At 64.8% G+C, this 56,092-nt stretch carries 56 protein-coding genes and 1 tRNA gene (2 of these 57 only partly in view); 18 read left to right on the forward strand and 39 right to left on the reverse strand.

Features of this window, described 5'->3' with window-relative positions; translation table 11 throughout:
* The 4 genes from qcrB to ctaE form a co-directional block, all read right to left on the reverse strand.
* Window positions 1-219, reverse strand: the start of a protein-coding gene (gene qcrB, locus ACFO0G_RS09390; protein ID WP_142133796.1) for a cytochrome bc1 complex cytochrome b subunit. 1,452 nt of this gene lie to the left of the window's left edge; the window shows 219 of its 1,671 coding nt (coding positions 1-219); its start codon is at window positions 217-219; its stop codon lies off the left edge, out of view.
* Window positions 197-1,267, reverse strand: coding sequence for a cytochrome bc1 complex Rieske iron-sulfur subunit (gene qcrA / locus ACFO0G_RS09395; protein ID WP_142133797.1), 1,071 nt, complete (start codon window positions 1,265-1,267; stop codon window positions 197-199). The genes qcrB and qcrA overlap by 23 nt, the downstream gene beginning before the upstream one ends.
* A 98-nt stretch (window positions 1,268-1,365) precedes the next feature.
* Window positions 1,366-2,154, reverse strand: a complete 789-nt coding sequence (qcrC, locus tag ACFO0G_RS09400; protein ID WP_376977198.1) for a cytochrome bc1 complex diheme cytochrome c subunit — start codon at window positions 2,152-2,154, stop codon at window positions 1,366-1,368.
* Window positions 2,155-2,240: 86 nt separating this feature from the next.
* A complete protein-coding gene (gene ctaE, locus ACFO0G_RS09405) occupies window positions 2,241-2,879 on the reverse strand; it encodes an aa3-type cytochrome oxidase subunit III (protein WP_196803315.1) in 639 nt (212 codons plus the stop codon).
* 148 nt (window positions 2,880-3,027) lie between these two features.
* On the opposite strand from ctaE, the gene trpD reads away from it, so the two are divergent.
* The gene (gene trpD / locus ACFO0G_RS09410; RefSeq protein ID WP_376977200.1) at window positions 3,028-4,083 is read left to right on the forward strand and encodes an anthranilate phosphoribosyltransferase; all 1,056 of its coding nucleotides are present in this window, start codon (window positions 3,028-3,030) and stop codon (window positions 4,081-4,083) included.
* A 24-nt stretch (window positions 4,084-4,107) separates the two neighbouring features.
* Here trpD and ACFO0G_RS09415 read toward each other — a convergent pair whose 3' ends face one another.
* From ACFO0G_RS09415 to ACFO0G_RS09435, 5 genes are all read right to left on the reverse strand, one after another.
* Window positions 4,108-4,389: an Lrp/AsnC family transcriptional regulator gene (locus tag ACFO0G_RS09415; RefSeq protein ID WP_043456257.1), complete on the reverse strand. Its 282-nt coding sequence runs from the start codon at window positions 4,387-4,389 to the stop codon at window positions 4,108-4,110.
* Between the two features lie 100 nt (window positions 4,390-4,489).
* A complete protein-coding gene (locus tag ACFO0G_RS09420) occupies window positions 4,490-4,891 on the reverse strand; it encodes a DUF3054 domain-containing protein (protein ID WP_376977203.1) in 402 nt (133 codons plus the stop codon).
* A 53-nt stretch (window positions 4,892-4,944) separates the two neighbouring features.
* Complete coding sequence (locus ACFO0G_RS09425) at window positions 4,945-5,538, reverse strand: hypothetical protein (protein ID WP_286397099.1); 594 nt, start codon at window positions 5,536-5,538, stop codon at window positions 4,945-4,947.
* A gap of 65 nt (window positions 5,539-5,603) precedes the next feature.
* Window positions 5,604-6,377: a glycoside hydrolase family 18 protein gene (locus ACFO0G_RS09430; RefSeq protein WP_376977205.1), complete on the reverse strand. Its 774-nt coding sequence runs from the start codon at window positions 6,375-6,377 to the stop codon at window positions 5,604-5,606.
* A 299-nt stretch (window positions 6,378-6,676) separates the two neighbouring features.
* Entirely contained in the window at window positions 6,677-9,016 is a 2,340-nt protein-coding gene (locus ACFO0G_RS09435; protein WP_376977207.1) for a bifunctional polysaccharide deacetylase/glycosyltransferase family 2 protein, read from the reverse strand.
* A gap of 1,178 nt (window positions 9,017-10,194) precedes the next feature.
* On the opposite strand from ACFO0G_RS09435, the gene ACFO0G_RS09440 reads away from it, so the two are divergent.
* The 3 genes from ACFO0G_RS09440 to ACFO0G_RS09450 are packed head-to-tail and all read left to right on the forward strand — an operon-like array spanning window position 10,195 to window position 13,278.
* Window positions 10,195-11,418: a type III polyketide synthase gene (locus ACFO0G_RS09440; protein WP_376977209.1), complete on the forward strand. Its 1,224-nt coding sequence runs from the start codon at window positions 10,195-10,197 to the stop codon at window positions 11,416-11,418.
* Between the two features lie 16 nt (window positions 11,419-11,434).
* Window positions 11,435-12,130: a class I SAM-dependent methyltransferase gene (locus ACFO0G_RS09445; protein WP_376977211.1), complete on the forward strand. Its 696-nt coding sequence runs from the start codon at window positions 11,435-11,437 to the stop codon at window positions 12,128-12,130.
* Window positions 12,131-12,132: 2 nt separating this feature from the next.
* Window positions 12,133-13,278 (forward strand): FAD-dependent oxidoreductase, encoded by a 1,146-nt coding sequence (locus ACFO0G_RS09450; RefSeq protein WP_376977213.1) that lies wholly within the window; start codon window positions 12,133-12,135, stop codon window positions 13,276-13,278.
* A 16-nt stretch (window positions 13,279-13,294) separates the two neighbouring features.
* Here ACFO0G_RS09450 and ACFO0G_RS09455 read toward each other — a convergent pair whose 3' ends face one another.
* Window positions 13,295-13,708 (reverse strand): nuclear transport factor 2 family protein, encoded by a 414-nt coding sequence (locus ACFO0G_RS09455; protein WP_376977215.1) that lies wholly within the window; start codon window positions 13,706-13,708, stop codon window positions 13,295-13,297.
* Between the two features lie 52 nt (window positions 13,709-13,760).
* Here ACFO0G_RS09455 and ACFO0G_RS09460 point away from each other — a divergent pair, with 52 nt between their 5' ends.
* The 5 genes from ACFO0G_RS09460 to ACFO0G_RS09480 all read left to right on the forward strand — a co-directional run bounded on the left by ACFO0G_RS09460 (window position 13,761) and on the right by ACFO0G_RS09480 (window position 17,547).
* On the forward strand, window positions 13,761-14,441 hold the full coding sequence (locus ACFO0G_RS09460) for a peptide deformylase (protein WP_376977217.1): 681 nt from the start codon (window positions 13,761-13,763) through the stop codon (window positions 14,439-14,441).
* A 67-nt stretch (window positions 14,442-14,508) separates the two neighbouring features.
* A complete protein-coding gene (locus tag ACFO0G_RS09465; protein WP_376977219.1) occupies window positions 14,509-15,423 on the forward strand; it encodes a putative RNA methyltransferase in 915 nt (304 codons plus the stop codon).
* Between the two features lie 95 nt (window positions 15,424-15,518).
* Window positions 15,519-15,992, forward strand: a complete 474-nt coding sequence (locus ACFO0G_RS09470; protein ID WP_286404233.1) for an NfeD family protein — start codon at window positions 15,519-15,521, stop codon at window positions 15,990-15,992.
* Between the two features lie 22 nt (window positions 15,993-16,014).
* Entirely contained in the window at window positions 16,015-16,959 is a 945-nt protein-coding gene (locus ACFO0G_RS09475; protein WP_286404232.1) for an SPFH domain-containing protein, read from the forward strand.
* A 240-nt stretch (window positions 16,960-17,199) separates the two neighbouring features.
* Window positions 17,200-17,547: an RNA polymerase-binding protein RbpA gene (locus tag ACFO0G_RS09480; RefSeq protein WP_026266052.1), complete on the forward strand. Its 348-nt coding sequence runs from the start codon at window positions 17,200-17,202 to the stop codon at window positions 17,545-17,547.
* A gap of 99 nt (window positions 17,548-17,646) precedes the next feature.
* On the opposite strand, the gene ACFO0G_RS09485 is transcribed toward ACFO0G_RS09480, so the two are convergent.
* The 18 genes from ACFO0G_RS09485 to ACFO0G_RS09570 form a co-directional block, all read right to left on the reverse strand.
* Window positions 17,647-18,390, reverse strand: a complete 744-nt coding sequence (locus tag ACFO0G_RS09485) for a polyprenol monophosphomannose synthase (RefSeq protein ID WP_236798392.1) — start codon at window positions 18,388-18,390, stop codon at window positions 17,647-17,649.
* 95 nt (window positions 18,391-18,485) lie between these two features.
* On the reverse strand, window positions 18,486-20,135 hold the full coding sequence (locus ACFO0G_RS09490; RefSeq protein WP_376977222.1) for an amidohydrolase: 1,650 nt from the start codon (window positions 20,133-20,135) through the stop codon (window positions 18,486-18,488).
* A gap of 62 nt (window positions 20,136-20,197) precedes the next feature.
* A complete protein-coding gene (locus ACFO0G_RS09495; protein ID WP_286404225.1) occupies window positions 20,198-23,125 on the reverse strand; it encodes a DEAD/DEAH box helicase in 2,928 nt (975 codons plus the stop codon).
* A gap of 20 nt (window positions 23,126-23,145) precedes the next feature.
* Entirely contained in the window at window positions 23,146-23,940 is a 795-nt protein-coding gene (tatC, locus tag ACFO0G_RS09500) for a twin-arginine translocase subunit TatC (RefSeq protein WP_142133818.1), read from the reverse strand.
* A gap of 48 nt (window positions 23,941-23,988) precedes the next feature.
* The gene (gene tatA, locus ACFO0G_RS09505; RefSeq protein ID WP_286404222.1) at window positions 23,989-24,264 is read right to left on the reverse strand and encodes a Sec-independent protein translocase subunit TatA; all 276 of its coding nucleotides are present in this window, start codon (window positions 24,262-24,264) and stop codon (window positions 23,989-23,991) included.
* 32 nt (window positions 24,265-24,296) lie between these two features.
* The gene (locus tag ACFO0G_RS09510) at window positions 24,297-24,644 is read right to left on the reverse strand and encodes a hypothetical protein (protein ID WP_286404220.1); all 348 of its coding nucleotides are present in this window, start codon (window positions 24,642-24,644) and stop codon (window positions 24,297-24,299) included.
* 10 nt (window positions 24,645-24,654) lie between these two features.
* Complete coding sequence (locus ACFO0G_RS09515) at window positions 24,655-26,640, reverse strand: helix-turn-helix transcriptional regulator (RefSeq protein ID WP_376977226.1); 1,986 nt, start codon at window positions 26,638-26,640, stop codon at window positions 24,655-24,657.
* A 101-nt stretch (window positions 26,641-26,741) separates the two neighbouring features.
* The gene (locus tag ACFO0G_RS09520; RefSeq protein WP_066275847.1) at window positions 26,742-27,137 is read right to left on the reverse strand and encodes an FKBP-type peptidyl-prolyl cis-trans isomerase; all 396 of its coding nucleotides are present in this window, start codon (window positions 27,135-27,137) and stop codon (window positions 26,742-26,744) included.
* Window positions 27,138-27,200: 63 nt separating this feature from the next.
* Window positions 27,201-28,175, reverse strand: coding sequence for an FKBP-type peptidyl-prolyl cis-trans isomerase (locus ACFO0G_RS09525; protein ID WP_286404216.1), 975 nt, complete (start codon window positions 28,173-28,175; stop codon window positions 27,201-27,203).
* A 130-nt stretch (window positions 28,176-28,305) separates the two neighbouring features.
* A complete protein-coding gene (gene pafA, locus ACFO0G_RS09530) occupies window positions 28,306-29,670 on the reverse strand; it encodes a Pup--protein ligase (RefSeq protein ID WP_286404215.1) in 1,365 nt (454 codons plus the stop codon).
* 9 nt (window positions 29,671-29,679) lie between these two features.
* A complete protein-coding gene (gene prcA, locus ACFO0G_RS09535; RefSeq protein ID WP_286404213.1) occupies window positions 29,680-30,390 on the reverse strand; it encodes a proteasome subunit alpha in 711 nt (236 codons plus the stop codon).
* A gap of 1 nt (window position 30,391) precedes the next feature.
* The gene (gene prcB / locus ACFO0G_RS09540) at window positions 30,392-31,213 is read right to left on the reverse strand and encodes a proteasome subunit beta (RefSeq protein WP_376977229.1); all 822 of its coding nucleotides are present in this window, start codon (window positions 31,211-31,213) and stop codon (window positions 30,392-30,394) included.
* A gap of 80 nt (window positions 31,214-31,293) precedes the next feature.
* Entirely contained in the window at window positions 31,294-31,497 is a 204-nt protein-coding gene (locus tag ACFO0G_RS09545; RefSeq protein WP_015937113.1) for a ubiquitin-like protein Pup, read from the reverse strand.
* A gap of 84 nt (window positions 31,498-31,581) precedes the next feature.
* On the reverse strand, window positions 31,582-33,255 hold the full coding sequence (gene dop, locus ACFO0G_RS09550; RefSeq protein ID WP_286404209.1) for a depupylase/deamidase Dop: 1,674 nt from the start codon (window positions 33,253-33,255) through the stop codon (window positions 31,582-31,584).
* Window positions 33,252-35,003 carry a proteasome ATPase gene (gene arc, locus ACFO0G_RS09555; protein WP_376977232.1) on the reverse strand — a complete coding sequence of 584 codons (1,752 nt, stop codon included), beginning with the start codon at window positions 35,001-35,003 and terminating at the stop codon, window positions 33,252-33,254. Before arc ends, dop begins: the two co-directional genes overlap by 4 nt.
* 82 nt (window positions 35,004-35,085) lie before the next feature.
* Window positions 35,086-36,150, reverse strand: coding sequence for a tRNA (adenine-N1)-methyltransferase (locus ACFO0G_RS09560; RefSeq protein WP_376977234.1), 1,065 nt, complete (start codon window positions 36,148-36,150; stop codon window positions 35,086-35,088).
* A 97-nt stretch (window positions 36,151-36,247) separates the two neighbouring features.
* A complete protein-coding gene (locus ACFO0G_RS09565; RefSeq protein WP_376977474.1) occupies window positions 36,248-37,435 on the reverse strand; it encodes a site-2 protease family protein in 1,188 nt (395 codons plus the stop codon).
* The gene (locus ACFO0G_RS09570) at window positions 37,422-38,105 is read right to left on the reverse strand and encodes an HAD family hydrolase (RefSeq protein ID WP_376977476.1); all 684 of its coding nucleotides are present in this window, start codon (window positions 38,103-38,105) and stop codon (window positions 37,422-37,424) included. Before ACFO0G_RS09570 ends, ACFO0G_RS09565 begins: the two co-directional genes overlap by 14 nt.
* A gap of 199 nt (window positions 38,106-38,304) precedes the next feature.
* Between ACFO0G_RS09570 and ACFO0G_RS09575 the strand changes: the two genes are divergently transcribed.
* Complete coding sequence (locus ACFO0G_RS09575; RefSeq protein ID WP_236798377.1) at window positions 38,305-39,210, forward strand: PAC2 family protein; 906 nt, start codon at window positions 38,305-38,307, stop codon at window positions 39,208-39,210.
* 79 nt (window positions 39,211-39,289) lie between these two features.
* Here ACFO0G_RS09575 and mshC read toward each other — a convergent pair whose 3' ends face one another.
* Both mshC and ACFO0G_RS09585 read right to left on the reverse strand, forming a co-directional pair.
* Window positions 39,290-40,567 (reverse strand): cysteine--1-D-myo-inosityl 2-amino-2-deoxy-alpha-D-glucopyranoside ligase, encoded by a 1,278-nt coding sequence (mshC, locus tag ACFO0G_RS09580; protein WP_376977237.1) that lies wholly within the window; start codon window positions 40,565-40,567, stop codon window positions 39,290-39,292.
* A gap of 16 nt (window positions 40,568-40,583) precedes the next feature.
* Window positions 40,584-41,417, reverse strand: a complete 834-nt coding sequence (locus tag ACFO0G_RS09585; RefSeq protein ID WP_376977239.1) for an undecaprenyl-diphosphate phosphatase — start codon at window positions 41,415-41,417, stop codon at window positions 40,584-40,586.
* Between the two features lie 51 nt (window positions 41,418-41,468).
* Here ACFO0G_RS09585 and ACFO0G_RS09590 point away from each other — a divergent pair, with 51 nt between their 5' ends.
* Window positions 41,469-42,404, forward strand: a complete 936-nt coding sequence (locus ACFO0G_RS09590) for an aldo/keto reductase (protein ID WP_376977241.1) — start codon at window positions 41,469-41,471, stop codon at window positions 42,402-42,404.
* 25 nt (window positions 42,405-42,429) lie between these two features.
* Here ACFO0G_RS09590 and ACFO0G_RS09595 read toward each other — a convergent pair whose 3' ends face one another.
* Window positions 42,430-42,696, reverse strand: coding sequence for a hypothetical protein (locus ACFO0G_RS09595; protein ID WP_141941360.1), 267 nt, complete (start codon window positions 42,694-42,696; stop codon window positions 42,430-42,432).
* Between the two features lie 40 nt (window positions 42,697-42,736).
* On the opposite strand from ACFO0G_RS09595, the gene ACFO0G_RS09600 reads away from it, so the two are divergent.
* Window positions 42,737-42,970 (forward strand): DUF5703 family protein, encoded by a 234-nt coding sequence (locus ACFO0G_RS09600; protein WP_376977243.1) that lies wholly within the window; start codon window positions 42,737-42,739, stop codon window positions 42,968-42,970.
* A 22-nt stretch (window positions 42,971-42,992) separates the two neighbouring features.
* On the opposite strand, the gene ACFO0G_RS09605 is transcribed toward ACFO0G_RS09600, so the two are convergent.
* Together ACFO0G_RS09605 and ACFO0G_RS09610 are read right to left on the reverse strand one after the other, a co-directional pair.
* Complete coding sequence (locus ACFO0G_RS09605; RefSeq protein ID WP_376977246.1) at window positions 42,993-44,153, reverse strand: acyl-CoA dehydrogenase family protein; 1,161 nt, start codon at window positions 44,151-44,153, stop codon at window positions 42,993-42,995.
* A gap of 12 nt (window positions 44,154-44,165) precedes the next feature.
* A complete protein-coding gene (locus ACFO0G_RS09610) occupies window positions 44,166-45,470 on the reverse strand; it encodes a M20/M25/M40 family metallo-hydrolase (protein ID WP_376977248.1) in 1,305 nt (434 codons plus the stop codon).
* 172 nt (window positions 45,471-45,642) lie between these two features.
* Here ACFO0G_RS09610 and ACFO0G_RS09615 point away from each other — a divergent pair.
* A tRNA-Leu gene (locus ACFO0G_RS09615) sits at window positions 45,643-45,725 on the forward strand.
* A gap of 69 nt (window positions 45,726-45,794) precedes the next feature.
* Here the strand turns inward: ACFO0G_RS09615 and ACFO0G_RS09620 are convergent.
* The 3 genes from ACFO0G_RS09620 to ACFO0G_RS09630 form a co-directional block, all read right to left on the reverse strand.
* Complete coding sequence (locus ACFO0G_RS09620) at window positions 45,795-46,862, reverse strand: FUSC family protein (protein ID WP_376977251.1); 1,068 nt, start codon at window positions 46,860-46,862, stop codon at window positions 45,795-45,797.
* Window positions 46,863-46,990: 128 nt separating this feature from the next.
* Window positions 46,991-49,228, reverse strand: coding sequence for a S8 family serine peptidase (locus ACFO0G_RS09625; protein ID WP_376977253.1), 2,238 nt, complete (start codon window positions 49,226-49,228; stop codon window positions 46,991-46,993).
* Between the two features lie 120 nt (window positions 49,229-49,348).
* On the reverse strand, window positions 49,349-49,810 hold the full coding sequence (locus ACFO0G_RS09630) for a GatB/YqeY domain-containing protein (RefSeq protein WP_286404172.1): 462 nt from the start codon (window positions 49,808-49,810) through the stop codon (window positions 49,349-49,351).
* Between the two features lie 183 nt (window positions 49,811-49,993).
* Between ACFO0G_RS09630 and ACFO0G_RS09635 the strand changes: the two genes are divergently transcribed.
* The 5 genes from ACFO0G_RS09635 (at window position 49,994) to ACFO0G_RS09655 (ending at window position 54,428) form a co-directional block, all read left to right on the forward strand.
* Entirely contained in the window at window positions 49,994-51,598 is a 1,605-nt protein-coding gene (locus tag ACFO0G_RS09635) for a phospholipase D family protein (RefSeq protein ID WP_376977255.1), read from the forward strand.
* Between the two features lie 96 nt (window positions 51,599-51,694).
* A complete protein-coding gene (locus ACFO0G_RS09640; RefSeq protein WP_142133841.1) occupies window positions 51,695-51,868 on the forward strand; it encodes a CsbD family protein in 174 nt (57 codons plus the stop codon).
* A gap of 240 nt (window positions 51,869-52,108) precedes the next feature.
* Window positions 52,109-52,327 (forward strand): hypothetical protein, encoded by a 219-nt coding sequence (locus ACFO0G_RS09645; RefSeq protein ID WP_376977257.1) that lies wholly within the window; start codon window positions 52,109-52,111, stop codon window positions 52,325-52,327.
* 182 nt (window positions 52,328-52,509) lie between these two features.
* Window positions 52,510-53,346, forward strand: coding sequence for a formate/nitrite transporter family protein (locus ACFO0G_RS09650; protein WP_286404165.1), 837 nt, complete (start codon window positions 52,510-52,512; stop codon window positions 53,344-53,346).
* A gap of 56 nt (window positions 53,347-53,402) precedes the next feature.
* On the forward strand, window positions 53,403-54,428 hold the full coding sequence (locus tag ACFO0G_RS09655) for an NADPH:quinone reductase (RefSeq protein WP_376977260.1): 1,026 nt from the start codon (window positions 53,403-53,405) through the stop codon (window positions 54,426-54,428).
* A 15-nt stretch (window positions 54,429-54,443) separates the two neighbouring features.
* Here ACFO0G_RS09655 and ACFO0G_RS09660 read toward each other — a convergent pair whose 3' ends face one another.
* The 3 genes from ACFO0G_RS09660 to ACFO0G_RS09670 form a co-directional block, all read right to left on the reverse strand.
* Window positions 54,444-54,635, reverse strand: a complete 192-nt coding sequence (locus ACFO0G_RS09660; RefSeq protein ID WP_236802735.1) for a three-helix bundle dimerization domain-containing protein — start codon at window positions 54,633-54,635, stop codon at window positions 54,444-54,446.
* Window positions 54,636-54,834: 199 nt separating this feature from the next.
* A complete protein-coding gene (locus ACFO0G_RS09665; protein ID WP_286404159.1) occupies window positions 54,835-55,065 on the reverse strand; it encodes a hypothetical protein in 231 nt (76 codons plus the stop codon).
* Window positions 55,066-55,140: 75 nt separating this feature from the next.
* Window positions 55,141-56,092: the 3' portion of a glycosyltransferase family 9 protein gene (locus ACFO0G_RS09670; RefSeq protein ID WP_286404157.1), read on the reverse strand. Its footprint extends 20 nt past the window's final position; 952 of the gene's 972 nt are visible here — the last part of the coding sequence; the start codon falls outside the window, past its right edge; the stop codon is at window positions 55,141-55,143.

The following is a 56,092-nucleotide window of genomic DNA, read 5'->3' on the forward strand; positions in this document are numbered from 1 at the left end:
ATCGAAAAAGAACGTCAGGAAGGTGCCCGACAGCAACAGGATGACGAAGGAGTACAGGGCCACTTCGCCGAACATGAATGACCAGTGGTCGGGGAAGACCTTACGGCCGAATTCGCGGAGGATTCCGGAGCCGCCGACACGCGAATCAACAAAGTCGGTAAACCGGCCTGTCTTGGTTTTGGCGACGAAGGCGGGTTCAGCTGTTGATGTTGCGCTCATGCTCATCACGCTCCCAGTAACTTGGTCCTACGGGTTCATGGAAGTCGCTGGTAGCGACGAGGTACCCCTCGTCATCAACTGCGATGGGCAGCTGGGGGAGAGGACGGCTGGCGGGGCCGAAGATCACCTTGCACTCCTGCGTGAGGTCAAAGGTGGACTGGTGGCACGGGCACAGCAGGTGGTGCGTCTGCTGCTCGTACAGAGCAACGGGGCAACCAACGTGGGTGCAGATCTTTGAGTAGGCAACGATGCCGTTGTAACCCCAGTTTTCGCGGCCCTTGGAAGGGTTCAGGGAAGCAGGATCGAGGCGCATGAGGAGCACAACGGCTTTTGCCTTCTCGTTGAGCTTGCCCTCCTGCAACTCGTTCAGACCCTCGGGGATCACGTGGAAAGCGGAACCGATGGTAACGTCCGCGGCTTTGATGGGAGTTCCATCGGGGTCGCGGGTGAGGCGCTTCAGCTTTCCGTCCTGGGGTGCCCACATGGTGTGGGCGAGCTTGTCGTCAGGCCGGGGTCCCAGGTCACCGAAGATGGCGACAGCGGGAAGCGGAGCCAGCGCAACGGCACCCAGGAGGGTGTTGCGGATCAGCGGACGGCGCTTGATGCCGGTCTCTTCCACGATGTCGTCAACGATGCGGACCGCAGCCTGGCGGTCTTCCTCGTAACGGATCGCATGGCGTTCCTCGGAGACCTCGTGATCGGGCATAAGGGCCTTGGCCCAGTGCACGATGCCGGTACCGATACCCAGCATGGCGAAGGCAGTGCCTACGCCGAGCAGGGCATTCTGGAGCCGGATAGTGGCAATGCTGGAATCGTTGCCCAGATCGATGGCGAAGTACGCCACCAGGAAGATCAGGGTTCCAACAACAGAAATGCCAAACAGTAAGGCGACCTGCCGTTCTGCCCGCTTTGCGGCCTTCGGGTCCGTGTCAGCCAGGCGCAAACGATGCGGGGGAATTCCAGGATCCTGGAACCTCTCCACCTCATTCTGACCAGCCGTAGCTACGGTGCCCGAGTGGTTCGGACTGCCGTCACTATGGTTGCCCATAATTCGCCTCATCCTTCTCTCGTCCCGGCTGTTGCCGGGTTAGTTTCTAATATCAAGCTGCTGACTGGGCAGCAGAAGTTTGTTCTTCCTGCCGAACGTCAGGACGTCCTGGAGGTCAGCCAAATGGTGAAGGCGATGATGACGCCGAGGCCGGCAACCCAGACGAACAGGCCTTCGGCGACCGGGCCGAGGGAGCCCAGGTTCGCACCGCCCGGCGAGCCGGTGGTCTCGATCTGCTTCAGGAAGGTGATGATGTCCTTCTTGCCTTCGGGCGTGATGTTGGCGTCGTTGAACACCGGCATGTTCTGCGGGCCCGTGGCCATGGCCTCGTAGATGTGCTTGCCGCTGACATCCGCCAGGGCGGGAGCAAACTTACCCTGGGTCAGGGCACCGCCCGCGGCGGCAGCGTTGTGGCACATGGCACAGTTGGTACGGAAGAGCTCGCCACCGGCGGCTGCATCGCCGCCACCGTTTGTCAGGTCCTCCGAAGGAATTGCCGGGCCGGCTCCCAGGGAAGCAACATAGGCTGAAAGCTGGTGGATCTGCTGGTCGTTGAACTGGACCGGCTTCTTCATGGCCTGGGGGCCGTTCATCTGCATGGGCATGCGGCCGGTACCGACCTGGAAGTCAACAGCTGCGGCACCGACACCCACCAGCGAGGGGCCGTCCTTGGATCCACTGGCACCCATGCCGTGGCAGGTGGCGCAGTTGGCGGCGAAGAGCTTGCCGCCTTCCTCCGTGTCGCTTGCGCTTGCGGTGGTGGTGCTCGCCTTGGCCTCATTCATCGAGGTCGCTACGGCGTACAGCCCACCCGTAATCAGGAGCCCCATCAGGAGCAGCGCGATTGCTGCAAGTGGGTGACGCCGCTTTTGGGAGAGTGCCTTCACGTGGTGGTTCCTTTATTCGATCCTGCGCCGGCTCCGGGAGCCGCTACCTGAAATTCTGCCTCTTGTAGAAAAAGAATCAAAGCTGGCTACTTGAGTACGTAGATGACCAGGAAGAGGCCGATCCACACGACGTCCACGAAGTGCCAGTAGTAAGAGGTGACGATTGCGGACGTTGCTTCGAAATGTCCGAACTTCTTCGCAGCGAAGGACCGGCCCATGATGAGCAGGAAGGCAATCAGGCCGCCGATGACGTGGAGGCCGTGGAAGCCGGTGGTCATGTAGAACGCTGAGCCGTAGGCGTTGGAGGAGAGCGAGACGTGCTCGGAGACCAGCATGGCGTATTCGGTGGTCTGGCCGGCGACGAAGAACGCGCCCATGAGGAACGTCAGGGTGAACCATTCGTTCATTCCCCAGCGGGCGAACTGCAGTGCACCTCCGGCACGCCGGGGCTGCAGCCGCTCTGCGGCGAAGACGCCCATCTGGCAAGTAAAGGAACTGGCAACGAGGACGATCGTGTTGACGAGCGCAAAGGGGAAGTTGAGCTTGGCTGTCTCTTCCGCCCACATCTGACCACTCGTGGAGCGCAGTGTGAAGTACATGGCGAAGAGACCGGCGAAGAACATCAACTCGCTGGACAGCCACACAACGGTTCCGACAGAAACCATATTGGGGCGGTTCAGCGTGGGGTGCGCCGGGGTACTGGGGGCATGGGTCGCAGATGTCACATAGACATTATGTCTGTAAAAGTCCGTGCTGCCCAACGCAAACCGCCTTTTCGGAGCACTTTTTCTACAAACGCGCGAAATTGCCGGGAAAAGTTCCCGGCACCGTTCACATTGGTCAGCGCCTGCCATCGCTCGATAGCATCAGCAGGTGACTTCACTGGCATCCGCAGCGTCCGGCAACACCTGGCCCCGCCTGATCTCCGCACTGATCAAGGGGTCCGACCTCTCGGCGGAGAACACCTCCTGGGCCATGGACACCATCATGTCCGGCGAGGCCACGCCTGCCCAGATTGCCGGATTCCTGGTGGCCCTGAGCGCCAAGGGTGAGACGGTGGACGAGCTTTCCGGCCTGGTCGAAGCGATGCTTTCCCACGCCAACCCGGTGGAAATTTCCGGCGAAAAGCTCGACATCGTCGGGACCGGTGGTGACCAACTTAACACCGTCAACATCTCCACCATGGCCGCCCTCGTCGCTGCCGGCGCCGGTGCGAAGGTGGTGAAGCATGGCAACCGGGCCGCGTCGTCGTCGTCCGGGTCTGCTGACGTGCTTGAAGCGCTCGGCGTCCGTCTTGACCTGTCCATTGCCCGGGTGGCCCGGAACGCGGAAGAGGCTGGAATCACGTTCTGTTTTGCTCAGGTGTTCCACCCCTCCTTCCGCCATACCGCCGTACCCCGCCGCGAGCTGGCGATACCAACGGCATTCAACTTCCTGGGGCCGCTGACAAACCCGGCCAACGTGCAGGCTTCGGCTGTCGGCGTCGCCAACGAGCGGATGGCACCCCTCGTGGCGGGCGTCCTGGCCCGGAGGGGGAGCAGGGGCTTGGTTTTCCGTGGGAATGACGGGCTGGATGAACTGACCACCACCGGCCCTTCCACGGTCTGGGAGATCCGGAATGGCGCCGTGACCGAACTCCGTTTCTCGCCGGACGACCTCGGCATCAGCCTGGCTACCGTGGAACAGCTCCGGGGCGGCGACGCAGCTGCCAACGCGGGAGTCGTGCGTGACGTGCTTGCGGGCAAGGAGGGTCCTGCCAGGGACGCGGTCCTGGTCAATGCCGCGGCCGGCCTGGTTGCGTTCGACCTGGCCGCGGAGGGCCCATTCCTGGGCCGGATGCAGAAGGCATTTGCCCGTGCAGCACAGTCAATTGATTCCGGTGCCGCCGCCGCCGTGCTGGACCGCTGGGTGTCCCTGTCCCGCGCTTAGTTCGGCAAGAGCCGCGGTCAGGGCCTACTGCTCGAAGCCCAAGGAAAAGGCGGCGTCCAGGTCGTGCTGGGAGTAGGCACGGAACGCGATATGGGTGGTGGTGTGGACCACGGCGGGAACCTTTGAGAGCCGGTCGGCGATGACGTCCGCCAGATCCTCGTGCCGGTGTACGCGCGCGACGGCGATCAGGTCCCATTCCCCGGTAACCGAGTAGACCTCGCTGATGCCTTCGATGGCGGAGATCTCCTCCGCCGTCTCGGGAATGCGGGCGGCGTCAGTCTTGATCAGAACAAATGCGGTAACCACGTTTGCACCCCTTCAATCAGTTCCGCCGCAGCAGGGCCCGGCAGGTTTCTTCTCTGCTGCCAGCCTATTACACGGCCGGCGTTTCCCCGGCTGCCGCCGCTTATCTGCCGCGCAGCTTTGCAGCCGCGGTGATCAGCAGGCGGTATCCCACCAGGAAGACGGCAAGGGCCAGCGTGGCCACGATGACGAAGGGAATCACCACCGTCTGCGCTGTCAGGGCCCTCAGGATCATTCCTCCCACCAGGCTGCCCAACCAAACTGGAACGCCCGCCCGCAGGACGGATAAGGGGCTCCGCCATACCCTGGCGATTACCCATCCCGCGGCTGCGCCGGCGAGGAAGGGCCACGCGGTGAGGAGGACCCCCAGGACGGGCTGCTCGCGGTGGTGCGCGTCCCGGCCTATCGCGGCGAACGCGAGAATCAACACGATGTCAGCTGCTGCCGCCGCCAGGACTACTTTTGCGGAAGCTGTCTTTGCCGGCTTCGTTTTCAACGAACTCATGGATTCGAGCTTAGCCGCCCCTCCTGGGAGTATTCCCGCCCCCGTAGCGGAGGTCACTTGGCAGCGGCTTTCTGTCCGTAGCCCGTGTCGCAGGTGCCGTCGTGGATGACGCCGTGGCCGGAAGCCACCTGGTAGTTGTCCTTCGGGTTGAAGATGGCCGTACTGACCCCCGTGGCCTTTCGCGCACAGTTGCGCACAAAGGACTGGGCCTCACCCTTGCCGCCGATCCACATGTCGATCCAGAGCGTCGCTTCCCCGTATTTTTCGGCACCTGTGTGGCAGGGGCCTTCCTCCGGTTTGGGTCCGTCGCCACACGTGTCCTCCACGATGAAGTAGCGGCGGACGTCCGGCAGGTAAATCCGGGTGCCGGAAGGAATGTCCAGGACATCCTGGCCGGTCTTCCGGGAATGCCCGACGGCGATGGTCACCGGATCGGCGTACGTCCCGGTTCCCCCGGCTGCTTTGTGCAGCACAGGATGGCTGATCACCGTGGACCCGGGAGGTGTGTTGTCAAACCAGGTGTAGGCGGTGACGAAGACGTCCGTCCTGATTGACTCATCCCCGCCATGGGAAGGGTTGTCCGTGCAGGCGTTGGCCGCGAGCGCAATGCAGCAGGCAGTTGCCGCGGCCAGTGGAAGCCTTCCCACCCGCCCGTTGCCTTTACCCCTTGAAACCTGGTTTCCAGAGTTGTTCCCCGTCCGCGGCATCATGATCAACTGCTGCCCGTGAAGCCATTGCTGAGGATCCTGGCGAAGTCGCCGGCGTCCTGGTCGATGCCGCTGCAGGAGCTGGACGGCCGCTGCTCGTCCTCCACCCCTGCATTACAGGTCGCGTCCCTGGTGAGGGACCAAAAGGAAATGCGGCCCAGGTTCCGGTCGCGGGCGAAGCTGTTCATTCCGGCGGCATCCTGCGGTGTGAACACATTGGCCTCGGTATCGTTCTCTCCAATCATGGGAGTGAGCCCGATGTTCCTCCACATCTTCCCGCCTTCCTTGGGCATGCCGGCCGTGGAGTACAACTGCTCCAGGTCCCGATAGGTAGCCTCCGCGGCAAGCTCCGAGGCCGAGAGGATGCTTTCGCCATTCCGGAGCTGACCGAAATTCATTGTCATGATGTTGACCCCTGCCAAATCAACTCCGGCGGTAAGCATTGCCTCCACGCTGTTCTTTCCGGCGCTGTCTAGTCCGTCCCTTGTGACAGGCAACGTGAGCCAGACCCGAAGGGGACGTCCCGGTGGCCTTTCCGCCTGGAGCTTGGCGAAAGCCTGTGCCCTGAGCCTGGCCGCTCCGGACCCGGCCGCCTGTCCCTCCACGTCCAAATCCACAACGTCCAGTGCGTACCGGGCGATAACACTTTGATAGGCATCTGCAAGAGCACCGATGTCCTGGCACCCAGCGGCCAATTCCTGCCCGGCCTGACCACCGAAGGAGACGGCGATGTCGTTGCCTTCGGCACGGAAATTCCGGATTTTGGCGTCGAGCTGCAACTTTGTCCCGGCCTCCTCCAAGCCCAGGGTTCCACCCCAGGACGGAGTGCACGGCCTTCCCGGGTCCGCAGTGATAAAAGAAAGAACAGTCGTGGTCCTTCCCTCAGCGGCATTCCGCAGTTCGGGACCTTGGGGGAGTGTGACGTCGAGGTATCCTCCGAACCATCCAGGGTTGGGCTTTTCCGGGGCAATTCCGCTGCCGGGCCCTGTACCGTCCGTCGGTCCACCGCTGCAGCCGGCGAAGGCCAAGGTGGCGCAAAGAAGGACCGGGGTCCAGAAACCGGCGTCTCGGAAGTTTTTCATCCGCTTCCCCAGGCGGAGGTCTGAGGCAGAGGCCGGCGGTCTGCCGGGGCGGACGGCAGCGCTGCGCTGTTGGTCCGCTGGGGCTTGTACCAGCCAACGGCGGATCCCCTCAGTGCACGGATGGCTGAGCCGAAGATGACGTAGGCACGCAGGGGTTCGTAGATGATCCGGTAGAAGGGCACGATGAACAGATGCAGTGGACTTTCGTGGACCATCAGGACGGCCACTATGGAGACGACCATATGCGTCGCGGTCACGAAGCCGGCGAACAGGGCGATGGCCTGCCATTCACCCCGTGCGAGGCTTAGGACCGCCACGGCAACAGCCAGGGGCATGAAGACCAGCGGGACCAGGACCGAGATCAACGCGTAGGGCATGGTCAGCATGCCCAGTGCGCCGAACTTGGGGTTGAACAACATGGAGCGGTGCTTGTAGAGCGTCTGGATGTTGCCGTAAGTCCATCTCAGGCGCTGCTTGAACAAGCCCCGGCGCGTGAGCGGAGCCTCGGTCCAAGCCACTGCTTCGTTCTCCTGGACGATGCTGTAGCCCAGTTTCTGCAGGGAGAGCGTGAGATCAGCGTCTTCTGCGAGGGTTGTGGCCGGGTAACCTCCTGCTTTGACCAATGCCTCCTTGCGCCATCCCGCGCAGGCGCCCGGGACAATGGAGATGGCTCCCAGGAGACCCTCTGCCATTCGGGTAACGCAGATGCCCGACAGGTATTCCAGGCTTTGCCAGCAGGCGACGAGGTTTCGCCGGTTTCCCACCTTCACGTGCCCGGCGACTGCGCCTACTTCCTTTTCCCCCGGAGGAACCATGAAATGGCGGGCGAGCATCCTGATGGTTTGGGGTTCGAACAGGGTGTCACCGTCCAGGGTCACGATGACTTGCCCATCCGACTCGGAAATGCCGTAATTGCTTGCCGCGGGCTTGCCGCTGTTGGGCTGGCTGAAAACGCGCAGCTGCGGCCAGCTGTGGGCGTAATTGGTCAGGACGGCGAGTGTGCCATCCGTGGACCCGTCATTGACCGCAACCACTTCGAAGCGCGGATAATCGCTGGCCCTGAGGGCGTCGAGTGTTTTGGTGACCACGGGCTCCTCGTTGAAGACCGGCAGGATCACGCTGACGAACGGCCAGTCCTTGGCGTGGGGAAGGTTCCACTTCCGTCTCTTCTGCCGCGCATTGCTGACGAGGGCAAGGACAACGAACAGGAAGGTGAGGATGGTCAGAGAGCCGACCCCGAACCAGAACAGCCAGTTCATCACCACGTTGGGAGTAACCAGATATGCGGTGAGGGCTCCAAGCGTCAGGTTGTCCTGAAGGCCTGCAGTGACGCTGCGCTGGGGGACGAATCCGGCCGGCAGCATGGGCTCCAGGGTGGTGAATCGATAGCCCTGGGCTTTTGCTTCAGGGATGAATTTTTTCAGCATCTCGATGGTCGCCGTCCTGTCCCCACCACCGTCGTGCACCAGCATGACGTGGCCCAGGCCGTCCAGGTCCGGGGGAGGGACCGGGGTACCCGGCGTGTACTCCCAGTCCCTGGTATCCAGGTCCATATTCACGTGAAGGTAGCCCAGCTGCTGTGCCTGGAGCAGGGCAAGGGTGTTGTTTTCCGGATTACCCGTTGGAATCCGGAACAGCCGTGAGGCGTAGTTGTCCGCGGCCCGCAGCACCCGGTCCTCTCCGATGATTTCCTGCCTGTTGTAGGCATCATCGTGTGCCCAAAAGTCGATGTGGCTCATGGTGTGGTTCCCTACCATGTGGCCTTCGCGGACCATCCGGCGGAAGATATCCGGGTTTTCCACGACGTTTTCACCTACCGCGAAAAAGGTGGCAGGGACTCCTTCGCGTGACAGAAGGTCCAGGATTTGGGGCGTAAAGCGCGGGTCGGGCCCGTCATCGAAGGTCAGCATCAGGGTATGGTCCGGCGGGAGGCCGTACGCCTCCACCACGTACGGTTTGTCACCTATGGCGGCGGCTTCCTCCGCTGTTGCCTCCCGCCAGACCTGGTTGCTGAAGGGGTCCTTCAGCAAATCGATGCCGTCCCGTCTTTCCACCAGGTCTATCCGGTGGAAAATTTCGTTGCCCTGCTCGTATCCGACGCGGGGAATGTCCTTCACGTCCTCCTCCGCAAGCAGCTGGCGGGGATAATCGGGGGACTGGTTCAACGGGCCCTGCTGCAGGGGCGCGGTAGCGGCGGGCAGCACCGCGCCGAGCACCAGGATGGTGGTCAGCCCCGCTGCCAGCAGGACGTTTAAAAGGCGCGGCCAGCGGGTTCCGCTGGCGTCGAAGAACACAGGTGGCTGGACGGCTGGTAAGTGGGGGGAGAGGTTTGTCATCGGAGCCCCCTGCCTGGAACCTGCAAAGCGTCGTCGATTGCGCCCGAAAGGGGCTGGTCGACTGCTCCTCGAGCTGCTGCAAGGATCCGGTGGTCTGCGCCTGCCGTTGGGCAGGCCAAACCGGCTTTGACCAGCGACAACAGCCGAATGGACCGTCGTCCTGGCTATGAGGATAGGTTTGGCGTTCCGGCGCAAACACGCGTAAGGGGTACCTGAATGATTTATTAGGTGTTACCTACCTACGGCAGGGGAGGCACCCCCTGGTCCCCGGCCGGAAAGGCCTGGGGGAGTCAAGACAGGCCCTGCCGCGCCGTTGTCTGCTGCGGCGCACACCGGCGCACAAGCCAGCTCGCCTCCCAACGGAGGTGGTATCCGCCGTCTCCGTCCCATTCAACGAGCACGTCGGTTACGGTGTAGGCGACGGCAGTTGCCGCGAGGGACCGGACCCTGACGGGCGCGGGGCGCAGAAGGATGATGGGCCTTCCTGGTGCCTGTTGCAGCGCATCCTCGCGCATCCGGGAACGGCATCCTGGGCAGGTGCCGGCGGAATGGGTGCATGCCTGCGGGCGGAGGAGTTCCTGCATGGGACGTCCTTGGGAATGAAAGGAGTACCGGGGCGCCGTCGCCGTCTGCATGAACAAGAAAAAGGTCCGGGGACCTCTTCACCGCGCCCGCGGCTGGCCCGGCCGGCCTGCCGCCATGTCCAAAAGGTTAGGACGCCCGGCTGCTGCGCGCATGGGTGGGAGCTACCCAACTTCCATGCCGGACTCCCCGTTTCTGCCCGCGTAGGGGATTGGGGTGCAGTAGGGTCACAGCAGGAATCAAGGTCAGCCCAGCCCTACTGGAGACATAGTGAACAAAGCCTTGTGGATTTGCAGCCTGGTTGGCGCCGCCTTGGGGATAAGCCTGGGGCTGGCCTTATTTCAGTCGCCGTTCTGGGGCTTTGCACTGGGGCTCGGACTCGGAGCCGTGGTGGGCGCCTCGATACAACGGCGTCACTGACCAGCCCGGCACAGCCTCATCAGCATTACTTGACATAATGTAGATTATCGGCGCTTTGGTGAGGGATCCGGACGGGGTTCCACAGCAAGCAACACTGGCCGCAATTCCAGCAATGAAAGCGCTGGTCAGGACGCAGAGCCATTGTCTTTATCAGGGCACCCGTCAAGAATGAATCAATGACGGTCTACGTGCGTTCACTTGAAACTGCAGTTCCGACGACAAAGCTGATCCAGTCCGAAGCCCGCGATGTGTTTGCGGCCCAGCCAGGCTTGTCCCGTTTGGGTTCGCGGTTGGTCAACACCTGCTTTGACGGTGCAGCCATCGAGACGAGGTTCACCGCCGTCGAGGAACTGACTACCACGGGCCGCTCCGAAAACCCCCAGTTCTATGACCAGGAAACCGGCCTGCTGCTGAACCCCAGCACCAAGGTCCGCAACGACATTTTCGCCCGCGAAGCCACAAAACTGTTCGTGGAGGCTTCCCGCGCTGCCCTGGAAGCCGCCCCTGAGATCGATTTACTTGACATAACTCACCTTGTAACCGTTTCCTGCACCGGCTTCTTCAACCCCGGACCCGACTATAAGGTTGTCCGCGAACTTGGCCTCAGCCCTGCTGTCCAGCGCTACCACCTGGGTTTCATGGGCTGTTACGCGGCTTTCCCCGCGCTCCGCGCCGCAAAGCTGTTCTGTGAGGCGGATCCCAATGCCGTCGTCCTGGTTGTCTGCGCTGAACTGTGCTCCCTGCACGTGCGCACCTCCAACAACCCGGACACCATCATGGGCTCCGCCCTGTTCGCTGATGGTGCGGCAGCCGCCGTCGTCACGGCCCGGCCAGGCGCCGAGGACACCGCACTGCTGAAGCTGGACCACTTCGAGACTGTCCTGACGCCGGTCGGCGAGGACTCCATGGCCTGGAACATCGGCGACAACGGCTTCGAGATGGTGCTTGGCAACTACGTGCCGCACATCATTGACGACCACATCGTGGATGCGCTGCAACCGCTTCTGGCCAGGGAACCGGAGCTGGCGGCACTCCCCTACACCGCCATCCCCCACTGGGCCATCCACCCCGGCGGACGCAGCATCCTGGATAAGGTGCAGTCCCGGCTCGGCCTCAGCCACACGCAACTGGTGCCCGCCCGGGAGACCCTGCGAAATTTCGGAAACATGAGCAGCGCCACCGTGCTCTTCGTCCTCAAACACATCCTGGAACAGCCCCTCCAGGAAGGGGATGAACGGATCTGTTCCATGGCCTTTGGCCCGGGCCTGACCGTGGAAACGGGCCTGTTCACAAAGCTGCGGCAGCTGACCGGCGGGTCGGCAAACCCTGCCCGGATGGACGCTGCCGGGGAAGAAGCCCTGCTCCAGGACAACCGGGCAACGGAGGCCACGCTTGCCTGACCGGGCCTCCACAACAATGGACATCCTGCTTAGCCGGCGCGCCGCCGGCGACGTTGAGCAAATGGATCACCCCGACTGTGACCCCCGGCTCCTGGACAACACCTACCGGCAGTTCGGCATCATCAACCGCGTCCTGTCCGGCTGGCGGCGGCTGTACACCAGGGAGTTGCGCAACCTGAAACGGCCGGACCGGGGGCCGCTGACCGTCCTGGACATCGGCTGCGGTGGCGGAGACCTGGCGGTCATGCTGGCCCGCTGGGCCGCCCGGGACGGTATGACAGTGCAAATCACCGGCATCGACCCCGATCCCCGCGCGGCCGGCTTTGCCAGGCGTCGGCCGCCCGTACCGGGCGTTGAGTTCCGCCAGGCCCACAGTGGAGAACTCGTCCGGGAGGGTGCGGCGTTCGACGTCGTGATTTCCAACCACATGCTGCACCACCTGGGATCCGAAGAGCTGCGGCAACTGTTGGCGGACTCGGAAATCCTGGCATCCAGGAAGGCGCTGCACAACGACCTTGTTCGAAGCCCCACCGCTTTTGCCCTCTTCAGCGTTGCCGCACTCCCCTTCCTCCACTCCTTCATCCGCCAGGACGGCCTCACCTCCATCCGCCGGAGCTACCGGCCCGCCGAATTGGCTGCCGCCGCTCCGCCGGGCTGGTCGGTGGAGCGGTCATCGGCATTTCACCAGGTCCTGACCTACCGCAGGGGCTGACCGTGGACGCAGAGGTTCTAATCGCAGGCGGAGGTCCTGTGGGCCTGTACCTGGCTGCGGCGCTGCTGCAGGAAGGGGTCTCGGTCAAGGTTTTTGAGCAGCGGCAAACGCGGAACCGGCACACCCGTGCCATCGGCATCCACCCTCCGGCCCTGCAAGCACTTGCCGTGATTGGGGTGGCTGGATCCATGGTGCAGGAGGGCATCCGCATCAGCACCGGCTTGGCGGTCAGCGGCGGGAAGACCGTGGGGACCATGGAGTTCGGCGCCGTATCAAAGGATTTCCCCTTTGTGCTGGCGCTCCCGCAGTTCCGTACGGAGCAGCTTCTCGAAGATCGGGTCACTGCCCTGGATCCCGGCGCGATCATCAGGGGTGCCAACGTCACCACGGTGAGGGACGACGGCGGCAACGTCAAAGTGGAGGTCGAGTCCGGCTCAGGTGCCACGCACCGCAGCGCCACAGCAGCTCTGCTCGTGGTGGCTGACGGTGCCAGGTCCCGGCTGCGTGGAGCGTTGCAGGTGCCGGTGTACAGCACGACCTACCCGGATCACTACCTCATGGGGGATTTCGACGACGGTACGCACTACGGACACAAAGCGGTCCTATTCCTGGAACCCGAAGGAATTGTTGAATCCTTCCCGTTGCCCGGCGGCGTGCGCCGCTGGGTGGTCCGGCTGGGACAACCCGCGGGACCGGCGGCAGGTCCACAGGAGCTGGCGGAACTGGTCCGCTGCCGGACCGGTTTCCTTCCTGATGCGGCCTCGAATTCCATGCTGAGCGCCTTCAGTGTGCGGTCCACCATTGCGCGCCGCACCGTCATGGGACGGTCGGTGCTGCTGGGAGATGCAGCGCATGAGATCAGCCCGATTGGAGGCCAGGGTATGAACCTGGGCTGGCTGGATGCCAAGGAACTGTTGCCGGTGGTCTGCGCGGCCCTGGCTGGCAAGCCGACCGGCAGGGAGTTCAGGGAGTTCGAAAAGAGCCGGCAGAAGGCCGCAGTGCTGGCCCGCCGGCAGGCGGAAGTAAACATGATGCTGGGCAGGCCGCTGCCGTCACGGCTCCTGGGAATTCGCACCGCCGCCATTGGCGCCGCGGCCGCAATACCGGCCGTGAACCGGTGGGCTGCCAGGCGCTTCACCATGCACTAGCCCGGGGGCGGGCAGGTTACCGGAAATAGCAGTCGTAGCTGTCCTGGCTCACGATCACGCCGCCGTTCACCTCAAAGACCGAGGTCGTCCTGGCTCGGATGGTCTCGCCGCGGTCCCAGTACCGGAGGTCCATCAGTACCGTGGCGGACCAGTCGGCCTCCACCACCACCCGGCCGCCTTCACAGGTGGTGCGCCGTACGATGAACTGCTGGTCCTTCACCACCTGGCGGCTTTGGTCCGCGCCGGCAAGGACCCCCGCCAGTGTCCGGGTGGCGCCCTCAGGAGCCAACAGATGCGGTGCCTCGGTCAGCACGAACGAATCCGACAGGAACGGCCGGATCTCCGCCGACCCGCCCCCCGCCTCGAGGACCCGGATGAAGTCCAGGACATGCTCCAGCGGGGATGTCGGGGGAACGGAAGTGTCAGCCATGGAGTAGACCCTAGCCGAAGGTTCCCCGCGGCCCGGCCAGTAGGCTGTCCCCATGACCCAGACCGTTCCCCAAACAACTGCCGGTGCCAACGAGATCCGTGATGCCGTGGAGCGGATACTGGCCGCCGCGTCCCTTCCACCCATCGTCCAGGCGGGCCATCCGGCGCTGCGCCAGCGTGCCGCCGAGTTCGACGGCCAGTTGTCCGCGGAGCAGTTGCACCGGTTGATCGGGATCATGCGCCAGGTCATGCATGAGGCCCCCGGCGTGGGCCTGGCCGCCCCGCAACTGGGCATTCCCCTTCAGCTTGCTGTCCTGGAGGACCAGTTCAACGTTGAGCCGGAAGCTGCAACCCTAAGGAACCGCAGCCCGCTGGAGTTCCTGGCCATCCTGAATCCGCGGTACACGCCCCTGGGGCCGGAACTCGCGTCCTTTTATGAGGGGTGCCTTTCCCTGAACGGGCTCCAGGCTGTGGTGGCCCGCCCGGAGTCGGTGCTCCTGGAGTATCTGACGCCCGACGGCGAGGCGGAGCGACGCCGGTTTGCCGGGTGGCAGGCGCGCATTGTGCAGCATGAGACGGACCATCTCCACGGCATCCTGTACCTGGACCGTGCCCAGCTCCGGTCCCTGAGCAGCAACGCGGAGTATGCGGCGCACTGGGCGGAGGCCGGCATCGGCAAGGCGCGGGAAGGTTTGGGGTTCGATGCCGGCCCGGCCGGCATTTCCGTCGACTGATCCCAGCTGCCACCCGGGCAAGGCGGCCGGCAGGGATTCCGGTCCCGGCAGCCCTAAGATTGTTCCCATGCCTTCTGCGGATGTCCCCCTCCTCTGTCCTGTCTGCTCAAGTCCGCTGGAGCATCGGGAAGCGGAGGGTGCCCGCCAACCGAGCCTGGTCTGCCGCAACGGACACAGCTTCGACGCCGCCCGCCAGGGTTACTTCAACCTCCTGGTGGGCAAGGGCTCACCCTTCGAGCCGGACAGTGCGGCCATGGTGGCGTCACGTTTCAACTTCCTGGGGGACGGCCACTACCGGCCTATGGAGCAGGCGCTGGCTGCCGCCGTCGTGCCCAACCTGCCGGCGGAAGGTGCAGTGGTGCTGGACTCCGGGACGGGCACCGGGCACTATCTGCGCGAGATCCTCGAAGCCGCGGCTGCCGCCGGGCGCCAGTCGTCCGCCATCGGCCTGGACATCTCCAAATTCGCCCTCCGGCGCGCCGCGCGTCTCAATCCCGAAGCGGTCAACCTGGTGTGGGATATCTGGCAGCCCCTTCCGGTGGAAAGCAATTCAGTGGACGCCGTCACCGTGGTCTTTGCCCCGCGGAACCCCGCCGAGTTCGCCCGCGTCCTGCGCCCCACCGGCGCGCTGCTGGTGGTGGCGCCGCGCAGCGGACACCTCGCGGAGCTCGCCGAGGTGACCGGAATGCTGGGGATCGAAGAAGGCAAGGACGAACGCCTGGCCGCGGCGATGGCCGGCCACTTCGAGGCGGAAAGCACCCTCGACGTCGACATCGCGCTGGAGCTCAGCCGCGCCGCCGCCGCGGACCTGGCGTTCATGGGACCCGCGGGCCACCACCTGGACCGGGACCGGATCGCCGCCCGGCTCGAAGACACCCCTGAGCCGGTGGCGGCACAGGCGAAGTTCAGGCTCTTTGTCTTCCGGCCCACCACCAGGATGCCCCGTAACGACTTGGCCACTATCCCCCGGCAGCATCCATGATCCAGCCCACACACCAGGACCGCGGACTAGGATGAAAAGACAGTTACTGGCGGGTCCGTGGATGCGGCTCCCCCGTGACGAAGGGGGAAACAGGGATGTTCGAATGGCTTGGGGAAAACTGGTGGGCCGTGTGGCTCACGGCCTTCCTGGCGTTTGCCGTGATCGAAATGATCACGCTTGACCTGTTTTTCATTATGCTCGGCGGCGGTTCACTCGCTGCACTGGTCGCCGACTTCGCCGGCGCCGATCCCTGGCTGCAGGTGGTCATTTTCTGCATCGTGTCCCTGCTCATGGTTGCCTTTGTCCGCCCGGTGGCGCTCTCGCACCTGAAAAAGGGCCCTTCCGAACAGCGGACCAATGTGGACCGGCTTATTGGCGAACCGGCCGTGGTCATGGAAGCAGTCACCTCAGACGGCGGCCTGGTGAAAATCGGCGGCGACATTTGGAGCGCCCGCTCCGCCGCGGGAGTCCTTCCCGCGGGCCAGAAAGTGGTCGTAGCGGCCATCGACGGCGCAACAGCAGTGGTTTCGGTGCCGCCGACGGCGGCTGCCGGACCAGATACAACCTGACAATTGGGGAACAAGGAGTTGTATGAATAACGCAGGCGGAACCGCACTGGCCATCGTGCTGGTGGTCCTGATCGTCTTTGTCATCATAGTTTTGGTCCGGGCCGTCCGGATCATTCCGCAGGCACGTGCCGGCGTCGTTGAACGGCTCGGCAAGTACCAGCGGACGCTGAACCCGGGCCTGACGATCCTGATTCCATTCGTGGACCGGCTCCTGCCGCTCCTGGACCTGCGCGAACAGGTGGTGTCCTTCCCGCCGCAGCCGGTCATTACCGAAGACAACCTGGTGGTTTCCATCGATACGGTGGTGTACTTCCAGGTAACGGACCCCCGCGCGGCCACCTACGAGATCGCCAATTACATCCAGGCCGTGGAACAGCTCACCACCACTACGCTGCGCAACGTGGTGGGCGGACTCAACCTGGAGGAAGCCCTCACGTCCCGCGACCAGATCAACGGGCAGCTGCGCGGCGTTCTGGACGAGGCAACCGGCCGCTGGGGCATCCGTGTCTCACGAGTGGAACTGAAGGCCATCGACCCGCCGCACTCCATCCAGGATTCCATGGAGAAGCAGATGCGCGCGGAGCGTGACCGCCGCGCCGCCATCCTCACCGCAGAGGGAACCAAGCAATCCGCCATCCTGACGGCAGAAGGCCAGCGGCAGGCTGCGATCCTCAAGGCCGAAGGCGAGGCCAAAGCCGCCATTCTTCGCGCAGACGGCGAGTCGCAGGCGATCCAGAAGGTCTTCGATGCAATCCACAAAGGAAACCCGGACCAGAAACTGCTGGCCTACCAGTACCTCCAGACGCTGCCCAAGCTGGCCGAGGGGTCGGCCAACAAACTTTGGATCATCCCGAGCGAGGTTGGGGAAGCCCTGAAGGGCATCGGCAGCGCCATTGGTGGCACCAATGCCGAAGCCGCCGTCTCCGGGCTCTTCGAACAGACGCCGGCCGAGCGCAGCCAACCTTAGCAGCGCAGGAAACAGGGAGGGTTCCGCGGGAAACCGCGGAACCCTCCCTGTTTGGTTTTGATGGAATAACACCCGTATAATTGGGTATTTGTCCGGCAGGAGAATACCGGCTGGAACAACCAAGCTTCGCAATGCGTTGAATCCAATGATGCAGCACAGTGCACACAGTAGTCCGGTGGGGCCACGGCGCCACCGGCTAGCGCGGAGATCTGATCCGCGAACCGACCAGAGGGAGAAAACATGAGCGATCGCAGCCTGCGGGGCATGCGCCTTGGTGCGCAGAGCATGGAGACCGAGTCCGGAGTTGAGCCGGCTCCGCGCCAGCGGGTTGAATACCGTTGCGCGGATGGCGAGCAGGTCTTCGTCACGTTCTCCTCCGAGGCGGAAATTCCTCCGGTGTGGGTCTCCAAGACCGGCAAGGAGGCGCTCCTGGTTGACGGCGAAAAGCCGGACACCAGCAACGACAAGGCAGTGCGCACCCACTGGGACATGCTGCTGGAACGCCGTTCCCTGCCTGAACTCGAACAGATCCTCGAGGACCGGCTGACCATCCTCCGCGAACGCCGCGGAGAGCGCCGCTCGGCCTAGGCAGGCCAGCCGCAAAAAAAGGGGACGGCCCCGCACTTCGGTGCGGGGCCGCCCCCTTTTCGCCTTCCGAACCCTGCCGGGTTTCGGCCTAACGGAGAATCATGCCTGCTTGTTCTTCAGCTTGCCGGCCAGGGTGTTCCACCGGGCGGCCAGACCCCACCTGGTGACGTTGATCATGGCTTCGACGACAATGTTGCCGCTCATCTTCGACGCTCCCAGCTCACGCTCAACGAAGGTGATGGGCCGTTCCTCAATGCGCAGGCCCAGCTTGGCAACACGCCACGCCAGGTCCACCTGGAAGCCGTACCCCACCGAGTCCACCTGGTCCAGGTTGAGCTTCTCCAGGGTGGTCCTGCGGAACGCGCGGAAGCCGCCCGTCACGTCCTTGATGGGCAGGCCCAGCATCAGCCGGGCGTAGGTGCTTCCCACCCGCGAGATCGCCTGGCGGTACAGGGGCCAGTTGACCACGCTGCCGCCGGGAACCCAGCGCGAGCCCATGGCCAGGTCGGCGCCCTGGTCCACCGCTTCAATCAGTTGGGGAAGCTGTTCGGGCTGGTGGGAACCGTCTGCGTCCATTTCGACCAGGACGTCGTAGCCGGCCTCCAGACCCCACTTGAAACCTGCAATGTAGGCCGCGCCCAGGCCTTCCTTGCCCTTGCGGTGCAGTACATGGACCTGGGAATCCTCGGCAGCGAAGCCGTCGGCAAGTTGCCCGGTGCCGTCAGGGCTGTTGTCATCAACCACCAGCACGTCCGACGCCGGAACGGCCTTCCGAAGGCGCTGGAGCGTCTTGGGCAGCGATTCCAGTTCGTTGTAGGTGGGAATGATCGTAAGGACGCGCACAAAGGGCCTTTCCTGGTGGAAGTGGTCGGTGCACCTGTAGCCGGGCTTGCCGGCGCCGGGCGCAACTCCCCATTATAGGGCGGACAGTTCCCGGGTCAGGAACGCAGTGCCGGGTTGGCGAACAGTTCGGTGCCGTTTTTGACGGTCTGGAGGCATACCGGGTCGGAGCCGGTGTCCAGAGCGGGAAGCAGGGGGGTCCTCGCCCGCGGATCGGTGCTCCAGGACTGTACCCGCCCATCGGCCACCTGGACCATCAGTTCCTCCACCTCCCAGACGGCAAAACTGGCGGGCGCCCCGGGAACCAGCTGGCCCGCCATGGGGTTTGCGTGACGGGCGGCCCTCCAGCCGGCGCGGGTGTGGCCCAGGAACGCTGCGCGTGCGGAAATCCGTTCTGCGGCGTTGTGATGTTCCACGCAGGCGCGCACGCTGGCCCACGGACGGAGGCGGGTGACGGGACTGTCACTGCCAAAGCAAACAGGAACACCCGCCGAGTAGAAGGCGGCGAACGGATTCATGGACCGGCTGCGCTCCCCCAGCCTCTGCTCGTAAAGTCCGCCTGCTCCGCCCCAGGCTGCATCGAAGGCCGGCTGGGCGCTGACCGTCACGGAGTAGTGGGCCAGCTTGGCCACAGCAGCCGCATCAGCCATCTCCACATGCTCGAATCGGTGGCCGGCGGCACGCACCCGCTGCTCCCCTACCTCCTTGGCCGCCAGGTCCAGCGCTTCCAGCGCGGCATCAAGCCCGGCATCACCGATCACGTGGAACCCGCCCTGGATCCCGGCGAGGGAACACGCGGCAAGGTGTGCCGCCGCCTGGTCCACGCTGAGGTAGAGCGCGCCGCGCTCCTGGGCTGCATCGCTGTAGCCGGCCCGCAGCGCGGCAGTGCGGGAACCCAGCGAACCATCAATGTTGAGGTCGCCGGCCAGGCCGCGGATGCCTCCATCGAACTGTCCAACGAGGGCTCGGGCCTGTTCCTCGGTCGAAACCAGTTCCCCCCAGTACGGCAGCACTTCCGGGAACTGCGCGCCGCCGTCCACACCACCGTTCCAGGCGGCAGCAAGCTTCAGATCATCGACGCCGCCGATATGCGGCGCCCCCATCTCGGCCACGGCGACGTAACCGTTGGCCGCTGCCTCCGCCAGGGCACGCTCCTGGTGCCGCTTCAGTGACTCCCGCGGCAGCTGCCGCGTTGCCAGCCGGGCTGCTTCGTGGGCCGCCCGCGTTACCCGGGGTCCGCCGTCGTACCCGTCCTTGCCGCGCAGGCCCGCGGACTGTGCCAGCGACGGTGAGACCAGTGCCGAATGCACGTCCACCCGCGAGAGGTAGACCGGACGACCGCCCGCTGCCCGCTCCAGTTCTTCGGCGCTGGGCAGGGTGGAGTCCGCCCAGGTGGTCTCGTCCCAGCCGTGGCCGAGCACGGGCCCGTTACCCCAGGCCCCGGCAACTGCGTCCAGCAGGGCGCGGGCGGAGGTCACGGCCCCCAGCTGCAGTGACTCCAGGGCGATCCCGGTTTCGGTCAGGTGCATGTGCGAATCGACGAACCCGGGGGCCACCAGGGCGCCGCGAAGATCAATGACCTCCATGGAACTGTCGGCAATGGACGATGCCGCCTGCTCCGACCCGACCCAGGCAACGGTGTCGCCGTCCACCAGCATGGCCGTGGCGAACGGATCTGCCGCGGTGTAGACGGACCCATTCCGGTACAGCACCGGGGCAGGACGGGACGTGGCTTCTGGGCTCGGCATGGTGGGAATGACTCCTGGGGGTTTGGGCAGGCCGGCGGCGGCCGGCAGGGGTAAAAGCGGGATTAGAGGACGGACGAGTACGCCACGACGCCGCGGCGGATGAGGTTGATCGCTTCGGCGCAAAGCCGTGCCAGCCGCGGATCAAGGCCGGGGATCTTTGCCAGCTGGTCCAGGAGGTCCACCACCTGCTTGACCCAGCGGACAAAGTCGCCGGCCGCGAGGTCGGTGCCGCTCAGGACATCCTGCAGGTGGCGGCCGCGGGCCCACTTGTAGAGGGGCCAGACCAGGCCCAGTTCAGGCTCGCCGGTCAGCGGAAGCTTGTTCTCCTCTTCCACGTCCTCAAGCACGGACCACTCCCTCACCACGATGTCCACCGAAGTTTCCAGGGAGACGCTGGGCATGCGCGGCCGCAGTCCCCGGTCTTCGCGTTTGGCCTGGAATACCAGGACGCTCGCCAGGGCGGCCACTTCGGCGGCGTCCAGGTCATCGAAGGCGCCCAGGCGCAGGGACTGCGAGATCAGCAGGTCCTTCTCGCCGTAGATCCGGCGCAGCCGCTGGCCATCCGGGCTGATCTTGAGCCCGCCGTCCCCGGTCTCCTCCAAATATCCGTAGGCGGACAGGACATCGCAGACCCGGTCGAAGGTTTTGGCGATGGTGTTGGTCCGGCCCTGGATCTGGCGGACCAGCCCGTCCGTTTCGCGCCGCAGCTTCCACCAGCGCTCCGACCACCGGGCGTGGTCTTCCCGTTCGCTGCATCCATGGCAGGGGTGCGCCTTCAGGGCCCGGCGCAGGGCGGCAATACGCTTCTCCTGGTTGGGAAAGGCTGCGCCGCGGCCAAAATCGTGGTTGCGGTTCTGGCCGGGAGCGGGCGGCCGGTTCTCCCGCAGCGCGTTCCGGGCGGAGGACGCAAGATCGCGCCGTGACTTGGGCACCTTGGCATTGAAGGACTTCGGAATGCGGATCCGGGTCACCGGCGCGATGGGACCTTCCAGGTCATCCGTACCAATGCGGCGCAACTGGTTGTCCAGCGTGAGCACGGCAGGCCGGGGTTCGCGGCTGCCGTGGTCGGAGCTGAGGACGACGGCGGGCCCCGGGGCGCGTCCGCCGGGGACGTTCACTACGTCCCCCGGCAGGAGACGGGCAAGGGAGTCGCCACTGAGCGACTTCTGGACCCGTGACTTGGTCCGGGACGTGGCGCTCTCGGCATCGGAGAGTTCCCTGCGCAGCCGGGCATACTCCGTAAAGTCGCCCAGGTGGCAGGTCATGGACTTGGCGTAGCCTGCCAGCGATTCCTCGCGGCTGCGTACCTGCCTGGCCAGGCCCACCACGGAGCGGTCGGCCTGGAACTGGGCAAAGGAGGACTCCAGGATTTCGCGGGCCCGGGACCGGCCAAACTGCGCCAGGAGGTTGATGCTCATGTTGTAGGTGGGCCGGAAGCTCGAGTTGAGCGGGTAGGTGCGCCGGGACGCCAGGCCTGCCACCGCCGTCGGGTCCGTTCCGGGCTGCCACAACACCACGGCGTGGCCCTCGATGTCGATCCCGCGGCGGCCCGCCCGGCCAGTCAGTTGGGTGTATTCACCTGCAGTGATGTCCACGTGGGCTTCGCCGTTGAACTTGTCCAGCTTTTCCAGCACCACGGAACGTGCGGGCATGTTCACGCCCAAGGCAAGGGTTTCCGTGGCGAAGACAGCCTTCACCAGTCCGTCGGCGAAGAGCTTCTCCACTACCTCCTTGAAAGTGGGCAGCATCCCGGCGTGGTGGGCAGCAAAACCGCGGACCAGGCCGTCCCGCCAGGTCCAGAAGCCCAGGACGTCGAGGTCGTCCGGCGGGATGTCCTGCCCGGCTTCATCCACGCGCTGGGCGATGATCCGCTGCTCCCTTTCCGTTGTGAGCCACAGTCCGGACCCGACACACTGGGCCACCGCTGCCTCGCAGCCGGCGCGGGAAAAGATGAAGGTGATGGCAGGCAGGAGGTCCATCCGGTCCAGGCTCGCGATGACCTGGGGGCGGCTGGCCGGCCGCACTCCCCTGGGCTCTCCGCCCCGCCCCAGGCGGTCGTTTCCGCGCCTGCCGCGTTGGCCCCGGCTCCCGGGGCCCGGGCGGCTGCTGCGGAAACTTTGCTGGGTTTCGCTCTGGGCCACGGCCAGCAGGTCCGGGTTGACGTCGAAGCCGCGCCCCTTGGCGTTGTTCGCAGGTTTGCCGGGCTTGGCCGGTAGCTCGTCCTCGTCCTCAACGGGCGGGGCGATCTCGTCAAAGGTGGTTTCCCCGGCGAACAGGTCCATGATCTGCCGGCCCACCATGACATGCTGCCACAGCGGTACCGGCCGGTGTTCGGAAACGATGATGTCGGTGTCACCGCGGACGGTGTCCAGCCAGGCGCCGAATTCCTCCGCGTTGGAGACCGTGGCGCTGAGCGAGGCGACCTGCACCTCGCTGGGCAGGTGGATGATGACTTCTTCCCACACTGCCCCGCGGAACCGGTCGGCGAGGTAGTGCACCTCATCCATCACCACGTAGCCAAGATCGGCCAGCGTGGCCGAATCCGCGTACAGCATGTTCCGCAGGACTTCCGTGGTCATGACCACCACCTGGGCATCGCCATTGATGCTGGTGTCACCGGTCAGGAGGCCAACGTTGTCCGAACCATACTTTTCGCTCAGTTCGCTGAACTTCTGGTTGCTGAGCGCCTTGATGGGCGTGGTGTAGAAGGCCTTCAGCCCCCGCTGCAGGGCGAGGTAGATGGCAAACTCCCCCACGATGGTCTTGCCGGCACCGGTCGGGGCGGCCACCAGGACTCCCCTGCCCTCCTGGAGGGAACGGCATGCCTGCTTTTGGAAGTCATCCAGTTCAAAGTCCAGGGTCCCGCTGAACGATCCGAGGGGGGTGGCTGCCTCGGCCCTGCGTTCGGCGCTGGCACGGTAGCGCTCAGCGGGAGACAGCTCTTCAGGATCGATAGGGCCGGTGGAGAAGGGTCCGGTGGTGGAGGACATACCCCAAGCCTAACGGCAGCCTAGAGCTTCTTGAGTTCGCTGCTTGGGGTGGCGATGTCTGCGGTGGCCTCGGTCTCCTCCACCTGCCGCGCCTGGCGGCGGTCGCGGCGCTTGTCGTTCATGATGCAGATGCCGATTGCTGCGAAGAACAGTGCCAGCAGCGGTCCCGCCAGCATGAACATCGATATCGCGTCAGCACCGGGCGCGGCGATGGCAGCCAGGACAAAGACCAGGAAAACCGTGATTCGCCAGGCCTTGAGGATGGTGCGTCCGGACACAATGCCCGCCATGTTGACACCCACCAGCACCACGGGCACCAGGAAGGCCAGGCCCAGCATCAGCACCATGCGGGTGACGAATTCGATGTAGGTCCTGGCGTCAATGACGCTGGAGGAACCGGCGGGGGTGAACTGGGTCAGCGCGTGGACCACTTGCGGAACCACGAGCCAGCCCACCCAGATTCCGGCGAGGAACAGTGGGATGGCCGCGGCCATGTAACCCAGGGTGTACCGCCGCTCCTTGGATGTCAGCCCGGGAGTGATGAACGCCCAGAGCTGGTAGATCCAGATGGGGCTGGAGATGACAGCGCCGATCAGGAGCGACATCTGCAGCTTGAAGTCGAAGGGCGACGCGATGGTCCCGAAGTTGATGGCTGCGAGGCCGCCGGTCTCATTCGAAATCCGGTTTACCGGCTCCGCCAGGGCCTTCAGCAGCGGATCGTAAAGTATCCAGCCCCCAATGCCGCCGATGACGACGCCGATCGCCGACTTAATCAGCCGGTTCTTCAGCTCCTTGAGGTGCTCCCAAAGCGACATCCGCCCCTCGGGATTGGCTTTACGGGCCCGCGACAGTGCCACGGGAGGTCAGGCGCGGGTCGACGGCGGAACGTCAGTGCCGTCTGTCGGCTCACCGGGCTTCGCCTTGGGGTGGTTCACGATGGTGCCTTCCACCGGACCGGAGGCCTCGGTGTTGGTGTCGGCTTTGCCGTCGTTCTTCATTTCCTTGACCTCGGACTTGATGATCCGCATCGACTGGCCCAGGCTGCGGGCCATGGCCGGAAGCTTCGGGGCAGCGAAGAGAAGCAAAGCAACAACGATGATGATTACGATTGGCCAGGGGCCATCAAAGAGTCTTCCCACGGGAAATCCTTTCCTCTAATTACATCCTACTTCTATGTGAAGTCGAGATCTCCGAGCGCCTGCGGCTGGCCCCGGTCCTTCTTGCGCTGCACTCGCCTGCGCCGGCGTTCTTCGCGCCGCGCCAGTTTGGATGCCTCGTAATCATGTCGCATGTCAGCGGGTGAGGCAAAAACGGCCGAGCCCGGCACGGGACGGGACAAATCATGGGATTCCTCCAGGACCTCAACGGAGCCCAGGTGCCCCAGTTTCGCGCCTGCGGCGCTGAGATCCTTCATGGTTGCCATGAACTGGCGGAAGAGACGGATGCCCAGCAGGACATAGAAAAGCAGGGCGACGGCGACGAGCGCCACCCAAATGAGAATCCAGGACCACCAAGGCATGCTGAGAAGTCTATCCGGCGTAGCTGTCCAGGGCGGCCGCCAACCAGTCCCGCGCGGCGCCGGCCACTTCGGTGGGTGCCAGGATGCGGGCCGCGCCGCCGTGCTGGGCCACGAACATCGGCAGCCATGCCGTGCTGCCAAACCGGATCTCTGCCACCAGGCCGCCGTCCGGAAGCTCGGCTGTCCGCTCCGCGTAATAATCCTCCGCCAGCCCCCTCCCCTGCCGGGTGAGCTGGACTGTGACGGTCGTGTCGTCGTCGTTCGGGGTGAACAGCTTGGCCGGGACACCCCCGTCCCGTTCCCCCGCCTTGCGAGCCGGCGCCCCGTTGGGGTGCACGTCCTGTACCCGGTCCAGGCGGAAGTTCCGCAGCCCGTCCACCAGGTGGCACCAGGCTTCGAAGTACCACGTGTTGTCCAGGGAATAGAGCCGCAGTGGGTCAACGTCGCGTTCCGTGACCGCGTCCCGCTGCGGTGACAAGTACGTTAGGTGGAGCTGCGAACGGGACTCGATGGCCTGGCGGACAGTGGCGTGAGTTTCGGCGTCCGCGGGAGCTACCTGCGGGCCGGCGATGGAGGCAGCGCGGAGTCCTTCCTCCCCGGCGGCGGCCAGGAGCTTCAGGGTGACCGATTCCAGGGCGCCCCCGCCGGTCAGGTCAGGCAGGCCATTGAGTGTCTCCAGCCCGGTCAGCAGGGCGCAGGCCTCCTCGACGGTGAAACGGACCGGCTTTTTCAGGTTGAGGTCCTGGGTGATGAAGACGTGGTCGTCCTCCCACTGGATGTCGAGCAGGTCGTCCGGGTAGCCCTCGGGCAATCCGGAACAAATGAGGATCCGGAGGTCCGCTTCGAGTTCTTCGCGGGTGACGCCGAAGTGGCGGGCGACGTCCTGGATGTGGAGGCCCTGGTTGTGGACCAGGAAGGGCACCAGCTGCAGCATCCGCTTGAGCTGGTCCTCCGAGGTTCCTTTCCGGCCAGCACGTGCACGGGTGTCGGTAAAGGAGTATGCGGGGACGGGTTCGGCGCTGAAGTCTGCCGCGCCCTGCAGCCGCCGCCGTACGGCCCCGGCGAGTCCGGCGGGTTCTACTGCCAGGGCGTCCGGGCCGTAGGACGCCAGTTCTTCGGCCAGGACTTCCGGGTCCCGGTACTCCAGGACGAGCCGGTCGTAGCCGTCGCGGGGGCGGCCCGAGGCCTGCTCTCCGGCATCCGGGACCGCCCGGCGGCGAAGGGCCAGGAGGCGCCCGTTCCGGACATCCACCACGGCGGTGCGCAGCGGCAGTTCGGGCAGCCGGTCCAGCTCCGCCCGGATGTTGAAGTCGGCGGGGGGCTCGTACTGCTCTCTTGGGAGGGTGGTTACGGCACTGGTGAGGCGGGAAAGCCGGAACTGCCGTGCGGCCTTCCGGGCCCGGTCGTAGCCCATCAGGTACCACTGGCCGAAGCGGCTGCCCAGGCCCCAGGGCTCAACAGTCCGTTCTTCCTCCCTGCCTGTACTGCCGGCCAGGTAGGTGAAGCTCACGGGATGCCGCGCGTGCATGGCTGCCACGATGTCGTCGAAGGCCTGCCCTGCCGGTTTGATTCGGGGCTGGACTCCGGCAGGCAGTTGCACCTCTGCCAGCTGTCCGGATGCCTGCAGCTTCCGCAGTGCGCTTTGGGCTGCCCTGCCCAGCGCGGCGCGCTCCCAAAGCTGGGAGGCCAGCAGGAGGACGGTCCACTCCTCGGGCCCAAGCTCGACATCGGGGAGCCGGTTGGATTCCTTGCCGATCCGGTACCGCGTGGTGGCCGGATCGTCCTCGCTCCAGCCCAGGTCCGTCAGTGTCTCGACGTCAAAGCCCATCGCCCGCAGGTCGTTCTTGTCCCGCTCGAACATGCGCCCGAAGGCGACGTCGTTGCCGGAGGTGTCGTGGTAGACCTTGTCCCGCAGCTCGCTGCGGTGAAGCCCGTAGCGGGTGTTGAGCAGCGCGATCAACAGGTTGAGGAGTCGTTCAGTGCGGGTTACGGACACGTTGGTTACGTTACTAAACTCCCCGGGCGAAAGCAGAAAGCGCGGCTGGGCGGAGGGTTGTCCTCGTCCAGCCGCGCTCATGGCTGCGTCACTGACTGGGGTCAGCGGACCCCGACGAGGTCCACGACGAAGATCAGGGCTTCGTTGGGTGCGATGGCTCCGCCGGCGCCACGTGAGCCGTAGGCCAGCTCTGACGGGATCTCCAGGCGGCGGCGGCCGCCCACCTTCATGCCCAGCAGCCCCTGGTCCCAGCCCTGGATGACCTGGCCGACGCCGACGCGGAAGTCCAGCGGTGCACCGCGGCCCCATGAGGCGTCGAACTCCTCGCCTGTGGACCAGGCAACGCCGACATAGTGGGTGGAGACGGTGTCCCCTGCCTTGGCCTCACGGCCGTCACCCTCGATGAGGTCGGTAATGACGAGTTCCGTGGGCACGTCGCCTTCCGGAAAATCGATCTCGGGCTTCTGGCGGTCGAATTCCCGCTGTCCAAACGACATGCTTGCTCCTATGCGTGAGTGCTGATGGTTGCCGCGGAGGACGCGGCGTCCCTGTAAGTCTTGCTACTTGACCCCGAGGATGTCCACTACGAACACCAGGTCGCCCTTCGCCTGGCCCTGGCCGGCGTCACCGTAAGCCAGGTCCTTGGGGATGACCAGCAGGACGCGGGAGCCTACGGTTTTACCGGTGAGGCCCTGGGTCCAGCCCTTGATGACGCCGGAGAGCGGGAAAGTGGCGGGCTGGCCACGGTCAAAGCTGGAATCGAACTTGGTGCCGTCACTGAGGTTGACGCCCACGTAGTTTACGGTGAGCGTGTCGGATTCCTTGACGGTGGCGCCGGTGCCCTTGACCAGGTCCTGCGATACGAGCGACGTGGGCGCGGCTGCACCCGCTACATTGATCTCCGGCACGCCGTCCTTTTCAGTCACCGTAGGCAGTCCGGCCGGCGGCGATACGGTTTCACCCTGCGGCTTGTCCAGAACGGGAGTGGGGTCCGAGGCGGAAAGAACCTTGATGATCAGCAGCTGGGTGGGATCGGCAGCGGCACTGGGGCTGGCGCTGGGGCTTGCGCTGTCCGATGGGCTGGGACTTGCCGACGGTGCACTCTGCTGGCCGGGGACGGCGAGGGCAAGGCTGGAACCCACCTTTGCGCCCACGAAAGCGTTGTAGATGACGGCGTTGCTGGTCTTGAGCTCATCGTTAAGCTCGAAGCTTTGAGGTTCGTTGGGGAACGTATCCTCCAGCTGGGATCCGTCCGTGCCGTTCAGGGCCAGGATGGAGATTTTGGCGACCTGGTTGGCCTTCACAGTGTCGCCGCTGCCTTCGGAGACAACTTTGATGGTGGGCTGGGTGACGGTCAGCGGCTTGTCGAAGTCCACACCCGGGGCCTTCTTGTCCCCGTTGTCGGTCAACTTGAGGGAGTCGAACTTTGCAGTCTCCCCGGCGGACTGGCTGCTGGGTTCGGGCTGGGAGGCTGTACCTCCGCAGGCAGTCAGGAGCAGCAGGCCGGGAAGGAGGATTGCTAGTAGTCGGCGCACGTAGAAAACTTTCGTCGGGGCAGGGTGGATACGACGCTCCGCGTGGCGGCGGACAGTGCCGTGGAGAGGTCCCCGTTAAAAGGACCTCATCCAGAATAGACCCTGAAGCTGGACGTCCGCCCGGAGCCGATCAACCCATGGAGTCCAGCAGCGCATCCACGCGTTCATCGACGCTGCGGAAGGGGTCCTTGCAAAGAATTGTCTGGTGGGCACGGTCGTTCAACTTCAGGTGCACCCAGTCAACCGTGTAGTCGCGCCCCAATTCCTGTGCGCGGCGGACAAAGTCCCCCCGGAGCTTTGCGCGGGTGGTTTGCGGTGGCGCGTCCACGGCACTCTTGATGACTGTGTCGTCCACTATCCGGCGCACCGCACCACGGGACTGCAGCAGGTAGAAGAGTCCCCGGCTGCGGGAAATGTCATGGTAGGTAAGGTCGAGCTGGGCGATCCGGGGGGCCTCCAGGCCCAGGCCGTGCCGTTCGCGGTAGTTGTCCATCAGCTTCTTCTTGATGGCCCAGTCGATTTCCGTGTCGATGCCCCTGGTATCACCCGACTCGATGGCGTGCAGCGTGCGTTCCCACAGGTCCAGAATCACGGGAACGTGCTGGTTGTGGGCGCCGTGTTCCTTGACGAACGCCGTGACCTTGGTCAAGTACTCCTGCTGGATTTCAAGGGCTGTGAGTTGGCGGCCGTTGGCCAGGCGGACCAGGGCGCGGCCGCTGAGGTCGTGCGAGATTTCCCGGATGCTGCGGATGGGGTTTTCCATCCGCATGTCGCGCATGATCACGCCCGCTTCGATCATCCGAAGAACCAGGTCCACGGTGCCGATCTTCATCAGTGCCGTCGCCTCGGACATGTTGGAGTCTCCGACGATGACGTGCAGGCGCCGGTAGAACTCAGCATCCGCGTGCGGCTCGTCCCTGGTGTTGATGATGGGGCGGGACCGGGTGGTGGCGGAGGAGACGCCCTCCCAGATGTGGTCGGCGCGCTGGGAAAACGCGTAGGTGGCACCGTGGGGGGTCTTCAGGATCTTGCCGGCCCCGGCGATGAGCTGCCGGGTGACGAGGAACGGAATCAGGATTTCGGCAAGGCGGGAAAACTCGCCCCGCCGGGGGATGAGGTAGTTCTCGTGGCTGCCATAGGAGTTGCCGGCGGAGTCTGTGTTGTTCTTGAACAGGTAGACGGTGCCGTTGAACCCTTCAGCAGCCAGCCGTGCCTGGGCCTCATCCACCAGGTCGTCAAGGATAAGTTCACCGGCACGGTCATGGGCGATCAGCTGGGCAAGATCGTCACATTCTGCCGTGGCGTATTCGGGGTGGGACCCTACATCGAGGTACAGCCGCGAACCGTTGGTAAGGAAGACGTTGGACGACCGGCCCCAGCTGACCACCTTGCGGAAGAGGTACCGGGCCACTTCCTCGGGAGCAAGAGGCCTGGAGTCCGGGCTCGAGTAAGAGATCCCGAACTCGGTTTCGATGCCGAAGATTCTCTTGTCCATGTGGTCCTCCTAGGCCAGCAGTGCTGTGATGTCCGAGTCGTTGAGCCTGCGGAAGGCGCGCCGGGTGCCACGGGTGCTGTCGGAAAGCCTGTCCAGTACGGCCACTTCGAGGGCGCTGGGCGGCAGCGGCGCTGCCGGCTGCTCCCCCTCCTGGACGGGCGTGAGCCCCTTCAGTGCCAGCCGCACGGCGTCGGCGAAGCCAAGTGAGGCCTGCCAGCCGGCGTCGATGGCCGATGACACCTTCTCAGCCTGGCCGCCCATCACGACGAAGCTGTGCTCGTCGGCGATGGAGCCGTCGAACGTCAGCCGGTACAGGTGGTCTTCGGCCTGCGTGTTGCCCACCTCCGCGACGGCAAGTTCCACCTCGAAAGGCTTCTGTTCCGCGGTGAAGACGGCACCCAGGCTTTGCGCGTAGACGCTTGCCAGGCCGCGGGCGGTGACGTCCTCCCGGTCATAGGAGTATCCCCGGACGTCGGCGTAGCGGACGCCGGCCTGCCGGAGGCTTTCGAATTCGTTGTATTTACCCACCGCGGCGAAGGCGATCTTGTCATAGATTTCGCCGATCTTGTGGAGGGACGGCGAAGGGTTCTCGGCGACGAGTGCAATGCCGTCGGCGCAACTGATGACCACAACCGAGCGGCCCCGGGCGATGCCTTTCCGCGCGAAATCCGCGCGGTCCTTCATCAGCTGTTCGGGCGAGACATAAAACTGCTGGGTCATCTCAGGCCTCCCGTCCGGCGATGGTGCGCGCTTCAATGACGCGGCGGGAAGCAGCAGCGAGCTCAGGCTCCGGCACCCGGCGCGCACCCGTCCTGTCCACCGTGTAAACAACGGGCCACAACTGGCGGACGGTATCCGGACCACCCGTGGCGGAATCGTCGTCGGCGGCGTCATACAGGGACTCCACGGCAACGGAGAGTGCCTCCGCTGCGGAAAGGTTGGGGCGCCAAAGCTTTTTCAGGGCACCGCGGGCAAAAACAGAACCGGAGCCCACGGTGTGGTGTTCGTGTTCTTCGTACCTGCCGCCCGTGACGTCATAGGAAAACAAGCGGCCAACACCGGCGGTGGTGTCGAAACCCGCGAACAGGGGCACCACCGCCAAACCCTGCAGGGCCAACGGAAGATTGCCCCTGATCATGGCCCCCAGCCGGTTGGCCTTTCCCTCAAGGCTCAGCTGGGTGCCTTCGATCTTTTCGTAGTGCTCGAGTTCAACCTGGAAGAGCCGGGTCAGGTCAATCGCAATGCCCGCCGTCCCGGCGATGCCGAGGACCGAGAAGTGGTCCGCGGGAAAAACCTTCTCAATGTGCCTGCTGGCGATGACATTTCCCATGGTGGCCCGCCTGTCCCCCGCCATCAGAACACCGCCGCCGTAGCTCATGGCAACGATGGTGGTGGCGTGTGGGACCTGCACCGGGGCAGCCGCGGACGCACCACCTTGGAGGGACCGGTTAAAGGGCAACAGCTCGGGCCGGTCCCGTAAAAGGTGTTCCGTAAAGGACGAGGTGGCGTTTGCGGCTACCTGGTTGGCGGTTGATTCCTGCACTCATCACTCCTTGAACGTGGTACTTCAACGTGGGCACAGACCCCGGCCTTCCGCGGCTTCCGCCACCTTCCGGGTCCGGGTTACTGGCCGCCCTTTTGGACGAATGCCCGGACGAACTCTTCAGCGTTGGATTCCAGCACGCCGTCGATTTCGTCGAGCAGGTCGTCCACGCCTTCGGTTGATGCCGAGGCCTGCGCCTCAGGCGGTGCCGGGGGTGCCTCGGGGATGTCTTCGTCGACCTGGCTGTCGCGTGACTGGGGCTGTTGCTGCTCCTGGCCTGCCATTGGTTTCCCTCCTTCTTCCTTCGGTGGATCCGGCGGATCCTCCGATATGCCCATCCTGCCACGGGACGGACGTTCCGGCGCGGTTTACGCCGCAGGCGGAGTGCTGTTGTGTCCCAGCAATTCCCCGAGGAATGGACCCGCTTCCCGGTAGCGCTCAAACAACGCTCCGGTCAGGGCTTTGGTTCCCCTCAGGGGTTCCCGGGTGGGCACCCGCTGAAGCCGTCCATAACCCGGCACATCGAAGATGACAGAGTCCCAGCTTGCCCCCACCACATCCTTGCCGAAGCTGCTGATGCACTTACCCCGGAAGAAGGCCCGGGTGTCTGCCGGCGGCTCCGCTACTGCGGCGGCGATGGCGGCATCATCCACCACGCGCTGCATCCGGTTCCTGGACAGCAAGCGGTAGTAAAGGCCTTTCTCGGGCCGAATGTCCGCCCACTGGAGATCCACCAGGCCCAGCCGTGCGTCGCTCCACTCCAGTCCGTCGCGCTGGCGGTAGCCGTCCAGCAGCGAAAGCTTGGCAAGCCATTCCACGGAGGTGGCGGCGGCGGCCCTGTCACTGTCCAACTGGGTGAGGACGGACGCCCATCGCTCAAGGACCTCGTGGGTATGTCCGTCACCGTCCACGGCATCACCCACACCGGTGTCCTGCGCGAGTTTGGCCGCAGCTTCGTGGTAGATCCACTGGAGGTCCAGGGCCGTGACGCGCCTCCCGTCCAATAGGCGCAGCTTTGCGGTCAGGGAGGTGTCATGACTGACAGTCTTGAGGGCCGCGACGGGTTCATAGACTTCAATTTTGGGCGCAAGCCCGGCTTCAATAAGGCTGAGGACCATGGCTGTAGTACCGAACTTGAGGTAATTGGATACCTGGCTGAGGTTGGCGTCCCCAATGATCACGTGCAGGCGACGGTACTTGTCCGCGGTGGCGTGCGGCTCATCCCGGGTGTTGATGATTGGCCTGCGGATGGTGGTTTCGAGACCCACTTCAGCTTCGAAGAAGTCCGCCCGCTGGCTGATCTGGAAGCCGGGGATAGAGCTGTCCTGGCCAAGTCCCAGCCGGCCGGCACCGCAGACTACCTGACGGCTTACGAAAAACGGCGTCAGCCCCCGCACAATATCCCCGAAGGGCACCGACCTTGGCATGAGGTAGTTCTCGTGCGAACCGTAGGACACGGACTTGTTGTCCGTGTTGTTCTTGTACAGGTTGACCGGTGGGAGCGCAGGGTCCGCGGCCAGCCGCCGCATTGCAGCCAGTCCCACCAGGTCACCTGCGGCATCCCAGGCCACGGCGTCGCGTGGATTGGTGACTTCGGGGCTTGAGTACTCGGGGTGCGCGTGGTCGACATACAGCCGGGCCCCGTTGCCCAGGACCATGTTCATCAGCAGGGTCCCGGATTCGTCCTGGCCGTCGAGCTCAAGTTCCTCGCGGCCGTACGCCAAGGCGACCGCTTCCGCGTCGAGCACCGGCGGCTGGTCGGTCAGCTGGCTGGGATGTGCCGCGCCCCTGTCCACTGTCCAGCCGCGGGCATCGTGCAGCGGCTCTTCATCGGTGTAGTCCCAGCGGGTTTCGGCTCCGCCGGCAGCGCGTTGCCGGGTGACCTGGGCATAAGCCTGCACCACCCTGGCACTCATCATAGTGGCGTTGGCGGAAGGTGCGGAAGGAGCATGGATTCCGTATTCGGTTTCCGCTCCCATGACGCGCATGGCCCCGCCGGCGGGGAGGCCCTCCCCACCGGCGGATCCCTGTGCACCCGTCATAGATACTGTCCCGTGGTCGGCATGGTCTCGATGGACTTGCCCGGCTCCTGGCCGGCCTTGCCTTGGACGATGGTGCGGATGTAGGTGATCCGTTCGCCCTTCTTCCCGGAGATCCGTGCCCAGTCGTCCGGATTGGTGGTGTTGGGCATGTCCTCATGTTCACGGAATTCGTCAACCACGGCGCGCAGCAGATGCTCGATTCGAAGGCCCTTCTGGTGCGTGGTCAGCAGGTCCTTGATGGCATACTTCTTGGCCCGGTCCACCACGTTCTGCACCACCGCGCCGGAGTTGAAGTCCTTGAAATACAGCATTTCAGTGTCACCGTTGGCGTAGGTGACCTCCAGGAACTCGTTGGATTTGTCCGTGGAGTACATCGCTTCCACCGTGCGCTGGACCATGGCGTCCACGGTGGCCTGGACGTCCCCGTTGTGTTCGGCCAGGTCGGATTCGTGGAACGGCAGGTCCGTGGTGATGTATTTGTTGAAAATGTCTGCAGCAGCTTCGGCATCGGGCCGCTGGATCTTGACCTTGACGTCCAACCGGCCGGGCCGGAGGATGGCGGGGTCGATCATGTCCTCGCGGTTGGACGCGCCGATCACGATGACGTTGTCGAGGCGCTCCACGCCGTCGATCTCGCTGAGGAGCTGAGGCACGATGGTGGTTTCGACGTCGGACGAGATGCCGGTGCCGCGGGTGCGGAACAGTGAGTCCATCTCGTCGAAGAACACCACGACGGGGCTGCCGTCCGAGGCCTTTTCCCGGGCGCGGGAGAAGATCAGGCGGATGTGCCGCTCTGTTTCACCCACGTACTTGTCCAGGAGCTCTGGGCCCTTGATGTTGAGGAAGTAGCTCTTCAAGTCAACATTCCCGGACCGCTCCGCGGCGCGGGCGGCGAGCGAGTTGGCAACCGCCTTGGCGATCAGGGTCTTGCCGCAGCCGGGAGGACCATACAGGAGGATGCCCTTGGGAGCCTTCAGGCCATGTTCCCGGTAAAGGTCCGGGTGCAGGAACGGCAGTTCGACGGCGTCGCGGATCTGTTCGATCTGGGGACCAAGGCCGCCGATGTCCTCGTAGGTGATGTCCGGAACTTCCTCAAGGACCAGGTTCTCCACCTCGGAGCGGGGCACTTTTTCCAAGGCGTAGCCTGTCCGCGAGTCGACGGAGAGGGCATCGCCCACCCGGAGTTTTTCGGACAGGAGGGCTCCGGACAGCCGAACGACGCGTTCCTCGTCCGCGCGGCCCACCACCAGGGCCCGGTCGCGTCCCAGCATCTCCTTCAGGGTGGCCAGTTCGCCGGCGCGTTCGTAGCCCAGCCCTGCCACGATCAGGAGTGCTTCGTTCAGGAGCACTTCCTGCCCTACTGCAAGCTGGTTGATGTTCACCAACGGGCTGATGCCCACCCGCATTTTCCGCCCGGCGTTGAAGATGTCCACCGATTCTTCAGTGGCCGCCTGGCCGCTGTTGCCCGGGGCGGGTTGCCGCCTTGGGTTGATCTGAAGGATGGTGCCGAAGCTGTAGGGCGGCTGCCCTTCCTGGTCCAGGGCGTTTTTCAGCCGAAGGATCTCTGCCTTCGCGGTCTCAAGCATGCTGACCAGCTTGGAGTTGTTCTGCGTGGCTGCCGCCAGCTGGCGGTCGATGTGCCTGAGCTTGTCCCGAAGAATGTTGACCTGGCGGTCAGCAACCGAGAGGTCGTTGGCGGCAGACTGCTCTGCCGGTGTACGTCCGGAGTCCTGGTTTGGTGTCTCCATGATGTATCAGCCCCTTCCTGCGCTTCTCTTAAGACATTAGTCCCAAGATGGCAGGTAGGGATGGAGACTCCCGAAATGTGGACTAGTTCGTGACCTCGGGCGTGTCCACGACATTTGTCCCTGCGATGGCGTCACGGGCGGCGCGCCGGAGCTTCTTGTCCGACACGGCCCGCTCCCCCACGGCGCCCGGGGTCCACGCGTTAACGTCCTCTTCGTTGAACTCGGTCTTGGACGGGCGGCGCTTGACCGAAATGCCGGTGACGCCGTCGGCGAGCCGCCGCGTGACCAACAGGAACCCGGTGTGGGCCACCATGCGGTGGTCGGGACGCACGGCGAGACCTTCAAGGTGCCAGCCGCGGACCATTGACTCCCAGGCGTCGGGTTCCGTGAACCGGCCGTCCGCGCGGATGGCTTCCGCGGTGCGGGAGAGCTGGGTAACGGTGGCAACGTAGTTGATCCACACGCCGCCGGGGGCAAGGACGGTAGCGACGGCGTCGAGGCATTCCCAGGGGGCGAGCATGTCCAGCACAACGCGGTCCACGGAACCGGGTTCCTCGGCTTTGACCACTTCCTCCTGGAAATCACCGAGGGAGATCTGCCAGGCGGGGTGCGGTCCACCGAAGATGGTCTCGACGTTTCCGCGGGCGATGTCCGCGAATTCCTCGCGCCGCTCGAAGGAATGCAGGTAGCCGTTGTCGCCCACGGCGCGGAGCAGGGAGATGGAGAGGGCGCCCGAGCCGACGCCGGCCTCCACCACGCGTGCACCCGGGAAAATGTCCGCCATGGTGACGATCTGGCCGGCGTCCTTGGGATAGACGACGGCGGCGCCACGCGGCATGGAGAGGACAAAGTCGGAAAGCAGGGGGCGGAGGGTCTGGTACTGCTGGCCCACGTTGTTCACCACCACGGAGCCGTCAACCTTGCCAATGATTTCGTCATGGTTCAGGAACCCGCGGTGGGTGTGGAATGCGCCGCCGCGTTCCAGCGTGATGGTGTTCATGCGGCCACGCTCATCAGTGAGCTGGACGCGTTCGCCTTCGCGGAAGGGGCCGCGGCGACGTGCAGCTCCCACCGGCTGCGAGCCGCTGGCGGCAGCACCGGCTTGCGCTACTCCGTTGGCGTCGTTGACGGCAGTTTCGCTGCTCATGTTTTTCCTCGCTCCTGTAAACCTGTTGTGCCGCGGCCCGACAGTCCCATGGGACGTTTTGGCGTTAGCGGCGGCAATGCACGACCGGCAGGTAACTCTACCGGTTCTGGCCCTGCGGGTGCTTATCGTTGCGCGGGCGCTTGCCGGTGATGGCAGCGAGGACCGCCTCCTGGGTCATCAGCCCGGTGACCATGCCCTTGTGGTCCACCACTGCATAGTGGCGTCCCTCAACCTGTGAAAGGAACTGGATCAGCTCCTGCCCTTTGGACCATTCGGGGACGTAGGCGCCTGCAGCCAGTGGAAACGAAACCGCCGTGATGGGGGTGTTATCGGCTGCGGCAGGCGGCACTGATGCCAGGGCGTCCGGGTCCACCACGCCCTGGGGCCTGCCGTCGGGTCCACAGACCACCACGGACTTTGTTCCTGCCGCCCCCAGGCGGAGGGCATCCCGCACGGTGCCGGTGGCAGGCATTCCGGCGGCAGGCGTCGACAACGCCGCGGCACTGACCAGCGGGAGCCGGCCGCGCAGCGTGCCTTGCTGGATGGACGCCGACGCGCCCATCCAGAGGAACCCGCCCACCAGGATGGTGATCATGAGGAGGCTGAAGTCCGGGTTCTCTCCGGCGAGGAACGGACGAAGGAGGAACCAGTAGGCAATGGCCAGGACGATGATCCGCCCGCCCCACCCGGCCGCAACGGTTCCTTTCGCCTGGCTGCCGGTTGCTTTCCAGACGATGGACTCAACCAGCCGGCCGCCGTCGAGAGGCAGGCCCGGCAGGACATTGAAGACGCCGATCAGGAAGTTCGCCCACATGAAGATGTTCGTCAGGATTTCCGCAACGCTTCCCAGGCTGTCAGTGCCGAGCAGCAACCAGGCTCCGCCCGCCAGGACGAAGTTGGCAGCCGGCCCCGCCAGCGCCACCAGCACTGACCGGCCCGGGGACGATGTAAAGCTTTCGAACTGGGTGTGGCCGCCCCAGAGGTTAAGAACGATTTTTTGCGTGGGCCAGCCGTAGATCTTTGCCGTCAGCGCATGGGCGAGTTCGTGGACGAGCACTGAGATCAGGAGCAGGACGGCGTACGCGAAGGCCACGACGTAGGCGCTCATGCCCAGCATCGGGTTGTTCCTGGCCAGCACAGGACCATAGACGATCACGGTGAAGGCTGCGATCACGAACCACGAGTAGGCGAGGACGACAGGGACGCCGGCGATGCGTCCCAGCGGGATCCCTTCACGGCGTGCCGGGTTGGTGCCTTGGCCGGCGCCCGGATCAGCCACGTGCATCACCTGCTGAAGCGGCGGCCGCTCCGGTTGCGTCGGCCTGCAGCAGGAGGGCTTCCAGTTCGGCCAGGCTGCGCCCTGCGAGGGTGTCCCAGAGAGCGTAACTGCCGTCGTCCGGCAGCGGCACAATGTGGGGCACGGCCACGGTGGCGACGCCGGAGGCCACGGCCGCGGCCACGCCCGGCACGGAGTCTTCGAGGGCCACGCAGTGGTGGATGCCCAGGTGGGGGTCGTTCTCCTGCAGCAGTTCCACGGCGGTCAGGTATGCCTCCGGGTGCGGCTTGCCCTGGCTCACGGTATCGCCGGTGACCAGCACTTCAAAGTAGGGCCGGGGAAGGCTGGCCACAACTTCGCGGGCCAGCGGACCCTCGGACATGGTGACCAAGGCGCAGCGGATGCCGGCCAAGTGCAGTTCCTCAAGGAGCTCACGGGCACCCGGCCGCCAGGGCACCTGCTGCTGGACACTCCTGACCACCTGGGCGGTGAGGGTGTCGATGATTTCGCGGATTTCGAGCTCCACGCCGGCCTCTTGGAGCAGGCCCGCGGAAAAGGTGAGCGACTGGCCCACCAACTGCATTGCCTGGTCGTGGCTCCACGTTCCGCCGTGGGCCTCCACCAGCGCATGTTCTGCGGCAATCCAATAGGGCTCGGTGTCCACGATGGTGCCGTCCATGTCCCAAAGGACGGCTTTGAGCGGTGAACCGGCGGCAGGAAATCGCATGACGCCAGTCTACGGGGCATGGCTGGACGACGGCTGTGGGCTACGCCCTTGGCGAATATGACGCAGGGCCGGTCCTGTTTGTACTGGTTCCCGGTCATTTGCGGCGCTTCATTCCATGCGCGAGCCTGCACCTTGGACGTAGGGTGAAGAAATGAATAGCTTCGAGGGAGACACCGCCGAACAGGGTGCCGGACCCGAGCGGGAACGGTTCCTGCAGCCAGTGGCTGACGGACAGCGCGTAACGGTGATGCTTGCCGCCTTTGAAGGGTGGAATGACGCCGGAGAAGCGGCCAGCGATTCGCTGCGCTACCTGAACAAGTTGTGGGGCGGCAAAAAGGTGGCATCCATCGATGCCGATGAGTATTACGACTTTCAGTTCACCCGACCCACGGTCCGCAGGAATGCGGCCGGCGAACGCAAGATCAAGTGGCCTTCCACCCGCATCTACAAAGCCACAGCCCCCAACTCCAACGTGGACGTCATCTTCGTGCAGGGCACGGAGCCGTCCTATAAATGGCGCGCCTACACGGCAGAGCTGCTGGCCCATGCGGAGGCGCTGAATGTGGACTACGTGGTGCTGGTGGGCGCACTGCTCGCCGACGTCCCGCACAGCCGCCCGATCCCAGTGAGCACGTCCTCCGACGACGCCCCGCTCAGGGAGCGCATGAACCTGGAGGCCTCGCAATACGAAGGCCCCGTTGGCATTGTGGGCGTCCTCTCCGAGGTGGCGCTCCTCGCCGGCATCCCAGCCGTGTCGTTGTGGGCCGCCGTGCCGCACTATGTGGCACAGGCTCCCTCCCCCAAGGCGCAGCTTGCCCTCCTGCACCGCATCGAGGAGCTGCTGCAGGTGCCCCTCGACACCCATGAGCTGGCCGAGGAGGCCGACGCCTGGGAACGCGGCGTGGACGAGCTGGCTACCGAGGACCCCGAGATTGCCGCCTACGTCCGGCAATTGGAGGAAGCCAAGGACACTGCGGATCTCCCCGAGGCCAGCGGCGAATCCATTGCCCGGGAGTTTGAGCGGTACCTGAAGCGGCGGGGCCAGGACCGGCCCTGATTGGTTAATGGGAGAGGGGCCTGGGCGGGAGATTTCCCGCCCAGGCCCTTCTCTGTTGTGGTCCTTGGAGTAGAAGGCGTCAGAGCCTGATGCCCAGGAGGGCGTCCACCGCGTCCTTGACCAGGGCGCTGTCGGCGGCGCTGGCGGCAGCACCGCCGTCGTTCGCTGTCCGGGCCCAGCGCGAGATTGCGGCGACTGCTGCCGGGGCGTTGAGGTCTGCTGCCAAGGCTTGACGCATTTCGGCCAGGAGTGCCTCGCCTGATCCTTCAGGCGCGTGGTCCAGGGCGGTCCGCCACGCCGCCAGGTCAGCCTTGGCAGCGGCGAAGCCTTCGTCCGTCCAGGACCAGTCGGAGCGGTAATGGTGCGCCAGTATGGCCAGGCGGATTGCAGCCGGGTCTTCACCGGCACCGCGGAGCTTTGAGACCAGCACCAGGTTGCCCTTGGACTTGCTCATCTTTTCGCCGTCCAGCCCCACCATGCCGGCATGGGCGTAATGCCGCGCAAGGGGAACCCCTGCGAGCGAGTATGCGTGGCCGGCGCCCATCTCATGATGCGGGAAGATCAGGTCCGAGCCACCGCCCTGCACCGTAAATGGCGACGGCAGGTACTTCTGGGCGATGACGGTACATTCGATGTGCCAGCCGGGCCGTCCTGCGCCCAGGCTTCCTCCCGGCCAGCTGGGTTCGCCCGGCCGTTCCACCCGCCAAAGCAGCGGGTCAAGCGCCTGCCGCTTCCCGGCCCTTCCCGGATCCCCGCCGCGCTCGGCGAAAAGCTCCAGCATGGTGCTTTCGCCTAAGTGGGAAATGCAGCCCAGTACCCAGGCGTCAGGTGCGGTCGACTGCTTGCCGGCGGCTTCGACGTCGTAATACACATCGCCGTCAGGTTCACCGTTGGTGCCGGCCACCTGGTAGGCCAGCCCCATGCTGACAAGCCGCTCCACCTCGGGGACGATCAGGCCGATCGATTCCACCGCGCCAACGTAGTGATCGGGCGCGAGGACGTTCAAGGCTTCCATGTCGGTCTGGAAGAGTTCCACCTGTTCTGCGGCTAGGTCACGCCAGTCGACGCCGGTGGCGGTTGCGCGTTCAAGCAGGGGATCGTCCACGTCCGTCACGTTTTGGACGTAGGAAACCTCGCTGCCGGCATCGCGCCACGCCCGGTTGAGCAGGTCAAAAGCAACGTAGCTGGCCGCATGTCCCATGTGGGTTGCGTCGTAGGGGGTGATGCCGCAGACGTACATGGAGGGCCTGGCCTCCTGCTCCAGCGCCACTTCGCGGCCTGCCGCAGTGTCGAACAGCCGGATGGCGGGCATGTTTCCGGGCAGGGCAGGAACGGGGCGGGAAGTCCAGGATTTCACAAGCCCAAGCCTAGCCCTAGGCGCTGATGACGCCGAAACCGAGCAGGAGGTAGAGCGCCAGGCCCAGGAAGATCCGATACCAGACGAAAAGGCGGTAGCTGCGCGTCGACACGAACTTCAGGAACCAGCCGATGATGACGTACCCCACCACCAGGGCGATCACGGTGGCGAGGGCGGTCTCCGGAAGGCCGAACGGCCCGGAAATGCCTTCCTTGGTGACCACCTTGTACAGCTGATACAGCCCGCTGCCGAACACCGCGGGGATGGCGAGCAGGAACGAATACCGTGCCGCGGCTTCCCGCGTGTAGCCCATCAGCAGGCCGGCGGTGATGGTGCCGCCGGAGCGGGAGACGCCGGGGATCAGCGCCAGGGCTTGGGCCAGGCCGTAGAGGATGCCGTGCTTGTAGGTCAGGTGCGTCAGGTCCCGTTTCTGGGCGCCGGTGGCGTCGGCCACGGCAAGGATCAGGCCGAAGACGATCAGCATGGTGGCCACGATCCACATGCTGCGGAGCACGGATTCGATCTGGTCCTGGAAGAGCAGGCCCAGCACGATGATGGGGAGGCTGCCCAGGATCACCAGCCAGCCCATCCGGGCGTCAGGATCCTGCCGCGGCACTTTGCCGGTGAGGGACCCGGCCCAGGCTTTGACGATGCGGACAATGTCGCGCCAGAAAAAGATCAGTACGGCGGTCTCCGTACCGAGCTGGGTGATGGCCGTGAAGGCGGCCCCCGGGTCTTCCGCGTTGGGGAGGAACTCCCCCACGATCCGCAGGTGCGCGCTCGATGAAATCGGTAGAAATTCGGTCAGTCCCTGCACAAGGCCCAGCAGGGCCGCTTCAAACCAGTTCACGCTAAGACCCTACGGCATGGCACCGGTGCTTCTGCCCGTAAGCTTGCTGCTATGCAGCAGCGTTACGTCGGCAACAGTGGTTTGCGAGTTTCAGCCCTCTCCCTGGGCACCCGTTCCTGGGGCGGGGAAACTGACGACCAGGACGCTTCAGAGTTGCTGCGCACCTTCCTTGATGCCGGCGGCCGCCACGTGGACACTGCAGCTTCATATGCGGGCGGGGCATCAGAGGCGGTCCTTGGTTCCCTGCTGGGTGACGTGGTGTCCCGCACCGAGGTTTCCATCTCCACCAAAGCAGGAATGACGACGCCGGATGGCCGGCGCGCGGTGGACACGTCCCGCAACGCGATGCTCACCGGATTGGACGCCAGCCTGGCCAGGCTGGGCACCGACTATGTGGACCTCTGGTTTGCCGAGGCGTGGGACGGCAACGTTCCCCTTGACGAGACGCTGGGGGCACTTGACTTCGCGGTCCGTTCCGGGCGGGCCAGGTATGCAGGGATCTCCAACTTCAAGGGCTGGCAGGCCGCGAAGGCGGCGGCCGTCAGCAGTGTCCCGCTGGTGGCGGTCCAGGCCGAGTACTCGTTCCTTAACCGGTCGGCTGAGGCTGAGCTGCTGCCGGCCGGTGAGGATGCAGGGCTTGGCCTCATGGCATGGGGGACGCTGGGCCGTGGCGTCCTCACCGGGAAATACCGGGGCACCATCCCGGCCGGTTCCCGTGGCGCTTCGGTGAGCGAAGCCGCGTACGTGGAGCCTTACCTGGCGGAGAAGCCGTCACGGATCGTTGATGCGGTGTGCATGGCTGCCAACGGGCTGGGCCGGACGCCCCAGGACGTGGCGCTGTCGTGGCTGCTGTCCCAGCATGGAGTTGCCACGGCCATCGTCGGCGCCCGCACGCCCGTGCAGCTGAAGGAAATCCTCGACGCCCAGCTGTCCCCACTGCCGCCGCAGATCGCGCGGGCCCTGGAGGACGTTTCGGCAGCATCCTAGCGCTGCTGGTATTCCGCCGGCGGCGCTATTCCTCGACGATCTCCAGGTCTTCGTCGTCGTCCACGTCGGCTTCCTCGTCCTCTTCATCCTCGTCGTCAAAGACCTGAAGCGGGGTCACCTCGTTGTAGGCCTCGTAGAGCGCGTCCTCGTAAACTTCGAAAGCATCGGCAACTGCGAAAAATGCTGCCTCGACTGAGGGGTCGCCGTCCCCGCGCCGGTTGGATGCTGCTATAAGGTGTTCTTCCAAAGCGGTGGTCAGGGACGAAAGCGCGACACGCGGATCGATGCTCATGACTTCACGTTAGCGGGAAAAGGACGAAAATGGAGAGCAAATGAAGGAACAATTTCTCACCAGCTCGGTCCAGCGGGAACGGGATTATTTGCGGCAGTACGAGTACCTCGTACTGACCGTCAGCCCTGATGATTCCCTGCCCGAGGCGCGGCGCCGGCTGGTTGAGCACTCCGAATACGGCAAGTGGGAACTGGAACGCAGCAAGCTGTACGTGGGCGGCGGCAGGCGCTTTTGGCTGCGGCGCCGGGTGATGCAGGTCCGGCGGACCGTCTAGGTGATGCGGCCCGGCGGACCGCTTAGTCTTCCAGCGGGCCCAGCCAGGCGTTGGCCACAGTATTGTGGGCCGACTCGTCATCAGAGGGGTGGAACATCCCGGCCAGCACGTCGCGGTAGAGCCGTTCCAGCTCCGAGCCCCTGAAGTAACTTGATCCCCCGCTGACGCGGATGGCCAGGTCCACCACGCGGCGCGCTGTCTCCGTCGCATTGACTTTCAGGCCCACCAGTTTGGGGAACCATTGGGCCCCGTGGTCGGCCAGGGCGTCGACGTCGGCTGTCACGGACCTTAGCTGGGGGTACAGGTTGTCCATGGCCATGGCGGCGTCCGCCACCTTCCGGCGGATGTCCGGGTCCTGGGCATAGCTGCGTCCGCCGTTCTTGAAGGAGGTCCGCCGCTTCACTGTCTCCACGCCCACGGCCAGCGCACGTTCGCCCAGCCCCGTGTAGACAGCCGCCAGGAGGCTCTCAAAACAGGCGAAGATTGCGAATATCAACGGGTCGGCGTTGGGGCCTACGGGAAGTTTCCGGAAGATCCGGTTCGCTGGGACGGTCACGCCGTCCAGGACAGTGGTGGCGGACTGGCTGGCCCGCATGCCCAGGGTGTCCCAGTCGTCAAGGATCCGGTAGCCGGGGGTCTCGCGGCTGATGAAGCCGTGGACGAGTTCGCCCGCGCCGTTCCGGGCATCAGGGTCCTTTCCAAAGATGCCCAGGCGGGTCCAGGCCGGTGAGAGGCTGGTGAAGATCTTTGTCCCTGTGAACGAGTAGCCGCCGTCCTGTTCCGGCATGGCGGCGGTCCGGGAGTCGAAGAGGACGGAGTCGTTGCCGGCTTCCGAATTGCCAAAAGCGAACACCTCGCCCTGGGCGGCTTCTTCGAGGACGAAGGCCAACGAGTGGTCGCCCCGGGCAGCCAGGACGTGTGCGACGCCGGTCCAGACCAGGTGCATATTGACGGCCAGTGCCGTGGCAGGGGCAGCCGTTGCCAGCCTTCGCTGGCACTGCGCGGCCGCTTCGAGCCCAAGTCCCCCGCCGCCGTCGGACGTTGGCACGAAGAGCTTCAGGTACCCGGCCGCTGCCAACTCCTGGAGGTCCTCGTGGAAGAAGGCGTTGTCACGGTCATATGCGGCGGCGCGGCCGCGGATGCGCTCGAGGAGCTCATCCGGCAGCAGTTCCTCGGGGGTCACGGCCGGCTCCTCTCAGTAGTTGGTGAGCAGGGTATTCAGTACACGGGCGCCGAACTTGAGGGAGTCCGCCGGGACGCGCTCGTCGACGCCGTGGAACATGCCGGTGAAGTCCAACTCGTCCGGAAGCATCAGGGGTGCAAACCCGTAGCCGGTGATCCCAAGGCGGCTCAGTGACTTGTTGTCGGTACCGCCGGAGAGCGTGTACGGCAGCACCTTGGCGCCGGGGTCCTCCTTGTGGAGGGCATCGATCATGGAGTCCACCAGGTTCCCGGCGAACGGGACCTCGAGCGAGACGTCGTTGTGGACGTAGCTGACATCCACGCCATTGCCGGCCAGTTCACGGACGATCTCGAGGACCTGCTGTTCCTGGCCGGGGAGGGTGCGGCAGTCAACCAGTGCTTCGGCGGACTCGGGGATGACGTTGTGCTTGTAACCGCCCTTGAGGAGGGTTGGGTTGGTGGTGTTCTGGAGGGTGGCGCCGACGAACCTGGCCACCGTACCCAGTTGGTTGAGCAGGAGGTCCGGATTGTCGGCGTCGAACTCCACTCCGGTGAGTTCGGTCACCCCGTCAAGGAACTGCCGTGTGGTGGGGGTGAGCTCGATGGGCCACTTGTATTCGCCGATCCGCGTGACGGCAGCGGCCAGGCGGGTGACCGCATTGTCCGTGTTGATCTGGGAACCGTGGCCGGCCCTTCCGTGGGCAACGAGACGGAGCCACGAGATGCCCTTCTCGGCCGTCTGCAGCAGGTAGGTCCGCTGGCCGCCGATGGTGGCTGAGAACCCGCCGACCTCGGAGATGGCCTCGGTGGCCCCCTCGAACAGTTCCGGGCGGTTGTCCACGGCGTAGCGGGCGCCGTAAACGCCGCCGGCTTCCTCGTCCGCGAAGAACGCGAAGATGATGTCCCGCTTGGGCTTCCTGCCCTCCCTGGCGAAGTTCCGCAGGACCGAAAGGATCATGGCGTCCATGTCCTTCATGTCGACGGCGCCGCGGCCCCAGATCAGGCCGTCCTTCAGTTCTGCGCCGAACGGGTCCACCGACCACTGGTCACGGAGGGCGGGAACGACGTCCAGGTGGCCGTGGACCACCAAAGCGCTGGCGGACGGGTCCTCCCCTGCCAGCCTGGTCACAACGTTGGCCCTGCCGGGCGCGGACTCGAAGATCTCCGCGCTCATGCCCACTTCCTCGATGAGCCCCGCGGCGTACTCCGCTGCCGCCCGCTCCCCCGGCCCCGACCCGTCCCCGTAGTTGGAGGTGTCGATCCGGATGAGTTCCTGGCAGATCCGGACAACTTCATCCTCGGGCAGGACATCAGGCATTTAAGGCTCCTTGGTAGGGAATGACTGGGCGGCGCGGGCTTCAATCGCTGCCCTCAGCCTACCCACTTGGCCCGATTCGTTGTTCTCCGAAAAGTCGTGTTAGAGTTTTTCTCGCTGCTTCGGAGAGGCGCGAAACGCTGAAAGGCGGGACGGCTTCTGCGAAATACCACCTGCGCGGGTGGCGGAATGGCAGACGCGCTAGCTTGAGGTGCTAGTCCTCGAAAGGGGGTGGGGGTTCAAGTCCCCCTCCGCGCACAAATGGGAAGCCCCGGAAAATCGTAGATTTTCCGGGGCTTCCTTTGTTTTCACAGCTGCACGGGCGCTTTACCGACCTTCCCGGTACGCCGAACGATTGTGTCTCCCTGCCGTCCGCGAACCGCGGCCAAGGACAAGGACCGCCACCGCCATGCCGACGACTGCTCCGATCAGGGTTTCCAAGCCCCGCTCCGCAATCAGAATCCCCGGCTCGGTGGGATGGGCCAGCTCGGTCATGATCAGGATCAATGGCGTGAAAAACACCAATGCCAAGCCGTAGTGCCGGGTCATGAACAATTCCGTGGGGAACTGCAAGGCGGCAATCAAGACCACCAGCAGCACCGCACCAGGTTGCTGGGACAGGATCAGCGCGGTGACGCCGAGGCCGACGAAGGTTCCCAAAATGCGGTGGAGCCCGCGCCGTATACGGCCCGCAAAGTCGGCTCCGGCAAGCGGTACTGCCGCGGCAGCCATCGCCCAGTAGGCATGGCCGTCACCGGTGAGCTGGCCTGCTGCTCCCGCGCTGCCGACGGCGAGGACGTATGCCAGGGCATGGATCATTGCTACCCGCAGCCGCGCCCCTGTCAGCGATGGGGCTACCCTACGTACGCCTGCCTCCCATGACGTCCGGCGCCAGACCCCGCCAGCCACGCCGACCGCTACCGAAAAGCCTGCAGAGGCGGCGGCGACAGCGACGACGACCGGGACAGGGGCAATGGGTGGAACGGACGCGCAGGCGCCAAGGGCGAAGATGCCGAAGAACGGCCCAACAGGTTTCAGGTTTGCCCGGTCTGCCGCCAACGAGCCGACGCCCGCTGCGAGTGATTCCACCAGGATCAGCACCCAGGACCCGGCTTGGGCTGCCGAGAGAACAGCACCCGTCGTGACCCCGGCGATCAGCAGTGCTGCGGCCGTCAGCTGGTGGTAGAGCCGCAGCTGGTGGCGCTCATCCCGGCCGTACATCCCCGTGAAGGCGCCGAATACTGCGTAGATGGACAGGTCCGGGCGGCCGGCGATGAGCAGGGCCGCCAGGGGAACCGCAACGCTGACACCCACCCTGACGGCGGCAAGGTGGTCGTTAGTTGCCGGACGAACGGAGAGAATTCCAAGGCCGGACCTCGTTAACCGCCGTGCCATTCTGTACAACTCCCACCTTCCGCACTCCGCCGCTTACCGGGCCGCCGCAACCGTGGGAAACGTGTGTTTCTACCGGGCCTGCTGCAAACAGGATTGGCTCCCGCTGGCCCGACCCGGCCCGAATGCCCTTACAGCCAGGAGATGTAGTAACCACCCGGACTCCAATGGATGACACCGCCTTGGTAATTCTGGGCGACACTTCCATCATTGCCGGTCGGATACTCGTCACTTGTCGGGTAGCCAAGGCGTCCGGATTCAAACCCTGTTGAGGCCCAGATGGACCGGGTGGCCCCAAAAGACGCGTGCGCTCCGGTTGCCGGGGACCAAATGATGGCCCCGCGTTGGTAGTTCTGGTAAACGCCGCCGTCGCGGAGCCCTGTTACTTCGTCTGTTACGGGATACCCGAGGACGCCGTTTTCGAAACCGGTCGCCGCCCATTCGCCGCGGATTGCCCCTACGGAGATGTGTACTCCCGTTGCGGGGGACCAGATGATGGCCCCGCCCTGATAGTTCTGGTAAACGCCGCCGTCGCGGAGCCCGGAGACCTCATTGGTCACCGGGTATCCCAGGCGGCCGTTCTCAAAGCCCGTGGCCGCCCAGAGTCCCCGAATCGCACCTACGGAGATGTGTACTCCCGTTGCCGGGGACCAGATGATGGCCCCGCCCTGATAGTTCTGGTAGACGCCCCCGTCGCGGAGCCCGGAGACCTCATCCGTCACCGGGTATCCCAGGCGGCCGTTCTCAAAGCCCGTGGCCGCCCAGAGTCCCCGAATCGCACCTACGGAGACATGCGCTCCGGATGCAGGCGAGTAGAGGATGCATCCCTGCTCGAAACACTGGTATCCCCCGTTGTCCTTGAGGCCGTAAACCTCACCTGTGGTGGCCGCTCCGAGAGCGCCGTTCAGGGACGCTGCCTTGGCAGCTATCGGGGTCTGCGGGGCCGGAACGGCGACGGCGGCCGAAGCGTCGATAAGGCCGGCACCGCATCCTCCGGAGCAGGTTCCCGGGAGGGGACGCGCGGTGGCCTTGAGCTTCGCTTCGATTTGGGATGGGACCAGTGAGGGGTCGGCGGCTTTCATCAGGGCGCCAACAGAGGCCGCCATGGGCGTGGCCATTGACGTTCCCATCATGTACCCATAGGTCTCGGCGCCCGGGCTGGTTGTTCCGGCATTCAATGTGGAGAGGATCCCCGCATCGGTGTCGCCTCCCGGGGCCATGACGTCAACCGCGGGACCGAAGTTCGAGTACGACGCCTTGGAACCGGACTTGTTGGTGGCGCCGATGGCGATGACATTGTTGCAGTTCGCCGGCGCGTCGTTCGACGCTGCCTGGTTCTCGTTGCCTGCAGCCACGAAAACCGTGGAGCCCCGGTTCACGGCGCCATCAATGGCAGCCTGCATCGTGGCAGGGCACGCGGCAGTTCCACCCACACTGAGGTTGATGGTTTTCGCCGGATTGGGGTTGTCGGGTACGCCGGTGACAGTTCCCCCGGAGGCCCAGGTAATGCCGTCGGAGACATCAGAGAGGTAACCGCCACAGGAACCGAGTGCGCGGACCGGCTCGATCTTCACGCCGGGAGCTGCGCCGCTTACTCCCTCGGCGTTATTGGCGACGGCGGCGATAATCCCGGCAACATGGGTTCCGTGCCAGGATGAGTTGGCGGACGACCCTGAACCGCAAGCGCCTGCGGTCCGGAAATCGCCCGGGTCGGAGGGGTCGGGATCCCTGCCGTCGCCGTCCCCTGAAGTAGCTGGATCCGCAATCATGTCGTAGCCGGCCATGACGTTGGCCTTAAGGTCGCTGTGCGCCGTGATGCCGGTATCAATCACGGCGACGATCTGTCCCGTACCCGTAGTTCTGTCCCAGACAGAGGGGACCCGGATGCCGACGTTGGGATCGGACAGAGCCCACTCCTGGGAGTAGTAGGGGTCATTCGGTGTGGCCGACGGGTACATGAGGATGTCAGGCTCCACGGAGGCGACGTTCCCACCTGCGGCAATGCTCTCCAGCATCCGCTGGGATTCGGCAGCATTGAGCCGGCGGCTTGCTTTCACCACCTTTGCGTCACTGGCCGTGGTCTTGACCTCCCTGACGTCGATGGAGGTATCGCCGGCAGCTTTCGCATAGGTCTTGCCCCGTTCTGCGGCGCTGCCCGCTGCTGAGGGCTTGAATTTGACGATGAACTGATCAGTGGGCAGCGGCGCGCCTGCAGAACTCCCCGGGGCGGAAGGACCAGGGGGCGCCGCTGGATTGTTTGCAGCGCTGGCCGTTGCTGCCGTGGCAGAGGCAACAAGTGTGGTGGCCATCAACAGACCCAAGGCCCTGTTGCCGATCCGGGCTTTTGTCATACCAGTCTTAGTGCGCATATCCACTCCTCTGGGCCTCCCAGTTCCACCAGCGAGCCTACTAACATCGCCCCGCCCGCGGGACCCCTCATCATCCCCCAATGCATTTCGGTCAAACCCCCCAATGCACCAGGGTAGGGGTCAGGCCAGCCGGGCCCGTACGATCTCGCTGACGGCCTTGCCGTCGAAGCGTCCGCCGATCTTCGGGGTAACGGATTTCATGATGGACCCCATGGACCGCATCGTCAGCTCGGCGCCGTCCGCTTCCAGGCTGCCGATGACCTCGTCGACGATGGCTTCGGCTTCCTCACGGCTCAAGGCCTTGGGCAGGTAGGTCTCGATGACCTCGGCCTCGGCGATCTCCGCGTCCGCCCGGTCGGCGTGGCCCGCGGCGGAATAGGTGGCAGCGGTGTCCCGGCGCTTGGCAGCCTCCTTTTGCAGCAGCGCGGTGACCTGGAGGTCATCCAGCTCGATGGGGGTCTTTCCGGACTTTTCCCGCGTTTCGATCTCGCCCAGGACGTTCCGGACCGTGGTCAGGGCCACCTTGTTGCCGGCTTTCATATGGACGATGACGTCGCCCTTCAGCTTGTCCTTCAGTGACATGGTGTTGTGCTCCAATCTTCGTAGCAAGGGAAATGGCTATGGCCAAGCCTATTCCGCCGCTCCTGCGGCGGCGGCTCCTCCTGGATTTACGGCTGCTCCTTCCGCGGACAGCAGTTGCTCAGGTCCGTAGGCTAGTTTGGGAACCCAGTCGCCCGGTCCCCCGGGCCCCGAAGGGAGCACCGAGTGGACAGCACGGTTGGCAAGTGGTTTCTGAATTGGATCGAGCGGGGCAACCCTGCCTCTGATATCCAGGCGGGCGGTGCAGGAACCCCGGCATGGTCAGAAGGCAACCTGGTCCGCCCCCTGGTGCACGGAGCGGCCTACTTCGCCAGGCTGCAGGATGAGCTGCGAGGCCTCCAAGCGGGTGACAGGGTGTGGTTCACCGACTGGCGCGGCGACGCCGACGAGCAGATCGCAGCGGACGGGACCACGATCGGCGGTTTGCTGGCCGGGCTGGCCAGGTCCGGAGTGGAAGTGCGGGGCCTCGTCTGGAGATCCCACGGCGAGCGCATATCTGCACCCATCAGCGGCCGCTCAAACGAACTCCTCAGCCGGCAGATCAACGACGCCGGCGGGGAGGCCCTGTTGGATCAGCGCGTGCGCCTGTTCGGCTCGCACCACCAGAAACTGGTGGTCATCCGTCATCGGGACGACCCCTCCTGTGACGTCGCCTTCGTGGGAGGAATCGACCTTTCGCACAGCCGCCGGGACGACTCTGGCCATGCCGGGGATCCGCAAGCGGTGAAGATGGATTCGAAGTACGGCCAGAGGCCCCCGTGGCATGACGCCGCCCTCGAACTGCGGGGCCCCGTAGTCGCCGACGTGCTGGCTGTATTTGCTGAACGGTGGAACGACCCCCACCCGCTTGACCGGCATACGCCGTACCGCATGCTGTTACAGCGCCTGGCCCGGATGCCGCGGCACCCCAAACCACTCCCGGAGGCCGCTCCTCCCCCGCCCCCGGCCGGCCCGCATGCCGTCCAGCTGCTGCGCACCTATGGCCTGAAGCACCCGCCCTTCCCGTTCGCACCGGACGGCGAGCGCAGCATCGCGCGGGGCTATGCAAAAGCGTTCGGCCAGGCCCGTTCCCTCATTTACATCGAGGACCAGTATCTGTGGTCCCGGGAGGTGGCAAGCGGAATAGCAGCGGCACTGGAGCGCAACCAGGAACTGAACGTAATCATCGTGGTGCCCAGGTACCCGGACTCCGACGGCTTCCTGGGCGGCCCGCCCAGGCGCTTGGGGCAATTGCGCGCCATAAGCATGCTCCGCAAGGCCGCACCGGACCGGGTGGGGGTGTTTGACCTGGAGAACACCGAGGGGACACCGATCTACGTGCATGCCAAGATCTGCATTATCGACGACACCTGGTTCACGTGCGGATCCGACAACTTCAACCGCCGGTCCTGGACCACCGACAGCGAGCTTACCTGTGCCGTCATGGACACGTCGGCCGAAGGCCAGCAGGACGCCGGAACACGTGCCCGGGAGTCCCGTCCGCTCGCCACGGAGCTGCGGCAGCAGCTGTGGGCCGAACACCTCGGCCTGGACGAAGACGACCCCCAGCTCCGTATCGAGGGGTCATTGCAGTTATGGAACCACACGGCCGATACCCTGGACCGCTGGCACAACACCGGCCGCCGCACTCCACGGCCCGCCGGGCAGGTGCGCCGCCATGTCCCGGAACCCGTTACGCCCCTCCAACGCCTTTGGGCCGACCCGGTCTACCAGCTCATCGTCGACCCGGATGGCCGCCCCCGCGGCCTCCGTGGCACCACCCGTTTCTAACCCGGTAACCCCCGTGGACTTGAAAAATAGATCCTAAGCATGCTTATGATGTTTGCAGCCGAATGCGAACGGCTGCCAACCACAGGAGGTAACACCATGGGACTGGGCGACAAAATTGAGAACGCTGCCGAAAAGGCCGGCGGTAAGGGCAAGGAAGCGGCGGGTAACGCCACTGGCGATGAGAGCCTGCGGGCCGAAGGCCAGGCGGACCAGGCAAAGGGCGGCCTGAAGCAGGCCGGCGAAAAGGTCAAGGACGCTTTCAAGGACTAACAAGCAACTATATGAAAGGGCGCACCCAGCGAACGGGGTGCGCCCTTTTGTCATGACCGGGAACAAGCATGGCAGCCACCGGTGCTCCCCTAACCTTGCTGAATTCCCCCAACCTTGCCCGCGAGGCGTTCCTATGCTCTTGACACTGGAACTGCATGGATCTTGGATCATCCTTAAGTCGTGCAGTGGGCTTTTCACTTATTGCGTCCCCCGGTTCGGGATGGTTTTCAGGGAGCACACATGGATGCCGGGACCATACTCGGGTTCATCGCAGGGTACCTCGCAACCCTGGCAGGCGTATTTCTCCTCTATCTCCCGGTCATCGCCCTGGTTGTAGCCCTGTTGGTCGCGGCCGGTGTCCTTCAATTGCTGTTGCTGCCCCTGGTCATCCTGGTCCGTAAGATTCGGCACAGACCTTCCGGCCAGGACACTGACGGTTCCTGGATGCTGGGACGCTAGAGGCGGGAAGCAGGCAGCAGCGGGCGCGCCGCCAAACCGGGGACGTTAACTCGCTGGCCTCTTCCCGCCTGGGCCTGCCCCGCCGTCGCCTCCTACTGATTTCCGGCACCCGAATGGGTGGGGCGGGCTCCTGCGGGTACTTACCAGATAGCAGTCCAGGCTATCCGGCGGTGGAGAGGCACATGAGCGAAGAACGACGGCGGGAACTCGGGGAGTCCGACGCCCCACTTGAGCATGACCTTCAGGAGTCGTTCGAACGGACGGTGGGCCAGGGGGCTGAGCGGCTGCACCGCACGATGCGGAACATCCTTGTGACCGGCGTGTTTGGTGGCTTTGAAGTGGGCCTCGGCATCATGGCCTACCTGGCGGTGCTCCATGAAACGGGAAACCATCTGCTCGCGGGCGTGGCTTTCAGCATGGGGCTCATCGCCCTCCTGCTGGCGCACAGTGAGCTGTTCACGGAGAACTTCTTAATGCCTGTTGCGGCCGTCGCTGCAAAGGAAGCGAGCTATACCCAACTGGCAAAACTGTGGGGAGGAACGCTCATTTCCAACCTCGTGGGCGGATGGATCTTCGTCTGGATCGTCATGGTGGCATTCCCCGAGTGGTCAACGGTGGTCAGCGAGAGCGCCCACCATTTCGTTGATGCCCCGTTCTCATTGCAGTCCATTGCCTTGGCAGTCCTGGGTGGAAGCACCATCACCCTCATGAGCAGGATGCAGCAGGGCACGGACAACGATGTAGCGCGCATTGTGGCCACCGTTATCGGCGGGTTCCTGCTGGCTGCTCTGCCGCTCTTCCATTCAATCCTCGACTCCCTGCTGATCTTCGCTGCGATCCACTCGGGCGCGGACATCAGCTACATGCAGTGGATGGGCTGGTTCGGCTACACGTTGCTGTTCAACGTGCTCGGCGGCATCGTCCTGGTAACCCTCCTGCGCCTGGTGCGGACAAAGGAGCTTATCCAGAAACGCCGCGCGGAGGCACCCACTGACCCCGATGCCGCCCGCAACCCCTGACCAGCGGCGGTAGCTTGGAACCCGTAGGAATTTTGCAACCGGACGTGGGAGAAAACGTGAAAGCAATCGTGTACGAAGCAACAGGTCCGTCATCCGTACTGAAGCTGCAGGACAAAGCGCTAACTGATCCGGGTGCGGGCGAAGTGCGGGTCCGCCTGGTGGTCTCGGGGGTGAACCCCACCGACTGGAAGTCACGGTCCGTCAGTGGAAGCAACAAGCTTCCCGCGCCCAAAGTTCCCAACCAGGACGGAGCCGGCGTTGTCGACCAAGTGGGGTCCGGGGTAGCCGGTTTCAACGTGGGGGACCGTGTGTGGCTCTGGGACGTCGCATGGGCCGGCAATGAAGGTACGGCACAGGAATACGTCGTGGTGCCCGCCCACAAGGTGGTGGCACTACCAGACTCCGAATCCTTCGACACCGGTGCCTCGTTGGGCATACCTGCCCTGACAGCGCACCGCGCCCTGGCGTCGAACGAAGACGGACCGGACAGACTCTCCCCCGGCTCCCTGGCAGGCCGCAGCGTGTTGGTCACCGGAGGTGCAGGGGCAGTGGGGCACGCGGCCATCCAACTCGCACGGTGGGCCGGGGCTGCCGTCATCACCACCGTCAGCGGAGACCGGAAGGCTGAACTTGCCCGCCGTGCCGGCGCGGGTACGGTCATCAACTACCGGACGGAGGACGTGGTCCAGGCCGTCAAGGCGGCAGCCCCGGACGGTGTGGACATCATCGTGGACGTCAACGCTCCCGCGAACATCGAGGCAGACCTGCAGGTCCTCAAACCCGGCGGCACCATCTCGATATACGCAGCCAACCCCGGAGAATCGCTCAATGTTCCCATCCGCGAAAGCATGACCAAGAACGTCCGCTACCAGTTCATCCTCACCTACACGGTCACGGAAGGGCAGAAACAGCATGCTGTAGCCGCTGTCGCCGAGGCCCTGGCGGCGGGCGCGCTACGGGTCGGCGACGCCCACGGGCTGCCCCTGACGCGCTTCACCCTTGAGCAGACGCCCGCAGCGCATGATGCTGTGGAACAGGGCGCAATCGGGAAGGTGCTCATCGACGTCGCACCTGCACCTTAATCCCCGGCGCCGGTGTCAGCGCGAGAGGCGGTCCCGGGCGGCGTGTTCAACCAGGACAGGTATGAACGCGCGGACCCTGCCGGTGTCCAACAGGCTGTGCTCCTGCTGGACCACGTCCTCGATGTGTTCCCGGGGCAGGGCGGGAAACTTCACCGCAAGCCTGTCCACCACGTCGCCCAGCGCCCGCAACTCTTCGCTTACTCCCATCGGGAAAGTGTCAGCGTTTCAGGGAAGGCCGTCAAGACTTGACGCGAAAAAATGCGGCAGGCAAGGGAAGTGCCCAACAGTGGCCGTCGCTCCTTCAGCAGCCCAACGCAGCAAAGCGTCCGACGGCGGGCGCCGGCCCGGGCGCGGCCGTGCCACCCGGGTGCTCCACGCCGATGCACCCGCGGTAGTCACGCCGTCGTCAGTGCGGGTGCAACCTGCGGCTCCGGGGGTGCCGGTTGCGCCCCTGGGGGTGGGAAGCGGCAGCGACCGGACGGTACTCGATCCGCCGCTTCTCCGTCCGGATATCGCGCCGTTCCTGCCGCCGCGCCTTCCTTTCGGGGCGGTCAATGGCAGACAAGATAGTCAGCGTCACGGTAATCCACAAGAACGCCGTCCCCAACACCAAGGCGATTTCCAGCTCAGTGCTCATGCACCAATTTTAGGCCGCAGGGGCGGGACTCCAACCCCTGCGGACCCACATCAACAGCCCGCAAACCCACAGCGTTTAGAGAAGCCCCAGCCCCCTTATGGCAGCCATGACATCGGGCACCTGGACGGCGAGCAGGGCAGGATCGGGCTGGGCTGCGAACGTGTCGCCGCGCCGGAGTTCGGCGCGGGTAAGGACCACATGCGGTCCCGGAGGAGGCCCCCAGATTTCCGGCGGGGCCGGACCGAACAGCACCACCGAGGGTGTTCCGTACGCGGATGCCAGATGTGCCGCCCCGGTGTCGGCCGAGACCACCAGGCGTGCGGAGGCGATCGTGGCGGCGAACTCGCCAAGGCCCAGCACCCCGGCAAGGACGGCGGTGCCCGGGAGTCCTGCGAGGCGGCAAACTTCCTCTGCCCGTTCCCGTTCCGATGTCCCGCCGGTGAACACCACCTGGTGCCCGGCTTCTGCGAGCGCCGCGGCCACCGCCGCAAAGCGCTCCGCCGGCCACAGCCTGCTGCCGTATGCAGCCCCCACATGCAGGACGGTGGCGCCAGGGACCGGGCTGGGCACATGCGGCGTGTTCAGCTGCACATCCAGCGGATCCGCCTCGATGCCATGCCATTCCACCAGCCTCACCCAGCGTTCGCGCTCGTGCAGTTCGGGCCGCCAAGGAGGGCCATCCCGGTGCGCGCTTTGGTGGCCAACGGTTTGCCGTGCCTTTAACGCCTCGATCCGCCCCTGACTCTCCGGACCGCTGCCGTGTAGATTGATGGCCACGTCCACCACACCCGGTTCCATCGCCAGCGGCTCATCCAGACCGTGCGTCGGCAGCAGCTCATAGCCGCCCACCAGCCCCAAAGCTTCGGACAACCAGCCTTGGGCCGCATAGCGCAGCCGGTGCTCGGGGAAAGCCCGCCGGATTCCCTTCAAGGCCGGCACGGCGACCAGCAGGTCGCCCAGCTTCAAGGCGCGCAGGACCAGGAGCTCCGGCTTTCCATCGGCAGGAATCATGTCGCCGGACTGCTGG

Origin of the sequence: Arthrobacter sedimenti, from assembly GCF_042652025.1 — a bacterium.
GTDB lineage: Bacteria > Actinomycetota > Actinomycetes > Actinomycetales > Micrococcaceae > Arthrobacter > Arthrobacter sedimenti.

Excerpts from the sequence above, each read along its gene's own strand:
- qcrA (WP_142133797.1), bottom strand. The coding sequence starts at position 1,267 with ATGGGCAACCATAGTGACGGCAGTCCGAACCACTCGGGCACCGTAGCT.
- ACFO0G_RS09420 (WP_376977203.1), bottom strand. The coding sequence starts at position 4,891 with ATGAGTTCGTTGAAAACGAAGCCGGCAAAGACAGCTTCCGCAAAAGTA.
- ACFO0G_RS09435 (WP_376977207.1), bottom strand. The coding sequence starts at position 9,016 with ATGACAAACCTCTCCCCCCACTTACCAGCCGTCCAGCCACCTGTGTTC.
- ACFO0G_RS09440 (WP_376977209.1), top strand. The coding sequence starts at position 10,195 with ATGACGGTCTACGTGCGTTCACTTGAAACTGCAGTTCCGACGACAAAG.
- ACFO0G_RS09445 (WP_376977211.1), top strand. The coding sequence starts at position 11,435 with ATGGACATCCTGCTTAGCCGGCGCGCCGCCGGCGACGTTGAGCAAATG.
- ACFO0G_RS09455 (WP_376977215.1), bottom strand. The coding sequence starts at position 13,708 with ATGGCTGACACTTCCGTTCCCCCGACATCCCCGCTGGAGCATGTCCTG.
- ACFO0G_RS09460 (WP_376977217.1), top strand. The coding sequence starts at position 13,761 with ATGACCCAGACCGTTCCCCAAACAACTGCCGGTGCCAACGAGATCCGT.
- ACFO0G_RS09465 (WP_376977219.1), top strand. The coding sequence starts at position 14,509 with ATGCCTTCTGCGGATGTCCCCCTCCTCTGTCCTGTCTGCTCAAGTCCG.
- ACFO0G_RS09470 (WP_286404233.1), top strand. The coding sequence starts at position 15,519 with ATGTTCGAATGGCTTGGGGAAAACTGGTGGGCCGTGTGGCTCACGGCC.
- ACFO0G_RS09475 (WP_286404232.1), top strand. The coding sequence starts at position 16,015 with ATGAATAACGCAGGCGGAACCGCACTGGCCATCGTGCTGGTGGTCCTG.
- ACFO0G_RS09480 (WP_026266052.1), top strand. The coding sequence starts at position 17,200 with ATGAGCGATCGCAGCCTGCGGGGCATGCGCCTTGGTGCGCAGAGCATG.
- ACFO0G_RS09490 (WP_376977222.1), bottom strand. The coding sequence starts at position 20,135 with ATGCCGAGCCCAGAAGCCACGTCCCGTCCTGCCCCGGTGCTGTACCGG.
- ACFO0G_RS09495 (WP_286404225.1), bottom strand. The coding sequence starts at position 23,125 with ATGTCCTCCACCACCGGACCCTTCTCCACCGGCCCTATCGATCCTGAA.
- tatC (WP_142133818.1), bottom strand. The coding sequence starts at position 23,940 with ATGTCGCTTTGGGAGCACCTCAAGGAGCTGAAGAACCGGCTGATTAAG.
- ACFO0G_RS09510 (WP_286404220.1), bottom strand. The coding sequence starts at position 24,644 with ATGCCTTGGTGGTCCTGGATTCTCATTTGGGTGGCGCTCGTCGCCGTC.
- ACFO0G_RS09520 (WP_066275847.1), bottom strand. The coding sequence starts at position 27,137 with ATGTCGTTTGGACAGCGGGAATTCGACCGCCAGAAGCCCGAGATCGAT.
- pafA (WP_286404215.1), bottom strand. The coding sequence starts at position 29,670 with ATGGACAAGAGAATCTTCGGCATCGAAACCGAGTTCGGGATCTCTTAC.
- prcA (WP_286404213.1), bottom strand. The coding sequence starts at position 30,390 with ATGACCCAGCAGTTTTATGTCTCGCCCGAACAGCTGATGAAGGACCGC.
- ACFO0G_RS09545 (WP_015937113.1), bottom strand. The coding sequence starts at position 31,497 with ATGGCAGGCCAGGAGCAGCAACAGCCCCAGTCACGCGACAGCCAGGTC.
- dop (WP_286404209.1), bottom strand. The coding sequence starts at position 33,255 with ATGACGGGTGCACAGGGATCCGCCGGTGGGGAGGGCCTCCCCGCCGGC.
- arc (WP_376977232.1), bottom strand. The coding sequence starts at position 35,003 with ATGGAGACACCAAACCAGGACTCCGGACGTACACCGGCAGAGCAGTCT.
- ACFO0G_RS09560 (WP_376977234.1), bottom strand. The coding sequence starts at position 36,150 with ATGAGCAGCGAAACTGCCGTCAACGACGCCAACGGAGTAGCGCAAGCC.
- ACFO0G_RS09565 (WP_376977474.1), bottom strand. The coding sequence starts at position 37,435 with ATGCACGTGGCTGATCCGGGCGCCGGCCAAGGCACCAACCCGGCACGC.
- ACFO0G_RS09570 (WP_376977476.1), bottom strand. The coding sequence starts at position 38,105 with ATGGACGGCACCATCGTGGACACCGAGCCCTATTGGATTGCCGCAGAA.
- ACFO0G_RS09575 (WP_236798377.1), top strand. The coding sequence starts at position 38,305 with ATGAATAGCTTCGAGGGAGACACCGCCGAACAGGGTGCCGGACCCGAG.
- ACFO0G_RS09590 (WP_376977241.1), top strand. The coding sequence starts at position 41,469 with ATGCAGCAGCGTTACGTCGGCAACAGTGGTTTGCGAGTTTCAGCCCTC.
- ACFO0G_RS09595 (WP_141941360.1), bottom strand. The coding sequence starts at position 42,696 with ATGAGCATCGATCCGCGTGTCGCGCTTTCGTCCCTGACCACCGCTTTG.
- ACFO0G_RS09600 (WP_376977243.1), top strand. The coding sequence starts at position 42,737 with ATGAAGGAACAATTTCTCACCAGCTCGGTCCAGCGGGAACGGGATTAT.
- ACFO0G_RS09610 (WP_376977248.1), bottom strand. The coding sequence starts at position 45,470 with ATGCCTGATGTCCTGCCCGAGGATGAAGTTGTCCGGATCTGCCAGGAA.
- ACFO0G_RS09620 (WP_376977251.1), bottom strand. The coding sequence starts at position 46,862 with ATGGCACGGCGGTTAACGAGGTCCGGCCTTGGAATTCTCTCCGTTCGT.
- ACFO0G_RS09625 (WP_376977253.1), bottom strand. The coding sequence starts at position 49,228 with ATGCGCACTAAGACTGGTATGACAAAAGCCCGGATCGGCAACAGGGCC.
- ACFO0G_RS09630 (WP_286404172.1), bottom strand. The coding sequence starts at position 49,810 with ATGTCACTGAAGGACAAGCTGAAGGGCGACGTCATCGTCCATATGAAA.
- ACFO0G_RS09640 (WP_142133841.1), top strand. The coding sequence starts at position 51,695 with ATGGGACTGGGCGACAAAATTGAGAACGCTGCCGAAAAGGCCGGCGGT.
- ACFO0G_RS09645 (WP_376977257.1), top strand. The coding sequence starts at position 52,109 with ATGGATGCCGGGACCATACTCGGGTTCATCGCAGGGTACCTCGCAACC.
- ACFO0G_RS09650 (WP_286404165.1), top strand. The coding sequence starts at position 52,510 with ATGAGCGAAGAACGACGGCGGGAACTCGGGGAGTCCGACGCCCCACTT.
- ACFO0G_RS09660 (WP_236802735.1), bottom strand. The coding sequence starts at position 54,635 with ATGGGAGTAAGCGAAGAGTTGCGGGCGCTGGGCGACGTGGTGGACAGG.
- ACFO0G_RS09665 (WP_286404159.1), bottom strand. The coding sequence starts at position 55,065 with ATGAGCACTGAGCTGGAAATCGCCTTGGTGTTGGGGACGGCGTTCTTG.